The 57,208-nt window shown below is 33.8% G+C and carries 64 protein-coding genes and 1 pseudogene (2 of these 65 running past the window's edge); 34 read left to right on the forward strand and 31 right to left on the reverse strand.

The annotated features are described in order from the left end of the window. From H6622_08240 to H6622_08295, 12 genes are all read right to left on the reverse strand, one after another. Positions 1 to 890, reverse strand: partial view of a TraC family protein gene (locus H6622_08240; protein MCB9061495.1) — the 5' end (the start) only. 1,525 nt of this gene lie to the left of the window's left edge; the window shows 890 of its 2,415 coding nt (coding positions 1-890); it begins with the start codon at positions 888 to 890; its stop codon lies beyond the left edge, outside the window. Next, positions 868 to 1,197, reverse strand: coding sequence for a hypothetical protein (locus H6622_08245; GenBank protein ID MCB9061496.1), 330 nt, complete (start codon positions 1,195 to 1,197; stop codon positions 868 to 870). The genes H6622_08240 and H6622_08245 overlap by 23 nt, the downstream gene beginning before the upstream one ends. Next, the gene (locus H6622_08250; protein ID MCB9061497.1) at positions 1,198 to 1,509 is read right to left on the reverse strand and encodes a hypothetical protein; all 312 of its coding nucleotides are present in this window, start codon (positions 1,507 to 1,509) and stop codon (positions 1,198 to 1,200) included. Then, entirely contained in the window at positions 1,509 to 1,850 is a 342-nt protein-coding gene (locus H6622_08255) for a hypothetical protein (protein MCB9061498.1), read from the reverse strand. The genes H6622_08250 and H6622_08255 overlap by 1 nt, the downstream gene beginning before the upstream one ends. Positions 1,851 to 1,907: 57 nt before the next feature. Next, entirely contained in the window at positions 1,908 to 2,246 is a 339-nt protein-coding gene (locus tag H6622_08260) for a hypothetical protein (GenBank protein MCB9061499.1), read from the reverse strand. A 10-nt stretch (positions 2,247 to 2,256) separates the two neighbouring features. Further along, positions 2,257 to 2,424, reverse strand: coding sequence for a hypothetical protein (locus H6622_08265; protein MCB9061500.1), 168 nt, complete (start codon positions 2,422 to 2,424; stop codon positions 2,257 to 2,259). A 259-nt stretch (positions 2,425 to 2,683) separates the two neighbouring features. Beyond that, positions 2,684 to 3,235 carry a hypothetical protein gene (locus tag H6622_08270; protein MCB9061501.1) on the reverse strand — a complete coding sequence of 184 codons (552 nt, stop codon included), beginning with the start codon at positions 3,233 to 3,235 and terminating at the stop codon, positions 2,684 to 2,686. A gap of 1 nt (position 3,236) precedes the next feature. Next, positions 3,237 to 3,584, reverse strand: a complete 348-nt coding sequence (locus H6622_08275; protein ID MCB9061502.1) for a hypothetical protein — start codon at positions 3,582 to 3,584, stop codon at positions 3,237 to 3,239. After that, positions 3,581 to 4,372, reverse strand: coding sequence for an alpha/beta hydrolase (locus H6622_08280; GenBank protein ID MCB9061503.1), 792 nt, complete (start codon positions 4,370 to 4,372; stop codon positions 3,581 to 3,583). Before H6622_08280 ends, H6622_08275 begins: the two co-directional genes overlap by 4 nt. Further along, positions 4,369 to 5,754 carry a sigma-54-dependent Fis family transcriptional regulator gene (locus H6622_08285; protein ID MCB9061504.1) on the reverse strand — a complete coding sequence of 462 codons (1,386 nt, stop codon included), beginning with the start codon at positions 5,752 to 5,754 and terminating at the stop codon, positions 4,369 to 4,371. The genes H6622_08280 and H6622_08285 overlap by 4 nt, the downstream gene beginning before the upstream one ends. Before the next feature lie 2 nt (positions 5,755 to 5,756). Next, a complete protein-coding gene (locus H6622_08290) occupies positions 5,757 to 7,133 on the reverse strand; it encodes a HAMP domain-containing histidine kinase (protein MCB9061505.1) in 1,377 nt (458 codons plus the stop codon). Then, a complete protein-coding gene (locus H6622_08295) occupies positions 7,130 to 8,671 on the reverse strand; it encodes an ABC transporter substrate-binding protein (GenBank protein MCB9061506.1) in 1,542 nt (513 codons plus the stop codon). The genes H6622_08290 and H6622_08295 overlap by 4 nt, the downstream gene beginning before the upstream one ends. Positions 8,672 to 9,047: 376 nt before the next feature. Between H6622_08295 and H6622_08300 the strand changes: the two genes are divergently transcribed. The 3 genes from H6622_08300 to H6622_08310 are packed head-to-tail and all read left to right on the forward strand — an operon-like array spanning position 9,048 to position 11,764. Continuing rightward, entirely contained in the window at positions 9,048 to 9,266 is a 219-nt protein-coding gene (locus H6622_08300) for a heavy-metal-associated domain-containing protein (protein MCB9061507.1), read from the forward strand. Position 9,267: 1 nt separating this feature from the next. After that, the gene (gene cadA, locus H6622_08305; GenBank protein MCB9061508.1) at positions 9,268 to 11,439 is read left to right on the forward strand and encodes a cadmium-translocating P-type ATPase; all 2,172 of its coding nucleotides are present in this window, start codon (positions 9,268 to 9,270) and stop codon (positions 11,437 to 11,439) included. A 34-nt stretch (positions 11,440 to 11,473) separates the two neighbouring features. Then, on the forward strand, positions 11,474 to 11,764 hold the full coding sequence (locus H6622_08310) for a metal-sensitive transcriptional regulator (GenBank protein ID MCB9061509.1): 291 nt from the start codon (positions 11,474 to 11,476) through the stop codon (positions 11,762 to 11,764). Here H6622_08310 and H6622_08315 read toward each other — a convergent pair. Then, entirely contained in the window at positions 11,761 to 12,291 is a 531-nt protein-coding gene (locus H6622_08315; GenBank protein ID MCB9061510.1) for a hypothetical protein, read from the reverse strand. The genes H6622_08310 and H6622_08315 overlap by 4 nt on opposite strands. Further along, positions 12,288 to 12,818 carry an RNA polymerase sigma factor gene (locus H6622_08320; protein MCB9061511.1) on the reverse strand — a complete coding sequence of 177 codons (531 nt, stop codon included), beginning with the start codon at positions 12,816 to 12,818 and terminating at the stop codon, positions 12,288 to 12,290. The genes H6622_08315 and H6622_08320 overlap by 4 nt, the downstream gene beginning before the upstream one ends. A gap of 176 nt (positions 12,819 to 12,994) precedes the next feature. On the opposite strand from H6622_08320, the gene H6622_08325 reads away from it, so the two are divergent. Both H6622_08325 and H6622_08330 read left to right on the forward strand, forming a co-directional pair. Next, positions 12,995 to 13,480, forward strand: a complete 486-nt coding sequence (locus tag H6622_08325) for a heme-binding domain-containing protein (protein ID MCB9061512.1) — start codon at positions 12,995 to 12,997, stop codon at positions 13,478 to 13,480. After that, on the forward strand, positions 13,447 to 13,890 hold the full coding sequence (locus H6622_08330) for a hypothetical protein (protein MCB9061513.1): 444 nt from the start codon (positions 13,447 to 13,449) through the stop codon (positions 13,888 to 13,890). Before H6622_08325 ends, H6622_08330 begins: the two co-directional genes overlap by 34 nt. Before the next feature lie 24 nt (positions 13,891 to 13,914). On the opposite strand, the gene H6622_08335 is transcribed toward H6622_08330, so the two are convergent. Both H6622_08335 and H6622_08340 read right to left on the reverse strand, forming a co-directional pair. Continuing rightward, complete coding sequence (locus H6622_08335; protein MCB9061514.1) at positions 13,915 to 14,772, reverse strand: IS3 family transposase; 858 nt, start codon at positions 14,770 to 14,772, stop codon at positions 13,915 to 13,917. After that, a complete protein-coding gene (locus H6622_08340) occupies positions 14,769 to 15,035 on the reverse strand; it encodes a transposase (GenBank protein MCB9061515.1) in 267 nt (88 codons plus the stop codon). Before H6622_08340 ends, H6622_08335 begins: the two co-directional genes overlap by 4 nt. A gap of 86 nt (positions 15,036 to 15,121) precedes the next feature. Here H6622_08340 and H6622_08345 point away from each other — a divergent pair, with 86 nt between their 5' ends. From H6622_08345 to H6622_08395, 11 genes and pseudogenes are all read left to right on the forward strand, one after another. After that, positions 15,122 to 15,904 (forward strand): TolC family protein, encoded by a 783-nt coding sequence (locus H6622_08345; GenBank protein MCB9061516.1) that lies wholly within the window; start codon positions 15,122 to 15,124, stop codon positions 15,902 to 15,904. Next, on the forward strand, positions 15,897 to 17,285 hold the full coding sequence (locus tag H6622_08350) for an efflux RND transporter periplasmic adaptor subunit (GenBank protein MCB9061517.1): 1,389 nt from the start codon (positions 15,897 to 15,899) through the stop codon (positions 17,283 to 17,285). Before H6622_08345 ends, H6622_08350 begins: the two co-directional genes overlap by 8 nt. Positions 17,286 to 17,294: 9 nt before the next feature. Continuing rightward, the gene (locus H6622_08355; GenBank protein MCB9061518.1) at positions 17,295 to 20,426 is read left to right on the forward strand and encodes an efflux RND transporter permease subunit; all 3,132 of its coding nucleotides are present in this window, start codon (positions 17,295 to 17,297) and stop codon (positions 20,424 to 20,426) included. A 20-nt stretch (positions 20,427 to 20,446) separates the two neighbouring features. Then, the gene (locus H6622_08360) at positions 20,447 to 21,043 is read left to right on the forward strand and encodes a DUF3347 domain-containing protein (GenBank protein ID MCB9061519.1); all 597 of its coding nucleotides are present in this window, start codon (positions 20,447 to 20,449) and stop codon (positions 21,041 to 21,043) included. A gap of 106 nt (positions 21,044 to 21,149) precedes the next feature. Next, positions 21,150 to 21,491, forward strand: a complete 342-nt coding sequence (locus H6622_08365) for a hypothetical protein (protein MCB9061520.1) — start codon at positions 21,150 to 21,152, stop codon at positions 21,489 to 21,491. Between the two features lie 61 nt (positions 21,492 to 21,552). Then, the gene (locus H6622_08370) at positions 21,553 to 22,785 is read left to right on the forward strand and encodes a TolC family protein (GenBank protein MCB9061521.1); all 1,233 of its coding nucleotides are present in this window, start codon (positions 21,553 to 21,555) and stop codon (positions 22,783 to 22,785) included. A gap of 75 nt (positions 22,786 to 22,860) precedes the next feature. After that, positions 22,861 to 22,992: pseudogene (locus H6622_08375) on the forward strand (DUF2796 domain-containing protein). A gap of 382 nt (positions 22,993 to 23,374) precedes the next feature. Beyond that, positions 23,375 to 26,518: an efflux RND transporter permease subunit gene (locus tag H6622_08380; GenBank protein MCB9061522.1), complete on the forward strand. Its 3,144-nt coding sequence runs from the start codon at positions 23,375 to 23,377 to the stop codon at positions 26,516 to 26,518. Beyond that, positions 26,508 to 27,401 (forward strand): cation transporter, encoded by an 894-nt coding sequence (locus H6622_08385; GenBank protein ID MCB9061523.1) that lies wholly within the window; start codon positions 26,508 to 26,510, stop codon positions 27,399 to 27,401. The genes H6622_08380 and H6622_08385 overlap by 11 nt, the downstream gene beginning before the upstream one ends. Further along, entirely contained in the window at positions 27,398 to 27,853 is a 456-nt protein-coding gene (locus tag H6622_08390; protein ID MCB9061524.1) for an isoprenylcysteine carboxylmethyltransferase family protein, read from the forward strand. The genes H6622_08385 and H6622_08390 overlap by 4 nt, the downstream gene beginning before the upstream one ends. A gap of 26 nt (positions 27,854 to 27,879) precedes the next feature. Beyond that, a complete protein-coding gene (locus H6622_08395) occupies positions 27,880 to 28,728 on the forward strand; it encodes a cation diffusion facilitator family transporter (GenBank protein ID MCB9061525.1) in 849 nt (282 codons plus the stop codon). Positions 28,729 to 28,736: 8 nt separating this feature from the next. On the opposite strand, the gene H6622_08400 is transcribed toward H6622_08395, so the two are convergent. Both H6622_08400 and H6622_08405 read right to left on the reverse strand, forming a co-directional pair. Continuing rightward, positions 28,737 to 28,904 (reverse strand): hypothetical protein, encoded by a 168-nt coding sequence (locus tag H6622_08400; protein MCB9061526.1) that lies wholly within the window; start codon positions 28,902 to 28,904, stop codon positions 28,737 to 28,739. Between the two features lies 1 nt (position 28,905). Next, a complete protein-coding gene (locus tag H6622_08405; GenBank protein ID MCB9061527.1) occupies positions 28,906 to 29,346 on the reverse strand; it encodes a recombinase family protein in 441 nt (146 codons plus the stop codon). Positions 29,347 to 29,610: 264 nt separating this feature from the next. On the opposite strand from H6622_08405, the gene H6622_08410 reads away from it, so the two are divergent. Then, the gene (locus tag H6622_08410) at positions 29,611 to 30,012 is read left to right on the forward strand and encodes a helix-turn-helix domain-containing protein (GenBank protein MCB9061528.1); all 402 of its coding nucleotides are present in this window, start codon (positions 29,611 to 29,613) and stop codon (positions 30,010 to 30,012) included. A 31-nt stretch (positions 30,013 to 30,043) separates the two neighbouring features. Here H6622_08410 and H6622_08415 read toward each other — a convergent pair whose 3' ends face one another. After that, positions 30,044 to 30,694, reverse strand: a complete 651-nt coding sequence (locus tag H6622_08415; GenBank protein ID MCB9061529.1) for a hypothetical protein — start codon at positions 30,692 to 30,694, stop codon at positions 30,044 to 30,046. A 173-nt stretch (positions 30,695 to 30,867) separates the two neighbouring features. On the opposite strand from H6622_08415, the gene H6622_08420 reads away from it, so the two are divergent. The 7 genes from H6622_08420 (at position 30,868) to H6622_08450 (ending at position 35,505) form a co-directional block, all read left to right on the forward strand. After that, a complete protein-coding gene (locus H6622_08420; GenBank protein MCB9061530.1) occupies positions 30,868 to 31,530 on the forward strand; it encodes a hypothetical protein in 663 nt (220 codons plus the stop codon). Between the two features lie 8 nt (positions 31,531 to 31,538). Continuing rightward, the gene (locus tag H6622_08425; protein MCB9061531.1) at positions 31,539 to 31,778 is read left to right on the forward strand and encodes a helix-turn-helix domain-containing protein; all 240 of its coding nucleotides are present in this window, start codon (positions 31,539 to 31,541) and stop codon (positions 31,776 to 31,778) included. Continuing rightward, positions 31,762 to 32,850, forward strand: a complete 1,089-nt coding sequence (locus H6622_08430; protein MCB9061532.1) for a site-specific integrase — start codon at positions 31,762 to 31,764, stop codon at positions 32,848 to 32,850. Before H6622_08425 ends, H6622_08430 begins: the two co-directional genes overlap by 17 nt. A gap of 164 nt (positions 32,851 to 33,014) precedes the next feature. After that, entirely contained in the window at positions 33,015 to 33,314 is a 300-nt protein-coding gene (locus H6622_08435) for a hypothetical protein (protein ID MCB9061533.1), read from the forward strand. Positions 33,315 to 33,352: 38 nt separating this feature from the next. Beyond that, entirely contained in the window at positions 33,353 to 34,180 is an 828-nt protein-coding gene (locus H6622_08440; protein ID MCB9061534.1) for a hypothetical protein, read from the forward strand. Between the two features lie 118 nt (positions 34,181 to 34,298). After that, positions 34,299 to 34,754, forward strand: a complete 456-nt coding sequence (locus H6622_08445; GenBank protein ID MCB9061535.1) for an aspartate ammonia-lyase — start codon at positions 34,299 to 34,301, stop codon at positions 34,752 to 34,754. A gap of 106 nt (positions 34,755 to 34,860) precedes the next feature. Then, positions 34,861 to 35,505, forward strand: coding sequence for a hypothetical protein (locus H6622_08450; GenBank protein MCB9061536.1), 645 nt, complete (start codon positions 34,861 to 34,863; stop codon positions 35,503 to 35,505). Between the two features lie 245 nt (positions 35,506 to 35,750). On the opposite strand, the gene H6622_08455 is transcribed toward H6622_08450, so the two are convergent. Continuing rightward, positions 35,751 to 36,113 carry a hypothetical protein gene (locus H6622_08455; protein MCB9061537.1) on the reverse strand — a complete coding sequence of 121 codons (363 nt, stop codon included), beginning with the start codon at positions 36,111 to 36,113 and terminating at the stop codon, positions 35,751 to 35,753. 717 nt (positions 36,114 to 36,830) lie between these two features. On the opposite strand from H6622_08455, the gene H6622_08460 reads away from it, so the two are divergent. From H6622_08460 to H6622_08475, 4 genes are read left to right on the forward strand one after another with little or no spacing between them, the layout of a single operon-like run. Continuing rightward, a complete protein-coding gene (locus H6622_08460) occupies positions 36,831 to 37,025 on the forward strand; it encodes a DUF4160 domain-containing protein (GenBank protein ID MCB9061538.1) in 195 nt (64 codons plus the stop codon). Beyond that, the gene (locus H6622_08465; GenBank protein ID MCB9061539.1) at positions 37,022 to 37,483 is read left to right on the forward strand and encodes a helix-turn-helix transcriptional regulator; all 462 of its coding nucleotides are present in this window, start codon (positions 37,022 to 37,024) and stop codon (positions 37,481 to 37,483) included. The genes H6622_08460 and H6622_08465 overlap by 4 nt, the downstream gene beginning before the upstream one ends. A 4-nt stretch (positions 37,484 to 37,487) precedes the next feature. Beyond that, on the forward strand, positions 37,488 to 37,853 hold the full coding sequence (locus H6622_08470; protein ID MCB9061540.1) for a hypothetical protein: 366 nt from the start codon (positions 37,488 to 37,490) through the stop codon (positions 37,851 to 37,853). Then, positions 37,831 to 38,136 (forward strand): hypothetical protein, encoded by a 306-nt coding sequence (locus H6622_08475; protein MCB9061541.1) that lies wholly within the window; start codon positions 37,831 to 37,833, stop codon positions 38,134 to 38,136. Before H6622_08470 ends, H6622_08475 begins: the two co-directional genes overlap by 23 nt. Positions 38,137 to 39,327: 1,191 nt before the next feature. On the opposite strand, the gene H6622_08480 is transcribed toward H6622_08475, so the two are convergent. Continuing rightward, entirely contained in the window at positions 39,328 to 41,790 is a 2,463-nt protein-coding gene (locus H6622_08480; GenBank protein MCB9061542.1) for a U32 family peptidase, read from the reverse strand. A 140-nt stretch (positions 41,791 to 41,930) separates the two neighbouring features. Here H6622_08480 and H6622_08485 point away from each other — a divergent pair, with 140 nt between their 5' ends. Together H6622_08485 and H6622_08490 are read left to right on the forward strand one after the other, a co-directional pair. After that, the gene (locus tag H6622_08485) at positions 41,931 to 42,638 is read left to right on the forward strand and encodes a YebC/PmpR family DNA-binding transcriptional regulator (GenBank protein MCB9061543.1); all 708 of its coding nucleotides are present in this window, start codon (positions 41,931 to 41,933) and stop codon (positions 42,636 to 42,638) included. A gap of 85 nt (positions 42,639 to 42,723) precedes the next feature. Then, positions 42,724 to 42,873 carry a hypothetical protein gene (locus H6622_08490; GenBank protein ID MCB9061544.1) on the forward strand — a complete coding sequence of 50 codons (150 nt, stop codon included), beginning with the start codon at positions 42,724 to 42,726 and terminating at the stop codon, positions 42,871 to 42,873. Here H6622_08490 and H6622_08495 read toward each other — a convergent pair. The 3 genes from H6622_08495 to H6622_08505 are packed head-to-tail and all read right to left on the reverse strand — an operon-like array spanning position 42,865 to position 45,603. Continuing rightward, positions 42,865 to 44,172, reverse strand: coding sequence for a hypothetical protein (locus H6622_08495; protein MCB9061545.1), 1,308 nt, complete (start codon positions 44,170 to 44,172; stop codon positions 42,865 to 42,867). The genes H6622_08490 and H6622_08495 overlap by 9 nt on opposite strands. Then, positions 44,165 to 44,590, reverse strand: a complete 426-nt coding sequence (locus tag H6622_08500; GenBank protein ID MCB9061546.1) for a hypothetical protein — start codon at positions 44,588 to 44,590, stop codon at positions 44,165 to 44,167. The genes H6622_08495 and H6622_08500 overlap by 8 nt, the downstream gene beginning before the upstream one ends. Further along, positions 44,590 to 45,603: a hypothetical protein gene (locus H6622_08505; GenBank protein ID MCB9061547.1), complete on the reverse strand. Its 1,014-nt coding sequence runs from the start codon at positions 45,601 to 45,603 to the stop codon at positions 44,590 to 44,592. Before H6622_08505 ends, H6622_08500 begins: the two co-directional genes overlap by 1 nt. Before the next feature lie 329 nt (positions 45,604 to 45,932). Between H6622_08505 and H6622_08510 the strand changes: the two genes are divergently transcribed. From H6622_08510 to H6622_08520, 3 genes are all read left to right on the forward strand, one after another. Next, complete coding sequence (locus H6622_08510; GenBank protein ID MCB9061548.1) at positions 45,933 to 46,589, forward strand: hypothetical protein; 657 nt, start codon at positions 45,933 to 45,935, stop codon at positions 46,587 to 46,589. A 408-nt stretch (positions 46,590 to 46,997) separates the two neighbouring features. After that, complete coding sequence (locus tag H6622_08515) at positions 46,998 to 48,467, forward strand: hypothetical protein (GenBank protein ID MCB9061549.1); 1,470 nt, start codon at positions 46,998 to 47,000, stop codon at positions 48,465 to 48,467. A 72-nt stretch (positions 48,468 to 48,539) separates the two neighbouring features. Further along, positions 48,540 to 49,103 carry a manganese efflux pump gene (locus H6622_08520; protein ID MCB9061550.1) on the forward strand — a complete coding sequence of 188 codons (564 nt, stop codon included), beginning with the start codon at positions 48,540 to 48,542 and terminating at the stop codon, positions 49,101 to 49,103. Here H6622_08520 and H6622_08525 read toward each other — a convergent pair. The 6 genes from H6622_08525 to H6622_08550 all read right to left on the reverse strand — a co-directional run bounded on the left by H6622_08525 (position 49,066) and on the right by H6622_08550 (position 55,320). Beyond that, positions 49,066 to 49,896: a hypothetical protein gene (locus H6622_08525; protein ID MCB9061551.1), complete on the reverse strand. Its 831-nt coding sequence runs from the start codon at positions 49,894 to 49,896 to the stop codon at positions 49,066 to 49,068. The genes H6622_08520 and H6622_08525 overlap by 38 nt on opposite strands. Beyond that, complete coding sequence (locus tag H6622_08530) at positions 49,890 to 50,621, reverse strand: SDR family oxidoreductase (GenBank protein ID MCB9061552.1); 732 nt, start codon at positions 50,619 to 50,621, stop codon at positions 49,890 to 49,892. Before H6622_08530 ends, H6622_08525 begins: the two co-directional genes overlap by 7 nt. Beyond that, positions 50,608 to 51,753 (reverse strand): MFS transporter, encoded by a 1,146-nt coding sequence (locus tag H6622_08535; GenBank protein MCB9061553.1) that lies wholly within the window; start codon positions 51,751 to 51,753, stop codon positions 50,608 to 50,610. The genes H6622_08530 and H6622_08535 overlap by 14 nt, the downstream gene beginning before the upstream one ends. Before the next feature lie 14 nt (positions 51,754 to 51,767). Further along, positions 51,768 to 53,192, reverse strand: coding sequence for an SPASM domain-containing protein (locus tag H6622_08540; protein MCB9061554.1), 1,425 nt, complete (start codon positions 53,190 to 53,192; stop codon positions 51,768 to 51,770). Positions 53,193 to 53,518: 326 nt separating this feature from the next. Continuing rightward, a complete protein-coding gene (locus H6622_08545) occupies positions 53,519 to 54,154 on the reverse strand; it encodes a hypothetical protein (GenBank protein MCB9061555.1) in 636 nt (211 codons plus the stop codon). A gap of 230 nt (positions 54,155 to 54,384) precedes the next feature. After that, positions 54,385 to 55,320, reverse strand: a complete 936-nt coding sequence (locus H6622_08550; protein MCB9061556.1) for a hypothetical protein — start codon at positions 55,318 to 55,320, stop codon at positions 54,385 to 54,387. 124 nt (positions 55,321 to 55,444) lie between these two features. Between H6622_08550 and H6622_08555 the strand changes: the two genes are divergently transcribed. Continuing rightward, entirely contained in the window at positions 55,445 to 56,071 is a 627-nt protein-coding gene (locus tag H6622_08555; GenBank protein ID MCB9061557.1) for a hypothetical protein, read from the forward strand. 28 nt (positions 56,072 to 56,099) lie between these two features. Here the strand turns inward: H6622_08555 and H6622_08560 are convergent, their stop codons facing one another. Further along, positions 56,100 to 57,208: the 3' portion of a hypothetical protein gene (locus H6622_08560; protein MCB9061558.1), read on the reverse strand. 67 nt of this gene lie beyond the right edge of the window; the window shows 1,109 of its 1,176 coding nt (coding positions 68-1,176); the start codon falls outside the window, past its right edge; it ends in the stop codon at positions 56,100 to 56,102.

The following is a 57,208-nucleotide window of genomic DNA, read 5'->3' on the forward strand; positions in this document are numbered from 1 at the left end:
CTTCCAGATGCCATAGAATGTGCAATTCTTCTTTGTAGCTGTAGTCTTTCTAGTTCTTTCTTTTGATCTTCAATCTTGACGCCTTGAGATAGCCAAAAGTGAAAAGGCAGTTTTGTGAAATTATGAATCATTGCTGCATGAGTAACACCTTCGGGCAATAAGCCTAGTGTGATTACACGAAACTTTTTCTTTCCTATTTCAAGATGATCTTTTGAGAAACTAACATCTGTTAAGGATATTTGCTCTTTAAAGTCAGGTGAAAGATAGAAACTCTCGTCTCGATACTTTGGTGAACCTAGATTTTGTTTTCTTTCAAGGTTGAAATATTCAAAACAAACATTATGCCAGTCAACTGCATTCAACTTTTTAGGTGATAAGTCGCAGTGATTTAAAGCATTTTCAACTTGCTTGTTTGTTCTTAAAAACTTCTTTTTAAAGGCATCATATTCAGTTTTAAATATAGGCTCATATTTCTTTAATGATTCCCAAAACTTTTGCTTAGAATACTTATGTTTTTCACTTCTGATGAACAGATAAACATCACTTTTAAAGTAATTATGGTATTCCATATTAGTCTTTAAAAACTCAGTTCTTGCCTCTGTGACATCTTGGTAGATAGCTGGCGCATTGATTGAAATGTTCTCGTGTTCATTTATCTTTTCTTGGTAGTCTGAGCTAACCTTGTAAAAGAATTGAATACTTAAACCTTCTTCAATTCCTGTCAGCAAATGCTCTAAATTTGTTGAGAGTTGATTGATCTTTTCACTTGTTGTGCAGTTAATATCAAAACCCTCAAGTTTATATCCAAAGCCTAAACTTCCATCCTCAAATACCATAATGTCATTATCAAAATGCCAATAAGGTAATTTATCTTTTAAACTTTGACTCATTGATCCTCACTTTAGTTTGTTTGAAGAACATTCCTTTGTTTCCTGCTGAGAACCTTCCATCATTCATGTAGTATCGAATTAGGTGAACAAGAAAACCATCTGGCTTATTTCTTTTTGCGATAAAAAGAATTACTGCCATAATTGCAGGTACAACGAAGACGAGGTAAAAACCTAATACTGTCTGACCGAAAATAAGATTCATTATTGCCGCAAATAAAAGTACAAAGAGAAGATCGTGGACTTCTAGGCCCACGATCTTGAGTTTTGAATCTAATTTTCTATGTACGATAGATTGATCTAGCTTCACTTATTGCCCTGCTGCTGATTGGAACCAACCAATAATGTGAGGGGCCATAAAGCCAACAATACTACATACAATTACCATGATGATTCGACCTTTAGCTGCACCATCTCCAGTTAATGCAAGGATAACGGCATAAACAAGACCAAGGACGCTTACTAACGGTAAAATTACCGTAATAAGTTTAGTAGTAAGTCCTTGCATTTTTGATTCAAAGCCGCCACCCATAACCTGTGCAAATGCCGACTCAGGAAAGAGGGCCATAACTCCAATTAATCCAACCATAAAAAATACTGAAAAAGCTGTAGATTTATTCATTACTGTTTTGCTCCTAAAAGAAGTTTTCTTGAGTAAGGCCCAAGGTTCATTACAATGTCGCCGTTTGTATCTGGGCTACTAAAGCCTTCACCAATAGGTCTTCGTTGATGAAACTTTCCATTTCTCTTAATCACGACTTCAACACGGAAATTGATGTGACCATTAGTAGAATCCATAGGTTTTAGGTAATATTGGTTCTCTGGGTGCATATCAATTTTTAATCTATATTCGCCAAATTGCTCATCATGAAATGCAACACCGGCTGGGTAGTATTTGTTTGTTTGCTGGTCGTACCACCAAAGTTGAAAAGTTTCGTTTTTTGTTGTTTTATTTGTTTCCATTTTTATCTCCAAAATTTATTAATAATTTACTCACCATTTCACCTTCCAAGTTCTAATTTAAGCGATACATAACTCCCTTGGGTTTTCTTCAGCCATTAGCTCTTTTAATCTGAGTAAGGCCTTTTCTTTAATGTTGATAACTTTTGATACTGTTGTTCTAATTTCTTTAGCGATTTCGTATTCGCAAAGGTTTTCCCAGAAAGTTAGATAGATAACCACTAATTGCTCTGATGGAAGCTCTGTTACTTTTTCTCTAACAAGGTTTTGCATCTGATGTGGATATTTCGGCTGCTTAATCATTTTTGAATTAATTTTGCTCAAATATCTCTGTGCTTCTTTAGCATCAAGATGTTTTCTCATTCTTTCTGGTGTCCATGTGATTTCTTTAACGTCCATTGTTTTCCCCTTAAAACTTTAAATTTGTGTAGTATTGAATCTTTCTTTGTTCTTCTTTGATCTCTTCCAATCTCTTTGTGTTAATTGGCCGATTCATATAACGCCAAAATGATTTAGCTATTGAAAATATAGAGCCAAAGATTTTCCTGCCGATGTTTTTAGTTTTTGATAAAGCCATTTTTCCCCCTGAACTTTTCAGTTTGTTTCTGGCTTTATGTATTGCTGGTGACGTGCCAACTTTAAAAAAAAGATTATTTCTAAAGAAAATAGATACTTATGGAATTACTGTTTTAAAAAGAACGTAAAATAATATCGCACGAAAATGTCGCGCGATATTTAACCGTTGCACTGGTGCGATATTATAAATATGAAATAGAAAAGAGAAGTTACGTTTCGATGCGAAACGGCACTTCTCCTTGAATATTAAAATTGATTAATTAATTTATGATTTTATTTTCTGACTTAGCTCTTATAAAAAATAAGGCTAAAGATAAAATATATAAGCTGAAATTGATGTTATTTATAAAAACCCATCCAAGCTGAGCAATTGCATATCCCACATACATTGGATGGTTAATAATGCCGTATATGCCCTTAGTTTGTTTCTTTCCACGCTTGGCAGGAGACACCCCAAGCTTTGTACCAAGGTCAATAGTGGCCCATGTGACAATGAGAAAGCCTATGATTGTGAGCAAGTCAGCCACTAATCTGTAGGCCCTAATTTCTAAACCAAACGGTGCTGAAAAATAAAGCAAAGGTAAGCCACTTGAAAGGTAAGCTATCATGGCCATTGTTTTGTTTGATTTTATTTCAGCACTTTCTCTTCGAGCCAGAAAGTATGAAGCGATCAAGTCTCTAAACGAGAGAACGAGGAAAAACAATTCTCCTGATTGAGTCCATCTCGTAATAGAAATAATAGCAAAGCCAAGCATAATGAGGCTTCCTAAGTATTTCATATAATCTGTTTTGACCGCTTCAACTGTTTGCATATTAGATTCCTGGGTTTTGTCGCCCTTCTAAAATTCCTCTAATGTCGAGGTCAGGAAATTGCTGCCTTCTAAGTTCTTCTAGTAAGACTTCTTTTCCTTCTATTAATCTAATGTAATGAACCATGTTCTTGATGATTAACTCTTTTTTCTCTTCTTCAGTTAGAACTTCTCTTGAGTCATCTTCGCTGGTAAGCTCAGTTTTATGAGCATTAAGAAGATCAACCAATACAGCTTCTTGCTCTGAAATTAACTCAGGTAGATTGGCCATATCATCAGCATAACTTTTGATTGTTTGAGCAGATGCTCCTATCGCTAATAATAGTGCAATAGCTTTTAAAGTTGTTTTCATTTAATTCCTCCCATCTTGGACAGATAATCCTTTATTACGTTCATTGTTTCTTTAGGGCACTCATAATGAGCAAAGTGCCCAGCATTTTCTATAACCTCTAAGTCAAACCCACCCAGATTAGCCTCATATTTAGCAGAACTTGGCGGTAGAACCTTATCAACCTCTCCAGTTATAAAAAGTTTAAAAATGTTTTTTGATTTAAGAGCTTTTAGGCAGTCTTCTTTTGTGGAGCTTTCCATAATTGCAGAACTGTAGCTTTTTACGCATACATTATCATCTGTGATTACAGAAATACCTTCACTTGAAGTTGCTGGGTTAAAATAAAATTCTCTATAAGCAAAAAACCAATCTTTGTATATTTCATCAGTCGGTGTTTCTTGTAGTTTTTTAGATAGCTCCATTTGTTCTTGGGTCAATTCCACATCAAAATTTTTATTCAAGACTTTGAAAGCATTTTGTGAAACGGGAGAGCCAATTGCAATTACTCCTAAAATATTTGAGTTATCCTTACTCGCAATCTCAACAGCCTGTATCCCACCAAAGGAATGCCCACAAAGAATCACATTAGGTATATCTTGAATATAGTTCTCAATTTCATTCAAAAGATTTCCATAAGTCGGTTCAACGCCTAGTGCAGAATTAGTGCCCATAGGGTCTAAAAAATGTAGGTTAAAGCTACTTTCAAGTTCCTTTAATGGCTTAAAAGACAGAGAACTAAGACCCGGCCCACCAGATAAAAATACCAAGTTTATTTTTGAAGATTCATTTTTCATTACTTGTGCTTTCATATAGCCCCTGCTTGAGTTGAAGATGGTCTTCCGCGACTAATATGGGGAATTAGTTCTTCGAGATTGTACTTCTTAATCCATCTATGCAGTGTTGAGATATGAACACCGAGAACCTTTGCACCCTCAACTTTATTTCCTTTTACTGTGTTTAGTGCGTCAATGATACTAGACTTTATTTCAGCTTCCTTCAGCTTCTCGTAATCAAACTTAGGCTTAATATCTTCAACTATTTTTGGTGCTGAGATGTTCAATGCTTTATAAATAATCACATCATCTATCGTTCTACGATCAGTGTATATAAGGGCACGTTCAATGATATTTCTAAGCTCTCTGACATTTCCCGGCCAGTGATATTCTTTTAACGCCTGATAAGCAGATGGAACCACATTAAAATATTCGCCATTTGAAATTTCATTTATAAACATCGTTGCGTAATAATCTATATCTTCAGGCCTATTCCTCAAAGCAGGCAACCTGAATATAAATGTATTTAATCTCTGCTGAAGGTCTAATCTAAATTTTCCTTCTTCAACCAATTTATCAAGGTCGTGATGTGTAGCTGCAATGAACCTCAGATTTACTTTCCTTGGAACAGTAGAGCCTACAGGCATTACTTCTTTTTCTTGAATGGCTCTTAAAAGTTTTGCCTGTATTTCTGGAGAGCAATCCCCAATCTCATCAAGAAAGAAAACTCCATTGTGAGCTTGCTCAAGTAATCCAACCTTGTTTGAAGTTGCGCCAGTAAATGCACCTTTAACGTGACCAAATAATTCAGACTCAGCCGTTTCTCTAGGAATGCTGGCCATATTTGCTGCGACAAGACGTTTTCCAAGGTAGTTTGCAATATACTTGGCCATGTATTCTTTACCTGTGCCAGATTCCCCATTAATTAATATCGAGGCATTACTATTGCTTGATAATAGTTTATCAACGCTTCTAAACAGCTTCTTAATTTCTGTTGATTTGGTCTTAAACTGAAAACTACTATTTTTGATACTATCAAGCTCACGTTTTTTTATAATACCTTTTCGTATTGCAAGCCTAAGCGTTTCATCATGATCGCCATCTTTAGTTACAAACTCTATCAATGGCCTTTTCATGGCCTCAACAACACGCTTAGTATCTTTGTCTCCACTAAGTACAATGAAAGGTATCTGATGGTATTCTTTGAGTATGTGATCTATTAGGGATAGTCCGTCTTGCTCGTGTCCTTCAAAGTTGAGATCAATAACCGCTAATTGAATATCACTGTCTTTAAGAGCTTCTTTCGCCTCAGATACGCTTGAAGCTGTACAGATTTCAAATTCATCTGATAGCAAAATCTCACTACTTTCTAAAATACCTCTGTCATCGTCCACTAAGAGAATTAATTCTTTCTTCATAATTACCCCTGTAACCTTATGTCAAAACAAGCACCACCCAAATGAGATTTCCTGTAAATAATTTTCCCCCCGTGGAGTCTCACAATATGGTTAGCACCTGATAGGCCTAATCCTAGACCATTTTTCTTTTTTGATTTTCCTCGTCCTTGCAAAAAGAGTGATACCATCTCTTCTTCGATACCTTCACCGTCATCTGATACAGAAATAGAGATACCTTCTTCTATTTTTTGAACAGCAACCTCAACAATATTTCTACTAGCTTCGATCGCATTAACAACTAAATTACTAATCGCTCGACCAAGCATCATATTATCGTGAGCAAGTTCCGTTATTACTGGTTCATACTTTTCTACAATTTCGATATTTTCATAATCTGCCATTGCCATTTGAGCCTGTCCCGTTGCTCTTTTCACTGATTCATTTATATTCAGATCGCTTGGGTTTATTTCAACTTTTAGGTTTCCTTTTGAAGCTTTTACTTGAAATAATATTTGCTCAGCAATTTCTGCAACCCTGTTCTTAGCAAAATCCTTCTTGTCTTCAGGGACACCAACTTTGTTAATAATTTTTATCATCTGTTTCAGAGCTGCAACTGGTGTATGTAAATCGTGAATCAACTTTTTATAAGCTTCTACCGCCAGTTCTTTACCCTTAGCTTCGGCCAGTCTTTCATTGCTGACCCTAAGTTGAGAATTTGTGGTTAGAATGGCATTGTAGATGTTTTCTAATTCTTCAATTCTCAAATAGCTATTTAGATTAACCTCTCCAAACTTTTTTAACTCATGGATGCTATTCTCTAGGTCTTTGATTGGCTCAATAGATTTCTGTGCCGTTGAGATAATTTTTGTTGCAAGCACATTTAGCAGAATAAAGCTGAGAATAAATACAATGATTGTGACAGCTATAACCAGAGAGAATAAATCGAATGTTGGATTTAATAGATAAATCTCACCATTCATAGCAGATGGGCCACCATCTCTTTTAGTTAATGCTTTAGAGATTAAAAACCTTGAAGATAAGTCACTTTCAATTCCTAAAACTCGAATTCCATCAACAAAGTATGGCTTTCCAATTAGTGTATTATCATTACTTGAAGCAATTACTTCATCATCTTTGATGACATTAATAATGACCTTTTTCTCATCTGCAATGGAAGTGATGAACCTTTGCAGTTCTGGGCCATCTTGAGTTTCAACTAATGTCGAAATATGTGGAGCAATTGCTTTCACAAATGATTTGTCATTTTCTGAGTAAAAGACCAACAGGGCGTATGCAGCAAAAAATGCAGTTACAATGGATAAAGACACTGGTAACGCGATCCTATACGGAACTAACTTTTTTGATAAATACTCCTTGAAGGTTAAAGTTCTTCTTATCACTTTTTCCCTCCAAGTAAGCATTTTGAATCAAATTCAACTTTTCGATAATCAATATATGCAACTGCTAATAGGTTTGGCTCAAAGTTTCTTACACATTTATGAATCCAATAATGTGGCCTTGAGTGAAACAGATTTGCAGATAAAGCAAGCTCATTAACTCTGCTGGCTAACTTTTCATACACCTTATAACGCTTTAAACGATCTTGGAGCTTTCGGGCACTGACAAGAAGTTCATCTATTATTGAATCTTTAACGCCGCTATAGTTGTCAGGATTATTTGAAGCAAAATTATTAAGTAAAAACTCTGTATCTGGATAATCTACAATCATTGAAACTAGAAAAGCATGAAGTGTTTTTTCTTCATATCTTTTCATCATTTCAGTCCATTCCAAAATTTCGGTCTTTATATTCCATCCTTTTTCTTTTAGGTCTTTTTCAAAGAAAGCCGCTATCTCCGCTGTTTTCTCAAGACCAAAAGGAATAGTGATTGTAATTTGAGTGTGAGGTGGAACAATTACTTTGCTTTTTTTCTCTGGTTGTTCTTCGATATGGCCCGGAAAACCTTGAGGCACATATCCATAAGCAGGAGCAGCACTTGGATAAAATGTTTTTCTAAACTTTTCATTGTCTATACTTGCTTGTAAGGACTTTCTAACTTTCAGATCATTTAATGGAGCAATTCTTGAGTTAAACCCAATAATCCATGTGTCGGCAACTACAGTGCTGATGTCTTGACCATTTTTAAAAACATCTTCTAATCCATTTAGTGGCCAGCTTGATAAGTCGTGGAGCTTTCCATTTTTTGCCTGTTTCATTGCTGAATCTTGATCTATAGCTCGAAGAATTATTGTGCTTAATTTTGGACTTTCACCGTGATACTTATCAAATTTCGTTAAAGTAATGTCAGTTTTACTTTCTGAAACAACTTTAAACGGCCCGGCTCCAATAGGTTTTTTGAAAAAGTCTTTGTTCTTGACCTTATTTGCAGGAAGTATTTTTGCAGTTCCCCCGGCCAATACATAAAGAATTGGTGGGAATGGACTCTCTAGCTCTACAGTAACTGTTTTTTTATCAATTGCTTTAATGCCTGAAAGGGTTTTACTTTTCCCTGCATGGTACTCATCAGCACCTTTTATCATGTCATAGTATTTAAAAACTTTGCTTTCAGGTGCTAGAACACGACTAAGAGATGCAACAACATCGTTAGCATTTATTTTTTCACCATTATGAAATTTTGCTTTTGAATTAATAATGAAGGTAATTGTTTTGCCATCTTCACTTGTTTCCCATGATTCTGCTATTCCGGCCTTAATCCCATAGTTTTCAGTAAAGCGCAGCAGACCCTCATAAACAAGTTCTGAGAATATTAATGAAGCACCATCATTCATCTGAGCAGGATCATAAGACACTGGCTTAGAATACACGGCCTTGATGTAGGGAATTTCTACACGCTTAGTATTCGACTGTTTTTGATTGTGATAAATTCCCCCAATCAAAATCAGTGCTGTGAATGTTGTTCCTAGAACAATCTTCTTCAATTAATCCCCCTCGTGGATTGATAAACCTGCTTTTCCCTTGAGCAAGAGGTATGCCAAAGCCTGAAGACATGACTCAGCAGGCTATAGAAGCTTTATTTATGCGGATAGGCAAATCACCCATGTAATAATTTCAGTGAATTAAAGGTTTTAAGGTCAAAGAGACACCGTTCTGTTATGTGGCCAGTCCGAAAACTGCGAATTAAATATCGCAAGGCCGCTATATTTAAAAATATCGCGTGCGATATTTTATGCGATATTTTTCTAAGTCAAATCTATGCAAAGTACTAAAAACACCTAAAATTCTTTTGGCATTTGAAATGCACTATTGAAAAGTGGATACTTTCGATATACCCTGTGGGGGTATATGGAGGTTTGTATGAAAACACTAAATATTGAAGTTGAAGGTATGAATTGTGGTGGCTGTGTAAATAAAATTTCAAATCATTTTCAAATTATAGACGGTATCTCGGACACGAAAGTAAGCCTTGAAAGGCAAACGGTTACGATTATTTCAGATGAGAGCCTTTCAAATATGAAGATTAGAAATGATCTGATCGAGCTTGGCTTTAGCGTTAAGAGTATTAAAAAGGTCTAATATGGAAACGATTTCTCTTAAAATTGAGGGGATGAGTTGTGCTAGTTGTGCCAGCACAATAGAGAAGGAAGTGGCTTCGCTGGAAGGTGTGAAAAGCTCAAACGTTAATTTTGCTGTTGAAACTGGCCGGTTTGAGGTTCAAGACTTTAGCATTAGAGATAAAGTTATTGAAAAGATAAAATCTCTTGGTTACTCAGCAACAGGTGATGAAAAAGTAAGTAAAGATGCAGAAAAGATTGATGAAAACTTTTATAAGTTTGTGATCTCGATTGTTTTGGCAATGATGATATTCGCTCTGGCCATGTGGCCTTTGAAAGGATGGCCATCTAAGAGTATTAACTGGTATTTACAATTAGTCTTATGTGCCCCAATTTGGGGATGGGTTGGTTTAAAGTTCCAAAAGTCATTCCTTCATTTTCTTCGATCTGGTAAGTCTAATATGAATACTTTAATTGGGCTTGGAACTACAGCAGCTTTTCTTTATAGTCTTTTTATAACGATATTTTCAGACTATTCAATTCAAATGGGGCTTACTCAAAAAGTTTACTTTGAGGCTGTAGGATTTATCATTTCATTTGTTTATTTAGGTCAATACTTTGAAGAGAAGGCGAAGAGAAAGACTACAGAAGCTCTAAATTCTCTTTTTCAGTTAAGTTCTAAGAATGCAACGATTGTAGTTAATGGTGATTTAAAAGAAGTTAAAATAGAAGATGTAAAAGTTGGTGACTTAATTAGGGTTAAACCTGGGGAGAAATTTCCAGTTGATGGCAAAATTGTCAAAGGTGAATCTGCAATTGATGAGTCAATGATTTCGGGAGAGCCAATTCCAATATCTAAACAAAGTGGAGATAAAGTTTTTACAGGAACAATAAATGGTGACAGTATTATTGAATATAGGGCGACTAAAGTAGGTAATGATACCTTCTTATCTCAAATCATAAACTTTGTAGAGCAAGCGCAAAACTCAAAACCTGAAATTCAGAAATATGCTGATAAAATTAGCTCAGTTTTTACTCCTGTAGTTATAGTAATCTCAATTATTACATTTCTAGCTTGGTTCTTTGTTGGGCCAATGCCTATTTGGGGAAATTCTGTTTCTAATTTTATCGCAGTCCTTGTAATTGCTTGTCCCTGCGCTTTAGGACTTGCAACGCCTACCGCTGTTGTTGTAGCAACAGGTCGCGCATCGCTAAAAGGTTTATTAATTGGTGGTGGAGATATTATTGAAAAGGCGGTGGGTATTGATACGATTATTTTCGATAAAACTGGAACTATTACTGAAGGAAAGCCTTCTGTTATTGAAGTAAATTTTAAAGATCATGATGATTCTATTTTAAAAGACGTTGCATCTATAGAACAATTCTCAGAGCATCCTCTTTCAAAAGCAATTGTTAAATATGCTAAAGAAAAAGGCTTAGCATTAAATGAACCCGATAGTTTTGAAATAGTTAAAGGTAAAGGCTTAAAAGCAGAAATAGATGGAAAAGATTATCTTATAGGTAATGAAAAGCTGTTGAATGAAAATGGCGTAGTCCTTGACGAGAGCCTTACGTTAAAACAAGTTGGAAGTTTTGTTTTTATATCATTGAGTGGTAAACATATTGGTTCAATAGTTATCGGTGACAAGATTAAAGTCTCTTCTAAAGAAACAATTAATCATCTAAAAAAGCGTGGAATTGAAACTTGGATGATTACAGGTGATAACGAAATCATTGCTGAATCTGTTTCTAAAGAGCTAGGTATAGACCATTTTATTGCAAATGCACTTCCTCTTGAAAAATCAACTCAGTTAGAAAAGCTACAAGCTGATGGGAAAATTGTCGCAATGGTTGGTGATGGAGTTAATGATGCTCCAGCTCTAGCAAAGGCAAATCTTTCTATGGCAATGGGAACTGGTACTGATGTGGCGATAAACGCTTCAGACGTTACAATTGTAAAAGGTGATCTTTCAAAAGCTTTGGAGTTTATAGAATTATCTGAAGGGACAATGAAGATTATTAAACAAAATCTTTTTCTCTCCATGATTTACAACACGTTACTAATACCAATTGCAGCAGGAGTTCTAGTTATCTTTGGTGGCCCAATGATGCCACCTGTTTTGGCAAGTGTAGCTATGGCCCTGAGTAGTATTTCTGTTGTTTCAAATAGCCTTAGAATTAAGAATTTGATATGATTTTTGGCAGTTTCACAGTTATAGGTTTTTAGATATGGCAAAAGATATAAAGGGCGCAGACCACAAATCACACTTATCAAGAGTAAATAGAATTGAAGGTCAAGTTAGAGGCGTTAAAAATATGATTGAAGAGGGAAAGTATTGTGTTGATATACTGACTCAAATAAAGGCTATAAGAAGTGCGCTAAAAGGACTTGAGCTACAAATACTAGAAGGTCATGCCAATCATTGCTTAATGAATGCGGTTAGCTCTGGTTCAAAAAAAGAAGCTAAAGAAAAGATCAACGAGGTTATGGAGCTAATTAAAAAGTCTTCTAAGTCTTAGTAATTGAATACTTCTTTTCTAATTAATCTGTTCAATTCAAAAATAACTAAGCCGCCAATAGTTGAACCAGCAAGCCAGTATGTTGCGAATGTTAAGTATATATCTGAGCCTAGTAAGAAAAAAGTCGAAAGAGCTACTATTGATATGGAAGTATAGTATAAGAGTCTTGATTCTTTAATCTTCTTAATTTCACTAGGTTTTAAAAGATAGGCCGCAAAAAGAGCGCCACTACCCATAAAAATAGAACCGCATATGGCCATACAAATATTTTCTCCAAACTTATGATGAAAATAGTGAAAAAGCTCAAAGTTATTAGTTAAGCTTAGGTTAAATTGTGGGCAAAATGTAAGAGTCAAGAAACCTATAAACGCTTGAATGGCGAGAAGCTTTGAAAATACAACTTTATGAGCTGGGTTTAAGTCTGCTTGAACAAAGCTCAATATTCTATTACTTAATTCCTCTGGAGGATTAACACCTTTGGAATTGATAAAATCTTGAAAGTCTTTTTTATCATTAGGATCAATCATGTTGCTTCTCCTAGTAATTTTGCTTTAAGCTTTTTGATACCTCTTGAAACCAGCTTTCTTGAATTGGCCTCAGATGTATTAAGGGCCTTAGAGATTTCGATAAAATCTTCTTCGGAGTAATAACGAAGCTTCAGGGCTTGTTTTTCTTTTTCTGAGAGTGTCTTAATCGAATCAAGATCAATTTTGTCATTTAGCTCAGTTGGTTCTACGCTCAATTGATCTTCACTTAACTGAACAAACTTAGCTTTATTCTTCTTGATTGAGTCAAGAAGCTCACTTCTACATATTGTATATAACCACTTTAAAAGTGGGTGTTTGCTACTATATAGGTGTCGTGAATTATGGAACTTAACAAAAATACTTTGAAATATATCTTCGATAACATTCTTATCGGACAACCTTTTATCAAGGTAGCTATAAACTCGATCTTTATGTCGTAAATAAATAACTTCAAAGGCCATATTTTCACCATTCTTATAAAGCTCCATGAGCTTTTCATCTTCTAAATGTGAAAATGGATTTCCCATCCTCTACCTCTTATTACGACGAGCGTGCCTATTTTGTGACAAAAACTTTTCAAAAGTACCCCGTGGGGGTATAACTAACTAAAAATACTATATTTTTATTAAAAAAGTAAGTTTTTTGTCACAAATCTGAAGCGGCACTCGTAATAGGAAGTGAAGACTATTTAATTGGGGGATTTTTGAAGGTTCTACTATTACTTTTTATTCTTACGACCACCTTTCATGTATGGGGACATGGAGGTGAAGATCATTCTAAAAATGTTAAGCAGCCTAAAGCCGTAAAGCCAAATGTGGAAATAAAGGAAAAGTATATAAGAATAAATCAAGAATACTTAAAGACTGTGAAACCAATCTTTCAGAAATCTTGCTTTGACTGTCATGGAAATACAACTGTGTACCCTTGGTATTATAAAATTCCCGGAGTAAAGCAGTTAATTGATAGTGATATAAAGGAGTCAAAGAAGCATCTGGATTTCTCAAAAGGTTTTCCATTTGTAAGCCATGAGACACCTATAAAAGACTTAGATGCTATTGGTAAATCTATAAAGAATGATTCCATGCCACCATTTCGCTATCTCATTATGCATGGAGATAAAAAGCTAACTAAAGATGAAGTAAAACAGGTTGATAAATGGATAAGAGAATCAAAAGAGATGTTAAAATGATGAAATATTTAGTTATTCTTTTCTTACTTAGCTCTGTAGAAGCTAGTGCTATTACCTTTGAGAAGGCCATAACAGTCTTGGGTACACACGAGAGTGTTGATTCAGTGAACTTTAAATCAAAAGCTTTAAGCGAAGAAGCAGAATTAAAAGGATCATGGGGAGACCCAAAGTTTAAAATTGCAGCCAAGAATTTTCCAAAAGATAGTTTGAAAGATGACCAAACTCCTATGACTGGAATTGAGTTTGGTGTTTCACAGAAAATAGCTTTAACGACAAAGTATGGAAATATTGAAGATGCATTTAAGTCTCTTTCAAATGCATATCAATTTGAAGCAGATGATAAGAAAGAAGCTCTCACTAAGGCTTTTTGGGAAATATTGATTATCAAAAGGAAAGTATCTGAAGAGTGACCTTAAACCATTGACTAGTCCAGTCTAAAGATGAGTTGCACTGAGTCTGTGTTGTACATCTTCTCGTTCCTTTTTGACAAATTCTTTAGGTGTTAAATAATTTAATGAACTGTGTATTCTCTCTTCATTGTATTCTTTTCTCCAGCTTTCAATTACAACTCGTGCTTCTGCCAATGTAGAAAACCAATTTTGATTTAGACATTCATCTCGAAAGCTACCATTAAAACTTTCAATATAAGCATTATCTGTTGGTTTTCCTGGACGAGTAAAATCTATTTCAATATTATTCCTGTAACTCCACTCCAACATGGCCTTAGATGTAAATTCTGGCCCATTATCTACTTGAATTCTTTTTGGTTTTCCATGTTCTTTTATCATTCGATCAAGTTCTTTGGTTACAATTATTCCCGAGATTGAATGATTAATATAAAAACCTGGGGAATACCTTGTGAAATGATCTATAACTGTCAATATTCTAATCTTTCTTGAGTTTGCAAGTGAGTCTGAAACAAAATCCATAGACCAAACTTCGCCCCCCTTCGATGCCGAAGGTTTTACTATCCGTGGAAAAAATTGTTTTTTCTTTTTTCGTTTCAATTTTAAAGAAAATCCCTGCTCAAAATAAATTCTTTGGGTTCTCTTGCGATTACGAACTATTCCTTCTCGATTTAGAATCACATGAACTCGTGGATATCCATATCTTCGATGTTTATGAACAATTTGTTGCATTCTGTTAATAACAATTTGGTCATTCTTAACCAAAGTTAATTCATATCGATAACTTGATCTGTTAAAATCTAAAACTTGGCACGAATGCCGCTCACTGACCCCAAACTTATCAATGAGCATTTTAGCTGCATTTTTCTTTTGTTTGGGCCTCAAAAGTTTCCCTTGGCAACTTCCTTGAGCATTTGGTTATCTAAACTTAAATCAGCAACGAGTCGTTTTAAACGTCGATTCTCCTCTTCAAGACTTCTTAGTTTTTTAGCATCAGATACCTGCATCCCGTGATATTTTTTTTTCCATTTATGAACTGTTTGCTCGGCCATTCCATATTTGCGTCCAAGTTCTTTTGCTGGAATTCCCGATTCATATTCCTTTAAAATTTTGAAAATCACTTCTTCTGAAAATTTTTTGCCTTTCATTTTATTATCTCCTTGTTTTATTTTTAACACAGTGAGACTCACTCTGAGAATGGACTAAATTTTGGGTTTATGGTCAAGAGCTAGAGATTCTAAAAGAGAACAATACATGGATTTCAAAAATCCTTAAAGTTAGTAAAAGGTTATACTCTACAGGAAAAACATCTCAGCAAGCACTTCTTGATATTCAAATTAGAAAATCTGAAATTGAAAGTGAATTAAACAATAAGAAATACGAATTATCTCAAATAGACGATCGCTTAAAGTACTTAATAGGAACTTCTGATATTGAAGAGGCTTCAATTCCTTGGAAGTCTCTCAAAACAAGTTCAGATAAATTAAAAGATAATAAGGAGCTTAGTTTAAAAGAAAAGCTAAAGGCTAAAGATTTAGCTTTAACTGCTTCTAAGCAAAACTATGTTCCAGATTTAACAGTATCTCTGGGATATACAAAAAGATCAAACATTGATGGGAACGGAGACTTTGTTGGTGCAGCTATTAGTTTTCCTCTACCTTTCTCTGGAGAAAAGTATTCTAAACATGGGCAAGCGGTTCAAGAGAAGTATATGGCCGTTAAAAACTTTGAGAACTATAAAAGGCAAAAAAATAGAGACATTTCAGTACTTCGTAAAGAGATTGATAAACTTTTAGGAGAACTGAGTATTTTAAAAGAGAAAACCATTAAGTTCGCTCGTAATTCAAGAGAAATAACTGCTAAGTCTTATGGTCTTGGTAACTCTACTTATGTCGAACTACTTCAAAGTGAACTTAAATTACAAAAAATTCTCATGCACAAAGTAATGCTCGAAGCAAAAAGGGATATTAAAAGAGCAACATTAAAGTATGTTAAAGGAGAGTCCTTAAATGAATAAGTTAATCAGTATTATATTTTTAATGTTTCTCCTTGTTATAGGTGTTTCATGTCAAAAAGAAGGTTCTAGTGAATCAGGTAAAACTGTTGATGGGCATGAACACTCTAAAACTAAGGTTTATTATACTTGCTCTATGCACCCACAGATTAAAGAAAAAGAAATGGGGAAATGTCCAATATGTCATATGAATCTAACAAAGATTGAAATTGACGACGAGGAAGATATTCAAGCGGCGACCGTAATTCCTGAGAAAGATATTTGGCAATGTAAAGATTTTCCTGACGTGACAAGCGAAACTGAAGATGTTTGTCCTATGGATGGTACACCAATGGTCAAAAAACCAAAGGAAAATAAGGCCGCCAAGGTAGTCGCTAAAGTGAAACTAAGAAAAGCACAGTTAAAACATTTTGAGCCAGACTTCTTTCCTGTAACGACGATGAAGATGACTAAAAAAATTAGATTGCTTGGTTCTGTACTCCAGTCTGAGGAAAAGGAAAGCAATATCCCTGCTCGTATTGGAGGGAGAGTTGAAAAGGTTTATGTTAAATCAACTGGTAGTATGGTTAAAGTTGGTGATCCTGTGATTGATCTATATAGCCCTAAACTAATTACTGCTGGAGAAGAGTATTTACTAGCTCGAAAAAGTTATGCAAAAAGCAAAACTAAAGAATTTAAAGATATGTTAGAGCAGAGTATTGAAAGACTCAAGCTTTGGGGAATCAAGAGGTTTCAATTTGAAAATTGGTATAAAAAAGGGAAGGTTCCAAGACAAATTACAATTTATTCAAACGCTACAGGTATAGTTCGATCAAGAAATGCTACTGTTGGTAAATACTTTAAAGAGGGCCAAAACTTCTTTGAACTATCGGACTTAGCAGATGTTTGGGTCGAGATGGATGTATATGAACATGATTCATCATTAATTAAGATCGGACAAAAAGTAGATTTAGAATTTACAGCTATTCCGGGGGAGAAACTTGTCGGTGAAATAGATTTTGTAAATCCTGTCTTAGATCAAAAATCAAGAACATTAAAGGTTAGAGCTACTATTGAAAACGCTTCAGGTAAGCTAAAGCCCGGAATGATTGCAAATGCAGTTTTAAATGTAGATATAGAAGGAATGCCTCTTGTTGTACCAAGAACGGCAGTGATTGATACCGGTAAAAGAAAAGTCGTCTGGGTCAAGATTTCTGGAAAGAACTTTCAGGCAAAAACTGTTCATGCAGGCTATGAATCTGAAGGTTACGTTGAAATTAAGCATGGATTAATGGAAGGCGAAGAAGTCGTGATTGAAGGAAACTTTCTATTAGATGCTCAAGCACAACTTTTTGGTGGCTACGAAGATATGAAAGAATCCAAAACTTCAGGTCACAACCACTAAGGGCAAGCTATGATTCAGAATTTAATAGAATTATCTATTCGTAATCGTGCAGTTGTAGTTATAGGATTTGTCTTTATAGCGTTGCTGTCAATATTCAGTCTTAAAACAGCTAGGATTGATGCTATTCCTGATATTGGTGAGAATCAACAGATTGTTTTTACTGAATGGGCCGGAAGATCACCTAAAGATATTGAAGAACAAGTTACATATCCTTTAAGTGTAATGATGCAAGGGATTCCAGGGGTAAAAAATATTCGTGCGACTTCTGCATTTGGTTTTTCTATTATATATGTGATTTTTAAAGATGATGTCGATTTTTACTGGAGTAGAAGCCGAGTCTTAGAGAAGTTATCAACTGCTTCATCCGAACTTCCATCAGGAGTAATTCCTAATATGGGGCCGGATGCTACGGGATTAGGGCAGATATTTTGGTACACACTTGAAAATGAGAAAGGTGCATCAAAGCCAAAGTCACTAGCAGAGCTTAGATCAATTCAGGATTTCTATGTACGCTATCTCCTTCAAGGTGTAGAGGGAGTAAGTGAAGTCGCTAGTATTGGTGGATTTGTAAAAGAATATCAAATAGATGTTGATCCAAATAAACTATTTGCCTATGACGTTCACTTCTCGAAACTTATTAAGTCAATCCAAAATAGTAACATTGATGTTGGTGCAGAGGTAGTCGAGGATGGCGATAGAGAATTCGTTGTTCGTGGTAAGGGCTTCTTTAAAAGCATTTCTGATATTGAGAATGTCGTAGTTGCAGTAAAGAATAATTCACCAATTAGAGTAAAAGACTTAGCTAGTGTAAACATTGGGCCGGGATTTAGAAGAGGTGCACTTGATAAAAATGGTGTTGAGTCTGTTGGTGGCGTTGTAACTATGCGATTTGGTGAGAATCCGAAAGAAGTTATTGATAATGTAAAAGAAAGACTTTCAATTGTCGAAAAAGGACTTCCAAAAGGTGTTAAGCTTGTACCTTTCTATGATCGAACAGAAGTAATCGAGCGAACAATTGGAACAGTTTATACAGCTCTTGGACAAGAAATTATCATAACCATTATCGTTATCCTTTTATTCTTACTTCATTTTAAATCGTCAATTTTAGTTTCTCTTACACTTCCGTTCGGTGTGGGAATAAGTTTTATTCTGATGAAGCTTCTAGGTATAGACTCAAATGTAATGAGCTTGTCTGGGCTTGTTATAGCTATTGGTTCAATGGTTGATATGGGTATTATTATGACTGAGAATATATATTCTCATCTGGCCCAAAATCCTAATGCATCCAAGAAAGATAGAATTGAAATCATTGTTAATTCAGCTCGTGAAGTTGGGCCAGCGATTCTAACGGCTGTTGCAACGACAATTGTTACATTCTTGCCAGTCTTTGGACTTGAAGGAAGTGAAGGAAAGTTATTTGGGCCACTTGCATGGGCAAAAACACTTGCTATGTTTGGCTCTGTAGTTGTGGCAATAATCTTAGTCCCTGCATTATCGGCATATCTATTAAAGGGAGAGCTAAAACCAATTGAGAAAAACAAGGTTAGTTCATTTATAGTTGAAAAGTATAGGCCAGCCCTAAGTTGGATGCTTGATAATAGAAAAATATTTGTAATTTTTCCTACAATTATTTTTATGCTTGGAATGTTTGCCTATTCAAAATTAGGTAAAGAATTTATGCCCTCTCTCAATGAAGGTGAAATTCTTTATATGCCTGTAACAACTCCCGATGTGAGTATGACAAAGGCAAGAGAACTATTGGCCTATACTGATAAGAAGCTAAAAGAGCATCCTCTTGTAGCTGATGCCATAGGAAAGCTCGGTAGAGCAAATACAGCAATTGATCCAGCTCCAGTGGCGATGTTTGAAACAGTAATTAAGCTTATTCCTGAAGATCAGTGGCCAAACGGTGTATCTATTTATGACATTATGAGTGAACTTGATAGTGAGCTTCAAGTGCCGGGCCTTGTAAATGCATGGTTATTTCCAATCGAAAATAGAATTGCCATGATCTCCACAGGGATTAAAACTCAAATTGGTATTAAAATATTTGGTGATGATCTAAAAACTCTTGAAAGTATCGCTTCAAAGATAGGTAAGAAAGTTGAGAAAGTTAAAGGTGCTTATGGAGTTTACGCTGAACAAATTACTGGAAAGCCCTATATCGAATTTGACATTGACCGAGTTGCTGCAAGTAGATACGGAATCAACACGGGAACAATAAATAAGATATTACAAACAGCGGTTGGGGGAATGACTATTGGCCAATTCTATGAAGGTCGAGAACGATACCCAATACGAGTTAGATATAAGAAAGAACTTAGAGATAGAATAGATGAGCTTAAAAAAGTTTTAGTACCGAGTCCTTTAGGACAACATATCCCACTTTCTGAACTAGCTGATATTCAAGTTGTTACTGGCCCTGCTGCAATACAGTCAGAAAATGGAATGCTTAGATCACTTGTTTTATTAAATGTTCAAGGCAGAGATTTAATTGGTTTTGTAGAGGAAGCAAAAGAGCATATTGAAAAGAATGTAGAGCTTCCTAAAGGTTATTCTATTGTATGGGCAGGACAATATGAGAGTCAGGTTCGCTCTAACAATAGACTAATGATGTTAGTACCTCTTGCTTTACTAATAAACCTTATTCTGATCTATTTTGGTATCAAAAATTTAAGAAATGCTGCAATCATTTTTAGTGCAGTACCAATTGCCTTTGCTGGAGGTTTAATTCTTCTTTGGATAGGTGGATTTAATACTTCTGTTGCTGTTTGGGTTGGATTTATTGCTCTATTTGGTATCGCAGTTGATGATGGTGTTGTGATGATGACATATCTTCAAGAGGCTATAAAGAATCATAAACCCAAAGATTGGGACGGTCTAAAAGAATGTATTTTAGAAGCTGGTTCAAGAAGAATTAGACCCCTTGTTATGACTACAACAACTACAGTTGTAGCTTTAATTCCAATTATGTGGTCAACAAGTACAGGTAGTGAAGTTATGAAACCAATGGCCATTCCAACTCTTGGTGGAATGTTAGTTGAGTTAGTAACTTTATTTATCGTGCCTGTTGTTTATTCATATTTTGAACAAAGAAAAATGGAAAAAGAAAATTTGGTTACTGTTTCTGATAAGAAATAGAAATTACTATGGAGGTATATATGTGTCCAAATTGTGAAAAGAAACTATCATTAAAAAAATCATTCTTAGTACTAAGTGTGGTTGCACTTGGGTTATTTGGGATGGAGAGCTATGCATCAGGAACTCAGGGAGGTCACGATCATAGTAAGATGAATCATTCAAAAATGGATCATTCAAAGATGAAAAAGGGTGATAGGAAGTCTTTGTCAGAAGCAGCTAAAAATTCTGTTATATCAGCTTTAGAAGCGAATGAAGCACTTCACAGCTCATTTTTTAAGTATGATGCAAAAGCTGTTGAATCAAATGCTATGAAATTAAAAAAAGCTATAGATGCAATTGAAGATAAAGAGGTAGCAAAGCTGTTAAATTTCTCTAAAAGTAAGCTTTCTGAAATTAAAGCTTCAAATGATAGAGAAACTAATAATAAGAACTATCACCTTGTATCAATGGCCCTAATTCATATTGTTAATAAATATGATGTAGGTTCAAAGTATAATGCCTATTCTTGTCCAATGGTTAAGAAGAAATGGGTACAAAACAGCAGTAAAATGGCAAAGGTTCATAATCCTTATGCTCCCAATATGCCTCACTGTGGCTCACAAGATAGCCATCACTAATAGTTATATTGGTAAGCCCTCTGTATGAGGGCTTGATTAGTAATAATATAATGATTTGACAAAGCAATTTTGTTTTTATATAATTTGTGCAATGTTTAAAAGATTAATGAGCATATTTATTTTAATTGGATTTATATTTGGATTATCAAATGAAGTCAGTGCTGTGTCTTTTGACCATGATGACACAATATCTATAAAAGCTGAGTTTTATAGCTCAACAAGCTCAATAAACACTGAGGGCTGTGAAGATTGCCACGATGATGGATGCCATGATCACGATGCACACTGCGCGCACCACTGCTCTGGGCTACATAACTTAATTGAAAATAAGCAGACTATGAGTCTGAACTATGAAACAGGTATAGATAGTAAAATTACTTGGTATTTTAATTTTCACTATGATGAACCCTTTCTTGACCCAGCTCTGAAGCCACCGCTCTTTTCTTAACTATAATTAAAAACTTAAACGAAAACCGTTTTAGAACAATTAATTATTGTTAGGAAGATAAATGAATAAAATAAAACTTTATATTATATCACTTATAGCAAGTTCGGTTCTTACAGAAAGTTCACTTGCAAGTTGTGATTTTAAATCACCAAATGAACTTTTAGAGAGCTTCAAGACCAGTCATCCTCAAGTTGTTGAAAACAACTCGTCAATTAATGTTTCTGAGAAATGGGTTGAGGTCGCTAAACAGAGGCCAAATCCTGAATTTCAGGCTCAAGGAATGAAAGGCGAAGAAATAGATGGTGACGTCGATAGAATTAGCTTATCACTCATGCATACAATTGAGCTTGGGGGCAAGAGGTCTTCGAGAATAGATTTTGCTGATAGTAAGAGAAAACAATTTAAAGCATCAGTCCAAGATTCAAACGAAGATGTACTTATAGATGCAATCCTCAAGGCTTACAGATTAAGGCAAGTTAAAGAGCTAATTCCAATATACGAGGAGGCTTATGAGGCTTTTAATAAGATTTTAAAGGTAAAGCTTAAGAGAAAATCACTCTCTCCAGAGGAACAAGTTGAAAAAGAAACTCTTGTGCTGGCAACTAATGACTATAGGCTGAAAGTCTCTAAACTTAAATCAGAGAAAATAAACCTGAGTCGGCATCTATCCTTTTTCGTTGGTGAAAACTGTGACCTCAAACAAGATTCCCTTCCTCAGAAAGTTGACTTAACAAGAAGTTTTAATCTGAAAAAAGAAACTCCGAGTTATTCAAAACTTCAGGTAGCGATAAATAATCTTGAATCAGCAAAAATGAAGTTAGAACTAGAGAGGTCAAATGCATATCCTGATTTAAAAATTGGGCCAGCTTTTGAGACTGAAAATATCAATGGAAAGAATTATCAGTCTATTGGATTGAGTATAAGTATGGATTTACCAATTCTTAGCACTAACTCTGGTTCTAAAGGTCAAGCATTAGAGCAAATGAATACTGCAAGAGTGAGATACAAGAATATTAAAAGAGAAGCTTCCCTAGATTTAGAAGCATGGATTGAAAAATACAATGCTTTGGGTAGTAGCCTTAAAACTATTGCCACAAGAGAAGACCTTGATAAGAAGCACTTAAAAATTGAAAAGCTCTTTAAAAGAGGAGTGATTTCAACAGCAATGATTATTGAATCTCATAGGCAATTGATTGAATTTGCTAATACTCGCAATGAGTTTGAATTAGGTGCTGCCGAGGCACTATGGAATATCTATAAAATTAACGGAACAGTTTTTACTGAAAAGCTATAAGAGGACATTATGAAAAATATCAAATTTATAACTATGACTATATTTTTAATTAGTAACCTAGCATTTGCTGAAGGTGATCATGATCATTCTTCTCATAAAGGGCATGATCATTCAAAGCAGGAAGAAAAACATGACGATCACGATGATCACAAGGGGCACGATCACTCAAAACATGACGACCATGATGATCATAAGGGGCACGATCATGGTGCTTCTAAAGCTATTGGCAAAGGTAAAGCCATTGAAGTTGTAGACGAGAAAAAAGGATTCAAGTTAAGCAAGGAAGCAATTAAGACCTTAAAGCTTAGACTTCAAAATGTTGATGGAGACGAATTTGAGATTAGTAAAACTACATTAGTAAGTTCAAAAAGCATTAAAGGGGTTTATAGATTTAGAGCAGGATTTTTCAAACTACTTAACGCAAAAATTCTAAAAGAAACTAAATTTGGATATAAAGTTAAGGTCGCAGGTGTGGAGTTTGGTGACCAAATTGTAATCAATGGGATTGGACTTCTTAGAGTTACAGATGTCTATTCGACGGATAAGTCAGAATATGGCCACTCTCACTGACACATAAAGGGGTGATTACATGATTAACAAAGTTATAGAATTTTCAGTTAATAATAGGATGTTTGTCTTCATGGCGACTCTCTTATTAATTGTTTTTGGTTTAAAGTCATTTCAAGAGCTGTCTATAGACGCTGTTCCTGATATTACGAACACTCAAGTACAAATCAATTCTCAAGTAAAAGGACTTGTGCCTGAAGAGGTAGAAAGGATGGTTACGTTTCCCATCGAATACTCCATGAATGGTATTCCTGGGGTTGAAACGATTAGGTCTATTTCTAGGTATGGTATCTCTCAGGTGACAGTTATCTTCAAAGAAGGAACTGATATTTACAAGGCAAGGCAGCTTGCTTCTGAGAAGTTGCAAAATATTGAATTGCCTGCTGGAGTTGTCCCTGAGATGGGGCCAATCAGTACAGGGCTTGGAGAAATATTTCATTACACCATAGAGGCTAAATCTCCTGAAAAAGATGAAGAAAAAAGACTCCTTCAGTTAATGGAACTTCGATCAATACAAGATTGGTATATAAAGCCAAGGCTTTTAACCGTTAAGGGTGTTACCGAAGTCAATACCATTGGTGGTTATGAAAAGCAGTTTTTTATTCAACCGAGAATTGACCAGATGTCTAAATTCGGTCTTCACTTTGATGACATTGAAGCAGCGATTGAAAATACAAATCTCAATGTTGGCGGTGGATATATACAACAAACAGGAGAACAGCTTCTTGTGAGAGGTGTTGGTCTATTAAAAGGCATTAAAGACATTGAAAATGTAGTAGTTAAGAGGCTTTCTTCTTATCAAGTCATTAAAATAAAAGATATTGCCCAAGTAAAGTTTGATAAAGAAATTCGTACTGGTGCAGCTACGGTGAATGGAGAAGAATCAATTATTGGTACTGCCTTTATGCTCTTAGGGGAAAATTCAAGAGCCGTGGCACAAAGAGTTTCATCTAAACTTGAAGATGTGAAAAAAGATTTACCAGAATGGGTTGAACTTAAAGTTCTTTATGATCGCTCTAATATGGTAAACGCTACGCTGAGTACCGTTGAGCATAATCTTCTTATGGGGGCGGGCCTTGTTATGGTGTTCTTATTACTCCTTGTAGGTAATTTAAGAGCGGCCATAATTACTTCGTTAATGATTCCCGTTTCTCTACTTATGACTTTTATTCTTATGAGATGGCAAAATGTCTCAGGGAATTTAATGAGTTTAGGTGCATTGGACTTTGGGATTATTGTTGATGGTGCAGTTATTGTCATAGAAAACTGTGTCCACAGGTTGCAGAAGAAAGGTGAAGAACTTGGTAGAGAGTTATCAAGAGCGGAAGTTAAACAGTTAGTTATCGACTCAGCAATTGAAATACGTTCTGCTGCTGGATTTGGTGAGCTAATTGTTATTACAGTATTTATACCACTTTTTGCTTTAACTGGGGTCGAGGGCAAAATGTTTGGGCCGATGGCAATGACTTTTATAATGGCACTAGGTTCAGCTCTGCTTCTTTCTTTTACTGTTGTTCCTGCTTTAGCAGCCACTTTTTTAAGTGGGAAAACAAGAGATAAGAAGCCATTTCTTATGGGGATGGCAGAAAAGTTGTTCAAGCCAACTTTAAGTTTTGCATTAAGGTTTAAAAAAGGTGTTCTTGGAATTGGCATAGCTTCTATTGTTATGGGTGTTTTTCTGTTTTCAAGAATGGGAGCTGAGTTTATTCCACAATTAGATGAAGGTGATTTTGCAATTCAGTTTATCCGACCTGCTAACATCAGCACTGAAAACTCTGTAAAACTTCAAAGATTATCAGAAGGCATTATAAAAGAGTTTCCACAGGTTAAAGATGTGTTTGCAAGGACAGGTGCTGCTGAAGTTGCTACTGATCCAATGGGCGTAAATATCTCTGACTCTTATATTATGCTTAAAGATAAGAGTAAGTGGCCCCACGATGACCACATTCAGAACAAGAAAGACTTGATGAATGAAATCAAGGAAAAACTTGAGCTATATGTTCCGGGCCAAGTTCTCATGCTTTCTCAACCAGTAGAATTGCGCTTTAACGAACTTTTAGAAGGAACAAGAGCCGCGATTTCGGCAAAAGTGTTTGGTGACGATCTTGATAAGCTAATTTCATACTCAAAAGAGGTTGCTGAAATTGTTGGTGAAATAGATGGTGCTGGTGAAGCTGAATCCGAATCCAAAGGTAAATCACCAATGCTTCAATATACTCCGAAAGTAGAAGAATTAGCTCAGTTAGGCGTCACAGCGAGACCTGTTTTAGATGCAATTAGTACCGCAATTGGAGGTCGTGAAGTTGGTCATGTTTTTGATGGTGTAAAAAGGTTTCCAATTGTCACCCGTCTTTCAGAAGGTGAAAGAAAAGATGTTATGACCGTAAGAAAACTTCCAGTTGGTATTTCTGATGGCTTTACTGTTCCTATTGAACAAGTGGCAGATATAGATTTTGTTGAAACATTCTCTGCTGTTAGCCGTGAAAACTCTCAACGTAGAGTGGCTGTACTTGTTAATCCTGATACACGGGATATTGAGAGTTTTGTTAATAAAGCAAAAAAAGAGGTTGAAAGTAGAGTTAAGCTTCCTGAAGGCTACTTTATTGAATGGGGAGGAACATTTAAAAATCTTCAAAGTGCAAAGGAGAGACTTGGGATTCTTGTACCTCTGGCACTTCTTATGATTTTAGCTATGTTATATGCTGCATTTAAAAACTTTGCTCAAGTGATTTTGATTTTTACTTGTGCGCCAATGGCCTTAATCGGTGGTGTCTTATCATTAAATATAATGGGAATGCCTTTCAGCATTTCGGCAGGTGTTGGCTTTATTGCTCTTTCAGGAATAAGTATTCTAAACGGTGTTGTTCTAGTAACTTATTTTAATAGACTTATAAAGGATGGTAAGTCTCCAGACGAGGTAGTTAAAGAAGGTGCTATGACGAGATTGAGGCCAGTCTTAATGACGGCCCTAACAGACATCTTTGGATTTTTACCTATGATGTTTTCAACAGGTCTAGGAGCTGAAGTGCAAAAGCCTTTAGCAACCGTTGTTGTTGGAGGGATTATTTCGGCGACTCTTCTTACTTTGATTGTTCTTCCAAGTTTATATCGTCTATTTATTAAGTTCATGCAACCAGAGCTAAATAAGGAGGCGTATGGGGAATAGTCACTCTCATCACCATCATGGCAACAAGAATATACTTGTTGCCTTTTTCCTAAATGCAGGGTTTGCCGTAATAGAGCTAATCGGTGGATATTTAACAAATAGTGTTGCCATATATTCTGATGCTCTACATGACTTTGGTGATAGTTTAGCTTTACTTTTTTCTTATTTTGCTGAAAAGCTTAGCCACAAAGATGCTGATGATAATTTCACATTTGGCTATCGACGTTTTTCAATACTATCAGCTTTAATTAATGGAGTTATATTATTACTGGGAAGTATTTTTGTAATTTATGAAGCTTCACAGAGAATAATGGCCCCTGAAAAAGTGTCTCCTGAAGGAATGCTTGGTTTGGCGATATTAGGTATTTTAGTAAACTCATTTGCCGCTTACAGATTATCCAAGGATGATGGCATGAATACAAAAATGGTCATGTTCCATCTTTTAGAGGATTTACTCGGATGGGTTGCTGTACTTGTTGTCAGTATCGTCTTACTATTCAAGCCTTGGTATGTACTAGATTCAATACTTTCTATACTTATTTCTTTAGTTATACTTAGAGGTGTTTATAAGAACTTACTTAAAGTTGGTTTGATTTTTCTTCAAAAATTTCCTGATGAACTTGAATTTGAGCAATTGAAAAATGAAGTTATGGAACTTGACCTTGTAAATGATATACATGCTGTTAAAGGATGGTCTATTGATGATACAACATACTATTTGCGCTTTCATGTTCTTGTACCGGAAGAAACAAAGATTGGGACTGTTGACTCATTAAAGGTTAAGATAAAAGAAATTTTGAAGAAGTATAATGTAACTTACTCAACAATTGAGTTTGAATCTGAGAATGGTTGTGATGGTACTCATAGTGTGGAAGAGAAATGAAAAGGCTTGAGCTAAAAATACCTCCATTACTTGTGGCCCTTATATTTGGGGTCTTAATCTGGGCAATGCCAAGCATCTATGAAATAAGTAATTCGATGGTTTTAGATGTATTCTCAGGGGTATTGTTTTTGATCGGTTGCTTAGTCTCAGCTCTTGGAGTGTGGGAATTTAAGAAGCAGAAAACTACAGTGAATCCAATGTCTCCACAAGAAAGTAATAGTCTTGTTATAAGAGGAGTTTATAAATTTACAAGAAACCCTATGTATTTAGGATTTCTTCTTTGGCTGTTATCTCTTGGTGTCTTTCTAAGAAATCCTTATTCTCTAATACTGGCAGTGGGATTCGTTTTGTATATGAACTACTTTCAAATACTCCCCGAAGAACGAGTCTTAACAAATAGTTTCGGTGAAGATTACTTAGAGTATAAAAAATCAGTACGTCGATGGATATAATTACTAAAAAAGCAAAAGATACAATAATGAAAAAGACAAAAATAAAAATTCAAAAAATGGACTGTCCTTCAGAAATCAAAATGATCGAAGGAATTGTTGAAAAAATTGATCAAGAAATTAAAATGGAGTTTGATTTAGGAGATCGAACTGTAAGTTTTTACCATCGTTGTGATTTAAATCTAATTCTTCAGGGGTTAGAAAATATTTCACTGCCAGGAACACTTTTATCATCTGAAGATATCTTAGAAAGTGACGTTCCTGAAATTGCTCCAAGCGTTGAAGCAAAAACCTTAAAATACTTACTCGCCATTAATTTCACAATGTTTCTTGTTGAAATATTTTTGGGATTTTACGCAGAGTCGACGGGGTTGATTGCTGACGGATTAGATATGCTGGCAGATTCTTTTGTTTACGGTATTAGCCTATATGCTGTTGGCAAAAGTGTTCATGTTAAAAACAAAACAGCCTTCTTAAGTGGTGTTATGCAAATTTCATTAGGCTTATTATGTCTTGTTGAAGTAGGTCGAAAATTTTATTTTGGAAGTGAGCCTCTATCAAACTTTATGATAATCGTCTCAATTGTTGCTCTAATTGCAAATGTATGGTGTCTTACTCTTATTCATAAACATAAGGATGGGGAAGTGCATATGAAAGCCAGTTGGATATTTTCTGCCAATGATGTCATTGTAAATACAGGTGTTATTATATCTGGTGCTTTAGTTTACTTTTTCAAAACTAATATCCCTGACTTAATTATCGGTGGTCTTGTTTCACTTATTGTTATTAAGGGTGGATTAACAATTATTAAGCTCTCAAAGCCTCAAAAAGAGCAACCAAGTGAAAATCAAGATTGCTGTTCTGGTAAATGTAGCTAAAAGAGTTTTTAAGGAGCTTTTGTCAGCTTCTTAGTGAACACTTCAAGTGACGGAAGTCCTTTATGAACTTTGATTATAGCTTCTTTTTTAATAGCCTTGCTAGATAAGTTTAAAACCGTAGTCCCTGTAATTACTGTAAATAATATCGCAAGAAATATCTCAATTATCGCACGCATACTATTCCTCCCTTTTTTTAAGCTCTCGCTTAACAATGTCTTTTACTGTCGATGGATACCATGACCCACCGAGTTTAGTTGGTATGTTTTTATCGTTTAAGTATTCAGAGATTCGTTTAAATGAATAACCCTTTTCTCGAAGGGAAATCATCTTTTCAATTACCCTTTGCTCACCCTTATGAACTACACGCATAGTCCCAACAAGCTTTTCACCGAAGCGAAGAGTAGGTGCTTTAATCTCTTCTTTTTTGAATCCAAGGGCACGAGTTGCATCACTTATTGAAGAGCGAGGCCAGCCTGTTAATTTTGAAATTTCATGGCTAGAAAGGTCTTTTTCTAAGTACAGTTTCCGCAAAAGTTCTGAATTTTGGATGGGTTTATTGAAGAAATGTGCTATGATTACAGGTACATAATGTGGGGAGCTACAGAGTTCGCGTAGCATTGTCGAACCCCCACCAGACAAAACAAAAAATTAGGCCCTCAATCGAGGGTCTTTTTATATTAATAAATTCAATTACCTAGACGAAATGAGTTCTTTTTGTTCACTTTTTAAATCACCTAAAATCATCCAAAATCACTCTGATTGATGACTTTTGTAGTTGATGGCCGTAGTTCATCAAAAATCAACTACACGTGCGTAGTCATCATTATAAAGTGTATAATATCTCTTGAGACGGACATGGGCGAGACGGACGTGGGTGAGAGTGTGAAGAGTATTACCAAAAAAGAGAATTTTATTCAGCTTAGGGCAGAAGGCCTTAGTTTTGAAAAAATATCTCGCGAGTTAAATGTATCGAAAAAAACTCTGATAAACTGGAGTAGAGATTTTGAGTGCGATATCCAAAACATGAAGAGCTTAAGATTGGATATGCTACGTGAACGATATTTACGTGATATAGAGCAAAGATTAAAAATATATTGCAAGTTTCAGGAGAAAATTGAAAAAGAGTTACTTAGTCGTGACTTAAAAGATCTTTCAACAGACAAACTCTATCGAATTTTTGATCAGAATGAATCGAAAATTTCCGAGGGATTTAATGTCTTTTTTAAAGGTGAAGAGCCATTTTATGGACTAGGTAAAGCTAGGTTAATTGAGTGGCCAATTTAAGAGAAACTAAAAGGCCTCCAAAATTACACCTTTAATCTGATAATCTTATTCCTTTGATGTCGGATTCCAAAAAATCGGGATAATTCTTCTTATAAAAATCATGTTCTGGTTTTGTTATTGTGGTCCATTTATTTTGGAGATGATTGATATAGTCATCGAATTCTTGGCGAGAATTGCACCTTCCGATTGCTTTAATAAAATCTTTTTTGGGAGTTATCTCATTTTCAATAAAAAAATCCATAACTTTCTTATGTTGATCAGATAATTTTTTTATAATTGGGCCAACTGGATTTGAAACTACTATTCTCCATAAATCTCTTTTAAGAGTACGTACCCATTCATTATTATCTGGTTTTTCATCAGGAACAACACTTGGTCTGTAGAAGGCATTAATTCTCTTTGATTTTAAGAATTGATGAAATTCACCATTTTTTTTGAGGAACTCTCTGAGCCATTCCATTGAATTTCTTGAACCAGAAGAAAGTTCAATCGCTGTTATAAGAATAATTGCGAGTGGTTTTGGGATACGTTTTCTGCCACCATTGGCCACTATGTAATTATGCATATCATCTAGGTCTATATTACTCCACGGTTTTTCTATATTATTTGAGAGAAAATTTCCAAACTCTGATTGATGACAGATTAAGGCTTTTAGGGCGTTAATTTGGTTTTTATCCAGCATTATATTCTTTTAATTTAGTTTTTCGGTATTTTGTCCCACTCCCCAAACCAGGTAAATATTCCTTATCTTGGTAGCAGGTTCAGCATTGATAGCACATGACATGAGTTATAGCTAATCGTGTTTGGACATGTTTACTAGATGCAAATAAGTATCTGAATTTAAAGGAGCATTTGATGTTACAGAAGAATTGTAACCAGGGTGATTATTACCTTAGTAAAATGAGAAGAGCAGGTAGAAATGAAGTCTTTAATAAGATTGAAGAGATTTTGAGTTTTGATGTACTGAAGTATCAGTACGATTTATTAGAAATCAGGCTCAGTGAGTCATTTGAGACTACTAAAACGTCATATGAGTCAAGAGTCTTAAAGAAAATCAAAGAATCTTATAAGGGAGATATTTTCACCTCAATGTGGATCGGTAAAAGGAATATTGATATTTTTATTCCTGGGCTTAGAGGAAATACCTACGAACAAACTATTCAAAATATTACTAAAGCACGTTACTTCAAAGGACTAGCAATAGAAATAGACGGTTCGATTCATGATCAAGAATTTAAAATGAAAAAGGATTCGTCAAAGTATCGACAATTACATGCATTGGAAATTGGTCTACTGACGATCGAAAACAGAGACATAAAGCTAAATTTTATTCAGAAAATAATTCGAGGGTTAATCGACATGCCTAGGGTTGATTATCGGCAGAGAAGAAGACTTTTTAGAAATATTTTCATAACTACTCTTTTGGCACACTACACCGATGAAGAGTTAAACAATTTGTTCAAAACTAAACACTTAACGCACCTCTTCACGGAAAGTAGAAAAATAATTAAGTTGTAGGTAGGAAAATGAAGGAAAAGAAAGTAAACGAGTCCATCAGCTCTTTTACATTTGAATATAAGGAAATTTTGACGACTACTGAAGCCGCTTTTTATATGGGAAAGAGTGTTTCTTCATTTTTTAATGATGTAAGCAATGGAAAAATTCCATATTACAAGTTTGGTAGAAGTAATCGTTATTTAAAAAGTGAACTTAGAGAACTTCTTTTGTCTCAACCAAGAGGAGTTCGTAATGATAAAGTTCAATGAGAAGAAAAAATGTTTTGAGGTTTCTTATAGTAAAAGGCATCCTATTACGAGAAGGCCATATACATTAAGAAGAACTTCAATAAAAACAAAAGCAGAGGCCAAGAGGGTTGAAAGACGACTTGTAATTCTACTTGAGGACAAGTTTCGAAAAAAAGTCATTCCAACCTTTGAGATCTTGATGCGAGAATACATCGACTTTTTAAAAAACCAAGATGTATCACTAAAAACTGTAGAAAGTTACTTTTTGGGACTTAGGGCACATGCTTTGCCAGCTTGGAAAGATCGGATTATCGATACGATCTCTACAAATGAGATCAGGTCGTTAATACTGGAGAAAGTTGGAGATCGCTCAACAAGTCATCAAAAGAATGTTCTCAAATACATTCGAAGTGCATTTAATTATGCAATTGATGAAAACTACATTTCTCGTAATCCATCACCAAATATGAAGTTCAAGATCAAAAACAAGATTAAAGATGTTTTAACGGAGGAACAGGTTAGAATTCTTTTAAACATGGCCAAAGAGGTAGAATGTGAATGGTATCCAGTTTGGGCAACTGCTCTTTACACTGGAATGAGAAATGGAGAGTTGTACGCTCTTACTTGGGATAAAGTTGATCTCAAAAGGAAAGTCCTTAAAGTCGACTGTTCATGGAATAACAAAGACGGTTTTAAAGATACTAAGAGTGGGGATGACAGAATTGTGGGAATTGCTCCAGCTCTTCTTGAGGTATTCATGACTCTTAGGGCCAAAAATGAGGACTCAAATTTTGTACTTCCAAGAATAGATAAATGGGATAAAGGAGAACAGGCCAGTGAGCTTAGAAAGTTTCTTGAGGGTTTAGGTCTACCTCGTATAAGGTTTCATGATCTCAGGGCTACCTGGGCCACGATAATGCTCTCTAGAGGGATAGAGCCTATTAAAGTGATGCTTATGGGTGGATGGAAAGACTTAAAAACTATGCAATGCTACGTAAGAAAGGCCGGAGTAAGTTTAAATGGCATTACTGATGAGCTTAAATTGCATAATCCAAGTGTAGCGAAAACTCCATTAGTAGAGTTGTTTCGTTAAGCATATTAACATTTTGGGAAAGGAGTCCCTTATGTTTTTTTGTGTTTTAAAATGTAAGTCACCGAGAATTCAAATTATTAAGCCTGGGGCTGTTTTATATATCTTAATTCGATTTAGTCTCTTCCGATAAGTGGTTATCTTAACAATTTTACTTGGAGAGTTGTTTGAGTCAATCTGACTATACCAATTTGAAAGAAGTATTAGATATTTTAAAAAGATTACCTCTAAACTCTAGGGTTCCCTTTGGAAATGTTAAGATAGATAATTTATTTAAAAAGATCAATCAGTTGAATAGTGACTTGAAAGATGAAGTTCATAATAGGACCCAAATAACGCTAGAAGAAAATCATAAAGGAGAGGTGATTTTCTATAGATTGAATGAGCCTGATTTTGATTGGATTGAAAAAAGGTTGGAGCATTTTAAAACTAGATCAGCGAACAAAATAGAGTCAAAAAATAGATAAGGCTTTTTTGACTAAAATTTTTCAAATATGGAGAGTATATGCTTCTTGTGCGCTTTGTTGTTTTACTTTCTCTCTTATACTTGACTAGCTGTGCTCACAGTCTGAACCCATATAACGTTGATGTTGAGCCCAATTGGGTTGCACAGTTAAGATCTGGGGAGAATGCTTTAAAAGTGCAGCAAGGAGACAAGTATTACTTTAGAGCAATTTACTCTGGTGAAGAAAATTCAGAAAAGGTATGTCAATTTTCATTAGATAAAAATAGGGATTTCATAAAATCTAGTTATCCATTTGTTTCACAGATACCAATGACAATAGAAGTTGTGTATTATAGCGATAAGCTAAAAGATTGCTCAACGACAATTAGTATTTCCAAGCGACTTGTAGACAAAATGGATGAAGTTAAGGCCATTGAATCTGAATATGAAAAGTCTCTTGAAAAACTTGAAGATGATAAAAAACAATTAAAAGCAAATCTAGCGAATCAGATTGAAGAGAGAAAAGCTCTTGAACTTAAGATCAAATCATTGTCAGAGTTTATTAGAGCTAACGTAAAGTTAAAAAATCAGGCGGAAAGTCTTGATTATACGGTAAACAAAATTAGGAATCATGTCGTGAAAACTTCAAATATAGTATTTACTGAAGTTTACAATGGTATGAGTCAGCTTCAGCTTTCTAAGCTTTTAAACACTGCTGGGCTTAATTCTCAAATTGGGATTAGATATTTATATAACTCATTTTGCCCTTCTAAATATCAAAGCAATCATGGAGTTGGAATTGTCTGTTGGTCGTCAAATTATGATAACCCTATCGTTTTGGGATATTGTAATTTATCCGGCTCATGTTGGAGCAGAAATTATAAATAGTTTCTGAGATTTTTTAAGTATGAATAATAATATAATTAGGTTTAAAATTAGACGTTGAATAAGGGAGTTAGGTGCATAAATATCTTGGGTAAGATAATTTCACTTGTAAGAAAGTACTATGAAGAACAAAAAGCATAATAGAACAAGTATTGTAACTGGAGCGACAGGAGAACATTATGTTGCAGCAGAGTTGTCTAAACGTGGTTATATAGTAAGTTTGACACCCAGGAATACTCATACGGTTGATATTTTGGCATCCAGTATAGATGGAACTAAAACTATATCCATTCAGGTTAAAACAAGGTCAGATTGTATAAAAAAATGGACTCTTTCTCCCAAGGAGGAAGAAGTATCTGGAACAAAGTTTTTTTATATCTTTGTTAATTTAATGAATGACGAATACTATCCTGAATTTCACATAGTAAGAAGTAAAGTCGTTGTCGAATACATCAAAAATAGTCATGATAATTGGAGAAAACGGAATGGAGAAAATAGACACTCAAAGATGAGGTTTTTTTCTGATGAAGAGTGTAAATATCTAGATAAATGGAGCTCTCTAGGACTAGATGAATAAAATATTGATACGAAGCCTAGGTCTCGCTGACAAAGATCAGGCTCAAGAGGTACTAAGTATAAGCGATTAGGCGATTGTAAAGAACTTTGATTAAAAGAAGAATTTAATGTGTGAATTATCAGATAATGACAAACAAAAAATAATCGATTGTATAGAAGAGCATATTACTGTCGATGCAAAACAGATCGAAAATTGGATTGGTCATTTGAGTTATATAAGTGACAGTTTGATTGATGAATCAATGTCGGACCATCATGCTTCCTTGGAGAACTTATTTTGGATAAGACTATTTGGACTTATAGTGGAAATCCAAGAGAATTTCCAGGTGAGTAATGATATATTGGATGTCACTACATATGATGAATTTACCGTCAAGTATCCTAACCTAGCAGAGAATAATCAACTGTTGAATTACGTTTTTAAAATTCTAGATCTGATATCTTTAATTAAGAGTAAGTTTAATGAGCGTGAATTAATCGCAATTGATAATTACCGCCAAACTAACTGTCATGTTCTCCAAAAACATTATAGGCTAAAAGTGAAAACTAAAAATAACAGAACCAGTTTGGATGAAAACTATAAAGTTAAAACAATTCCCAAATCATTTAATGTTAAAAAGTTAAAAAGTGAATTAGATGCTTTAATACAAAGCTATAATGGAAGTACCATTGATGTCGCGATTGATTTTGCGAAAAGAATAAATGACCCTGTTAAAGAACTCTATTCTTTCTACAAAAAACTTAATTCTTGATAGAAATAATGGAGACATTTAAATAAGGGTAGTATTTCGTAGTGTGCCGCAGTTCTGAAAGCTAATAAAATCAAGAGGGTAAGGTACCCTCCACCACCTCCACCAAAATCAGCACCATGAAAGACATTTAAGTATTTAAAATTAAAGACTTTAGCTCAAAGGTCATGGTGTTGTATGGTGCTGTGGTACAGATGCGATTGCAACAGCTTATGTACCTTAAGAGTTTTGGGAGCTTAATTTTGAACTTAGGACTTAATAGCTTTTGTGTGGTAAACGTATAAGTAAATAAGTCCTAAAGGCGCAATAAAAATCGCAAAAGCAAAACATATTGCCATCGTAAAATATTTAACTAACAAAAATAAAATACTGTTAACTATTATCTGATTTTCGCCCAAAATAAAACCGACAATTCTTTCACAAACAAATCTTGAATATGGATATAGGAGAGTGCTTATTAATAGGAAAATGAGAATGCCAATGTCTGTTTGTTCGAAGTTTTGAATGAAACTGTAAATTGGGAAACCTCCGATTAGGGCGCCAAAAAAGAGTTGTCTAAAATAGTAAGATGTATTAAGTCCACCAAAAGTTTTTCTTAAAAATAAATTCATCCATTATCTCCATTATTGTTTGAATTCTATAAACTTCGGATAGAAATGTCTTTATAAATTTCTTTTTTCATCTTTACTTTAGTGGTTGCTAATCAAGACCATGAAAGACATTTAAGTGCTTATAATTAAAGACTTTTATAGAAAGGTCATGGACTCTCATGGTGCTGTGGGTGGGATGCGATTTCAGATACTTAAACAAAAATTAACTATAATTCATTTGGAATATTCCGATAGTAAAAGGAATATTTACTTCTACCATTTTCGCAAAAAAAATAAAAACGAGAAAAAATTATTGCTCCCTTGCAAGCTTTTGCTGTTGGGACTTAACTTTGTCATTTTCTCTATAGTGATGCGCTTATCTCATCAGTTGTGGCGTTCGGCTTAAGTCTTCTGGGCTTCGTTTCTTAAGTGGCCGTTCACATGTTTGCTGTTAGGTTAAATCCATTTTCACCTTACCCCCGGCGCTTCCCGTCTCTCATCACCAAGCAAATGACCGCATTTTTTTACCTTCCACATTTTGATTTTAGCATAGTTGTAATAAAAGAAGATGCCAAAAAATGTTTTATGTTATCGAGATTATAGAAATCTCTTTGAGTTGTTTTGCTTAGAAGTAGACTTCCTAAAATTCAAATGATGTGTCTCTAACTACCCAATTTTTTGAAATTAATAGTATTTTGAGGTTGATTTGTGCTACTATAAATAGTAGTGTTAGTGACTATGGGACGAGAGAAAAGAGGCGGCTATATTATTGAATGGTGGATTGGTGATCATGAACCTAAACATGTTCACGTTTTTAAGGATGGAAGAGAAATAGCAAAGGTAGTCATTCCAAGTATGAGATTGCTTAGTGGAAAAATGAACAAAAAGATAAAGAAAATTATTGAGGAACTCTTGAAAGAGGAAAAAATATGAAAAGTACAAAAATAAAAGCAGCAACTTTTTCTAATAAGAAAAAAGAGATTCAAATTACCTACACTTCTGGCAAAGAAGTCGTTATTCATTTTGGATCTATCGGAATCACTAAAAATATTCAATCGGTTTGGCCAGATAAGGAAACAAACTATAAAAGCTTAGGGATTGAGTATGCAGATGGTGAAGTTGATTACATGCCTTATGATCAACCTCTTGCCATTGTAAAAGATCCTGAGTTCTTACTCCAAAATCATATTGAAAATGTAATCTCTCATATTAATGAAGAGCTAAAAAGAAAAAAGGTTTCAAAGAAATATCTAGCAAGACAGTTGGGCACTTCGGATAATCAGATACAAAGACTCTTGAATCCAAATATTCTTAACAAAAATCTTACTCAGTTATATAAACTGGCCGCTCTGCTTGAGCTACAATTTGAGATGAATCTTGTTGCAGCTTAATTCAATGAGCTTGAAATTAAAGGGAATTCCTTCGAAGTTACCTATAAGAATAATCTCAGTTTTATTTGTATTTTTATGTGCAAATGTTTTGAAGGATTTTGGAGAACCTAGACCTGCTTATGTGAATTATTTGAATGGTCTTATTTCCTCAATAGCTCTGATATCTGGACCTTTTTTAGCGAGTTTTTATGCAGTCAGGAATAGAGTCAAATTTGTTCTAATGATTTGGATATTTATCTCCTTACTTGGTGTTACATTTCTTTTAATTGATTACGGTGTAATCCCAGGTCTATTGTCAGTACTGTTTCACATATGGGTCTTTATACAATTACTTCAAGGAAAAAAGAATGAAGTGGCCACCAACAATTAGTGATCAAGCACGAGATGAGTGCTATGAATATTTTGATAGAAATATCAGGGAGCTCAAGAAGAACCCAAACGGTAAGGTCGATCCTGCGGCAGATGGACTACAAAATAATGATGTAGATGCTTTTCGCCATGCTTATGTTAGTGGTGTAATGGTCCAGGAGTTTAGTGAGTCTACAGCTGAAATTCTTGGTCGCTTGGTGGTACTAGCTACTCGTACCACGATATGTGATATTAGCTATTTAAGAGATTATTACGAGAACTATCTTGTATATAATATGATTTGAATTTGATATAAAAAAGTGCGGACCGTGAAATACAGCAGCTCTTTTTTCATGAGTGAGAGTCGACGAGCATCGGGGCCAAATATTTTATGAAAGAAATAATATAATAACGATCTCTTGAGTAACGAAGGCCAAAAGTCTCAAGCGGAAGGCCGCAACAGGTGAGATGAGAACGCCACCATAGAAGTTTGAGTAATCTTTTTAAAATCCTCAAGCGCATTAGTTGAAAGTGCTTACAAGAGGTCAACGCTAAACTTCATTTACATATTATTACGAGTAAAAGTACATTCAAGACAAGAATATAATTCATGTGAAAAATGATCTTTGAATTATTATCGATTTATATTGAGGAGTTTTTCGGGCCCAAAAAAGAATTTTGAGAAAAATCATACAACATTATTAGTAAAAAAATCTTAACGTTTTTATTAATGTTGAATATTATAAGCTTCACTCAATATTCTTATAAACATACCCCATAATCAAAAGCGATAGAATTGCAAAAGTATAGACAGTTGTTTTTTCAAGTTTAGAATTTGAAGGTTTTTAATATTTTTAATTCCTCTATAAAATAATACTAAACTGGAAAGGATTAATGTTGTAAAAAAATATAACATCCCGCCTTCAGCTAACTGATTGGGGTTACAGCAATTTCCCCAAACTCCTCCTGGTACAAATGATAGATAAATGCCCAAAAAAATATTTAAAATAAAGATAAAGTAAAGTAATTTCTGATCAGCTTTAAAATCACTATAGAATAAGATTCCATATAGAAAGACCAGGAAGTTTACAAAACTAGAAATAATGATAATAGTCATTAAAATACCTTTGTAGTAGATTCAATTTAGTTTGATACATTAAATACTAATTTTCTCTGAAAATATATTTTTTGCTAAACCCATCCAATTATGAGGCAGCATTTTCTAATTGTGAATGTAAAAAAGTAATGTACGAAAAAATTTGAGTTGATAAAGTATAGAATCTGCAAAACATCTAATAAAAACTAAAAAATCAGAAATTAAAAATCTTTTCATTCTGACAACTAAGACCTTCTGTTTTTGTGGAAATTCATTTATTTCAAAATCGTAAGTGATAACCAGTTTTTTCTCAACTTCTTCACAAAATTTAAAAGTATTTGATACTTACTTAGTTTAACTAACAAAATGGATATGTTGAAGAGAAATAAGCTTCTTTCTTTTAAAATGTTTGTTTTTTGCTTTTATAATTATCATTCATAGTCAGTTGGCCTAATGTAACTCCAAATTTCTCAACTAAGTTAAGATGAGAGAAGGCCTTATGTGGCGATAGTTGACCTGATATAACTTGGAGATAAGAATGTATTTTATTTATCAAAGATTGGTCCTTTTCAAAAAGTGCCTCAAATCTAAATTCACAAACCCCCTGTTTCTGCCATTTAGGAATTAAAGAAAACGCTGCTTGAGGAGTTGATAGATACATTGTATTCCTACATTCTTGATCAGCTTTCAAATAATGGTAATTTCCATACATATCTTTGAGTTCAACTTTATGTTTTTCACATGGCTTTCCACAGTCTTGAAAACTACTGCCATTACTGAGAAACGCAGCAAATACACAATGCTCCATATGAAACTCTGGCATATACTGATGAACGGTGAGTTCATACCAATTCGAAGGTGAAAATTTTAGCAGTTCAGAAAGTTGCTCTTGATTAAGATCATATCCAGGACAGAGTGTTTCTAGTCCTTTGCTTTTAAGATACTTTGCAGTAAAAGAATTTGTTACGTTAAGAGAAAAATCACCTTTCAATTTAAGATTTGGAGCATTTTTCTGCAAGAAATTAACGGCCCCTAGATTTCTCACTAAAATGCCATCTGGTTTAGCACTGATTAATTGTCTTAAATTGTGATATTCATAAGGTTTTAGAATTCTCGTTGTAGCAAGATAAACATTCAATTGATGTTGCCTAAGTAATTTTACACTCTCTTCATATTTTTGGCCAAATTCATAATCAAGAATGATATTCCCAATATTTTCTTTTAACTCACAATTTGTATAGTATTCAATAAATGTTTTTAGCTGGCCTATTTCTCTGAAAAGTAAATTTAGCTTAGGTTTATTTTGAGTTTTCTGATGAACTTGTCTAGGTAAATCTAGCGGTTGGAAAACAGAAATATTGCGTAAAATTCTCAAAGAATAAAGCTGTTCAACCATATTCTTTTTAATATATTTTAATTCTTTATGCGAAAGGTAAAGGTTTTCAAGAAGTTCACTTTGCATTTTTTTTACGTAGAAACAAGTGTGCCCTAAACTGCCAAGCCCTTTTTGAAGATCATCTAAACTCAGAGGTGATTTGATAGATTTTTGTAATATAGATTTGCTAGAAATCGTCACAGTATTCTGGCCATCAGTAGCTTCAACATTTAGTGGAGTTGATTCTTTTCCTGAAACTTTTATATGAAGAGGGAAACGCTTAAGTTGAAATTGGTCTGTATATGTTTTTTTTAATTGATTGTTAAGTTGAGTATCTTTATTTAAGAAAACTCGCATTCCCTTTTTTAACAGTTTAAGATTGAAAGTCTTACTAAATTCAAGATAAATAGATCTTTGGTCAGATTTAATTTGAAAAATATCTCCGCCAAACTCAATATCTTTGCCGACAAATAATACTCCATCTCCAGGGTTTGGAATATATTTTGAATCAATTATTACAGACCTTTTAAAAATATTAATTATTTTTCCAAGCTCAAGGCCACGATGATTACCATAAGTTCCTTCAACGAGTTTTTGATGGTCTACTCCATGAAGCCAACCAGAGTAAAATCCTCTAGAGAATACTCTCGATAATTCATCTTTTCTCTCTATCATTTTTTCTTTTTTCTGATTTAGAACTTCTCTATAGGCCCTGGCCGTAGAGGCCACATACTCTGGTGTTTTTAGACGTCCTTCGATCTTAAAGCTATCCACTCCAATATCAGTAAGTTCAGTGATCTCATTGAGTCCACATAAATCTTGGGGAGAGACCAGATATTTTTTATCAATTAGATCTTTTTTGTTTCCGTCAACAATCAATTCATAATCAAATCGGCAGCTTTGAGCACATTGTCCACGGTTAGCACTTCTTCCTCCAAGCGCTTCTGAAGTGAAACATTGACCTGAATATGACACGCAAAGGGCCCCGTGTACAAATACTTCCAACTCTTTTTGGGTATTTTTTTTAATATGTGAGATATCTTTAAGTGAACACTCACGGGCCAGGACAAAACGATCAATTTCAAGATCATCCAAAAATTCAATGGCCTCAAAGTTAGATATTGTCATCTGGGTTGATGCGTGAATCCTTTGATCTGGAGCTATGTCCTTAATTAGTTTTGCAAGTCCTAAATCTTGAAGAATAAACGCATCAGGCCCCAATTCTATGGCCTGATGGAGTAATTCAATGACTCTTGGAAGCTCAGCTTCAAATATAAGAACATTGAATGCGAGATAAACTTTAACCCGATAGAGATGGCAAAGATCTATTATTTCTTTTAATTCAGGAAAACCAAGATCTATCGTTCTACCACGAGCGTTAAAATAGGGCATGCCAACATAGATAGCATCTGCACCATTATGTATGGCCGCTAAACACATATCTAGATTGCCAACTGGCAAAAGTAATTCTGTTTTATTCTTTCCCATGGGGTTTAAATACTGTTATTTGGTCTTCCCGTCTATAAATGATCTATTATACTGTATTTTTTTAACGCTTATTTCCTCTACAAAATTCACCAGATTTTGTATACTAGCGGCCGTAGAAACATGTTGATATTGGGAAAAGTATGGGACGTAAATCAGCTAAAATTGCTGCCAGGAAAGGGGCAAGTGACAGGGCCAAGGCCCAAGTTTATACCAGAGCATTGAAAGATGTTTTTAAGGCCTCAAAAAATGGTGGGCCGGATATAGACACAAACTTCTTATTAAAAGTTGCAGTTGAACGATGTAAAAAGTTTAATGTTCCAAAAGATAATATTGATCGGGCGATTAAAAAGGGGCAAGGGACAGATGGCGTTGGATATGAGGATATAACTTATGAAGGTTATGGTCCCAGTGGAGTTGCTATTTTTGTGGAAGCTTCAACCAACAATGTTACTCGAACTGCCGGAAATGTACGGAGTTATTTTAAAAAATGTCACGGATCTCTAGGGGTAACTGGATCACTTGAATTCGTTTTTGAAAGAAAGGCCGTTTTTTCGATTCCAGCTATCGGAATTGATGAAGACGAGTTTACTCTCGCAATGATTGATGCCGGTGCTGAAGATGTAGAACTTGAAGATGAATTTTTTGAAGTCAAAGGGCCAATGGATGTTTTTGGTTCTATTCAAGAAAAGTTGCAAGAATTAAATATTACCCCTGATGAGGCCGGTCTTGTTAGAATTCCAACACTGTATAAAGAAGTAGACAATGATAGTGTTGAGCAGATTGAAAAGCTGATTTCAATGCTTGAAGAAGATGATGATGTTGTCACTGTCTACGATAACATGGAATAAGTTGATATCGATATCTAGGTCATTTTTTTCTAGGTTAAATAACTAGCAGTACTTAAATTAGGATTTCAGACTAATCAAAAAGAAAATGAGTGAAATTCTTGCGCTAACTCTAATCATTACTGCAACTGAGATGGTTTGCAATGGAAAAGTAACGACAGATAGGAAAGAACTAACAAAACATAATGCTATAAATGAAATAGCACTTGTTTTTCTCTCAATACAACAATTAATTTAGGAAAAAACAATTCATCTCACCTTTACCTTTGATCTTAATCTTACCTCTGTCGATTGCAGAAATCTCAATCTTTTCTTTCAGATATTGTGTGAAATCTGAAGAAGCTTGGATTCTATCAGGCTCACCAGACGATTCCATTCTGGAAGCGATATTGACAGCATCACCCCAAACATCAAAAACAAATTTAGATTTACCTAGAACTCCGGCCACTGCCTTACCTCGATGAATTCCAATTCTGATTTTGAAGTCAGTTTTATGTTGATTATTATGAGAAGCTAGCATTGAAATAATTCTCTTCGTAAACTGGTACATTCTAATTTCATGATCAGCATCACCAAAAATTCCACCACTGACCATATAGCAATCACCAATCGTTTTAATTTTTTCCAGTCCAAATTCCAAAATGAGGTCATCAATTTTACTGAAAATGATGTTTAACATATCAACGAGCTCCTCGGCAGAAACCGTTGAGGAATATTGAGTATAGCCTACCAAGTCTGCAAACATAATCGTTATAAAATCAGTACTCATCGCTATTTTTTGTTCTCCGGCCTTAAGGCGAAGCGCCACTGGTTTAGGTAAGATATTTAGTAAGAGGTTCTCTGAACGCTCTCTTTCTTTATTGAGTTCGTTCATCATCAAGTTAAAAGACCATCCCAAACTCACTGTTTCTTTACTTCCGCCAAACTTATCTAGAGTTTTAGAAAAATTTCCCTGAGCGATTGTGTGAATAACTTTTTGTAAACTTTCTAATGGAGCAATAATTAATCTAGATAATTGCATAGAAAGTAAAATGGAAATAAGAATGACGACGGTTGCAATCATTAATGATTTTTCCAGAATCTTTTGGCCTTGGAGAAATAACTCTTCAGTGCTAAAAGCAATTTTTACATATCCTTTTACACCTGATCCATTCCATGGGCCTTGTATGATATATTGTTCATTCTGAATATTTTGCAGGGGAAGCTTGAGCAAGGGTTCATGATTGAGCTTATCAGGAAAAGTTGCAAAAACCTCTTTTTTTTCATCTGTTATTATTATCCAACTTAGATTATTTTGTTTTTTTGCCCATTTGAACACTGTTTGGATAGCATCGAATCTTTCTGTTTGTAGGCCGACTTCTAGTCCAAGTTGAACAGTTTTAAAGAGAAGGTTATTTTTTTCAATGAATTGGTTCTCTAAAAAGCGTGATTGAATATTCAAGTTGTACTGATAATAGAAAAAAGTAAGTCCGAGAGTGATGACTATAAATAAGAAACTTATTTGGGCCTTAAATGGAAATGTACTTAGTTTAATCATTATTTTTAACTGGAACAATTTTAATCTTGTCTGATTTTATTTCATTCAGATACATATAGCCTATGGCATCAGGAGTTGTTTCAATGAAATCAACGACTTCTTGATGAGATCCGAATAATTTAATCGGAAGAGTATTACCCTGAAGGCTGGCCCTAATCCATTTTTTATAGAGGTAGAAAGGGGAAACTTTTAGAAAATCTTTCATAAATGTTTTCTTCTCTTCAACCTCCTTTTTGTAGTCAACAACCTGAATCTCTTTACCATCTTCCCAGGTGAAACTTTCTCCCATAAAAATCTGTTTTATTTGGTCCTTTGAAAGTGACTTGACAGGATTTAAGTGATGTACAAAAAAGTATGGAGTAGATAGACTTGATCTACTAAAAAAAAGAATAATGAAGATAATAATAATACGTTTCATCAATAAACAATCGACAAGCTCAGTTTATGAGTCAAGTAGTCCTTTTTTTGTACCCATGATGTAGCGAGGGATTCTTGATAACTTTCCCATTTAATAATTGTGTAATAGTTCACAAAATAATTGAGTCCCATACCATACTCCTGTGTATTATTTTCTGATTTGGTGATATCTGGAATAAAGACATCATAACGAATGTACCCTATAAAGTCGTCATTGAGATTATGCCCTAATAAGGTTGAAACACTCTGATAGTTTGTGCTTTGGACTCCTGTTGTTCTATTCCATTTTTTACCTTGGAAAAATTCAGTTTGAAAAATATATTGTTGTCCTTCAAATTGCAGATCAAAGGCAAAACTATTTTCCCATCTTGGTCTAGAAGATGTATTGATTTTGTCTCTTTGAAAACTCATGCCAATCCAGGCCTGATCCCAAAATTCATAAGTCATACGTATGAGAGTAAGTGGACTTCTGTTTTGGTCAGAACCATCTTCTTTTTGCTGTTCTCCGTTGGCCACACCACCCTGCAAATGAAACTTTTTATGATTAAAATTAATGAGTATGCCGGTGGAATATTTGCTGATGGCCCTTTGAGATGATGTATTTGAAAAAAATAGATTTTTGCGAAAAAAGAGGGGAGGATCAATGGGAACATAGCTGGCACTAAAATCATGAATTTCATTATAGATACCATAGGGAGTAAGAAACTTACCTGCTCTAACTTCCATATTTTTATTAATAATGAGCTCTCCATATCCTCTGGATATTTTGATTTCACCTATTCCTCCATTTGTACCTAGCTCCAATCCGTCTTCGAATTCGATATCAGTCAGAATTTTAGCATTTTCTAGGACTTTTTTAGCGTAAATGAGGTTGATTCTTCTTAATCTAAAACCGCTAGGTGCTGAATGGTTTTCAGAAATGTTAAAATCAGATTGAAAGTAACCAGTAAGATCACTTGCATAGATCGTAGAAATCTGAATAGTAACGAATACAATTAAATAGAAATTTCGCATTTGTCTATTCTGGAACACATTTACCGATTTATCAAAGAATAATTAACCAAATAGAGATCACAATATTCAAATCAATGCTATAGGCAAGAAATAAATTAAAATCTAAGTAGAGCTTTTTTTTTCATGAAATTATTTTTGATGTTGTTTTGTCTGGGTTTCAGCAGTAGATTAAAAAACTATTCAAACTTGTCCATATGCCTTGTTAACTATTTAAAATACTTCTTAAAATAAGCCAACAATTGATAATCATCAGAATTTAAAAGAAAACATCATTATGCTTGATTGCAGATTTTATAAGTATTAAACTCAGAATATTGAAAGGAGTCTTTATGTTTATAGGTCATTTTGCTGTTGGATTGGGAGCTAAGAAGCTGCAACCAAAAATAAATCTTGCGATCTTGTTTATTGCTTGTCAATTTCTTGATCTCATCTGGCCTTCTCTTGTACTTCTTGGTGTGGAGATTGTAAAAGTTGATCATCATGCTACGGTGGTAACCCCTTTTGATTTTATTCATTATCCCTATTCTCATAGTCTAATTATGACTGCTATATACTCAATATTTTTTGCAATTATTGTTGGTTGGTATATGAAAGATAGGCTTTCTGGAATTATCTCTGGTACTGTCGTTATGTCACATTGGATTCTAGATTTTATTACTCATAGACCTGATTTACCAATTGGTTTCTCAGGTGAAAAATATGGCCTAGGACTTTGGAATAATTTGTTTTTTGCGTTTATTTTAGAATCGGCCCTATTTATTGCTTCAGTTCTTTTATATAATAGTATGAAAGATTTTTCACGTAATCAGAAAATTTCGTTTTGGATTATGGTTTGCCTTCTTTACATATCTTATTTTGCAAATGTTTTTGGACCTAAACCACCAGTTGATTTACCAGCTTCTATGATTGCAGGTCCAGCACTTTTTATGTGGATATTTGTCATTTGGGCCTATTTTATTGATCGCGAAATTGTTAGAAACAATTAAATGTTACAAAATCATTCGAAATTATGTACAGCAAACAAGATTATATATAATGCAGTTCAAGAGGATAATTATTCAATTAAAATAGATATAAATTGATGAAATATTTCCGATTTTGTTAAGAAAGCTAATAGCCATGTTTTTATCCGAAATTATATAATAGAGTCTTGATTTTAATGGCATTCTGAGGAATTTTTGTTAACCATAAACTGATGAGTTAGAAAGATTAACTTTTTTACAACGTATTTTTGAGTATTCACTATTGTAAGCAGAGTTTTTTGACTACAGAACCTAAGAAATGAAAGCAAAATCAGACAAAATAAATTTTTTTTTGAAAAAATGTAAATCATTTATGGACGTTTCTTTTTTTTAAACATATATGTCCCTTCAGCTTTGTACCGGGAGAATACATTGAAATACAAAGTCTTAACTCAATTATTCAGTTTTATTCTATTATTTTATTCCTTCACAAGCACAGCAAATGATACCAAAAGGGCCGTTTTGGGAAATATTAGCGCTTGTGAACAAGTCTTCACTAAGGAAGTTATTCTAGTTGTTGAGCCCTTTTCATCCGGTATTCGTTATCCCAATGCTTTAAGGAAAATGGGATATGATGTCATTCCAGTTTTAAATTCAGAGGATGTACTACCCTTATTCAAAAAGTCGATTTTAGACAATCTTGACGCCTTTCAGGATTTTTACATTTTAAATGGTAACTTCAATGGCCTTTTGCAAAAAATCGGTGACAGAAAAGTCGCCGGAGTCATTTGGGCTTCAGAATCATCTGTTATTAGCGGTAATTCTATTGCGAGACGACTCGGACTTCCTTCAAATTCTGAAAAGACCATGGAGATTTTAAGAAACAAGTACAAGTTTGGACAAAAACTAAGAGAAAGTGGACTCTCATCAGTTGAGGAAATTGCCACTAATGATGTTGAAGAGGCCATCGCTTTTTTTAAGGAAAGAGGAATCAAAGGCCCTATTATTATGAAAGACTTACAAGGGGCCGCGAGTTTTGGATTTAACAAAGCTGAAGACTTTGACCATTTAAGACAAATTTTTGCAGAGAATGTTGGTCGAAAAGACATTTTTGGCAATGAGAATTCACAATTCCTTTTTCAAGAATTTTTAGACGGAACAGAATATGTCATTAATGGAACAACACGGACTGATGAAAAAGGTGTAAGAAGGACTATTTTTTCTAGTCATTGGCGATATACAAAGACCAAAATTGGAACTTCTCTTGTCTACAGAAGAGATGCTCTTGAAGACTTTGATCTAGAGATTTATAGAGATGTTTTACGTCCACATGTTTTAGATGCTCTGGATGCAGTTGGTTACAATAATGGGCCATTTCATTTTGAAGTTATGGTTAGTAACGATGGTGTTCCAAAAATTATCGATCCAAATGCTCGAATCATGGGGGCGGATAAACCAAAAATGTCCCAACCAGTTTTTGAAAATAACATGAGCGAATTAGAGTGGGACATATTAAGGGTAACATTTCCACAAGAATTTGATGAAATTGCTGACAAATTTAATGGATATAAACTTAAAGAGCACCTCTATTTTGTCACTTTCAACGTGTTTAGAGATAATGAACATTTCAGTGAAGAAGCTTTCAATAAAGTAAAGTCTTTGCCTTCTTTTAGAGAGGTCTCAAAACTTCACTATAAAGATGGGCAATTATCAAAAAAATCGTCCGATCTTACAAATGTAGCTGCTGAATTTACTCTAATTAATAAAGATATTGATCAACTTAATAGAGATTACGAACGAGCTTTAGAAATTGAACAAGAGATTTTTGTTTCAAATAAAACAAATATAAAGAAGTTAATTCAGAAGTTAAAAGAAAAATATTTCCCTTCCACAGAAAAATAAGCATTATCTAAATAAGGTGAGTATTCATTCTAGTTGTTTTTAAAATCATTTAGATTTGATAGTAAGGAAATCATGTCAAATATATTTGAAATTCTCATCATTGGACTTGTTCTGAGTGCAGACTCTTTTTCTGCGGCCTTAGCGATGGGCGCGAGAGAACATAAGGCAAAAGATTCAATTAAATTTGCATTTACTTCTGGAGGGGCCGAGGCATTGGTCGCTTTCCTGGGGGCAATTGCTGGATTAAAGGTTGTTTCTGAGTTCAAGTCTTTTGGGCATTGGATTTCATTTTGTTTGTTATCAGTTGTTGCAATACACTTGGCCTATGAAGGGATTCAGGAATATAGGGGAAGAGCACAAGAAGAATATAAAAAAGAATTTCATAACTATTTCAAAATTCTAATTGTCTCATTTGCTACAAGTTTAGATGCATTTGCAGTTGGAGTTGGCCTTGGTTTAACTGGGAAACCTATCGCACCATATGTTATTTCCATCGGACTTTGGGCATTTATTTCAACAATCATTGGCATGAATATTGCCAAGGTCGTCTCTAAAAAGCTAGGTTCTTTCTTTACTTTGGTAGGCTCAATCGTCTTATTTATGTTGGCCTTAAACTTTTTATTTCAGGGAATATGAAAGCTGAAAAATACTCAATTAAAAAATGACAAATGTAAGTGTTTGAAGTTTTTTGTACTTCAGGAATATAATTCTCACTAAGATATAAAGTTCTTTGTGCTACATTCATATTCTCAGTCAATATTTCAGAATATAGTCTTTGCGCTAAGACAATATCTTTTTGGTTTTTCCATTCAAATAAAGGGATTTCTAGAGTTCTTGTCCTGATGTTTTTATTTTCCAAATATATCCCTGCAGAGTTACCTCTAGAACAAAATATTTGTTCTATTTTTTCCTTTTGAAAATAAGAGTAGGTGTAGTCATCAATTTTTCTAGTGAAGTGATAATCGGGTAAAGGTATTTTTGAAGAATATTTTTTTAATATTAGAAAAATTTGTTCATTTTTAGAATTTGCATATTCATAAAATGAAGAATTGAAAGGATCATTATGTAACATTACAAAATCCGTAACATTATTATCTTGTAGTAGCTCTACAATTTCTTTAGACCTAGAATTATGCCCATAGTTGAATTCGACTTGCTCACTTATTGGAAAGACACAAAATTGTTTAAGAAAATCATATAACGAGTATTCTTGTTTATACTGATGAACTTTAGGACAGGGTTCTATATTTTTTATTAATAAAATTGCACGATTCGTATTCTGTTGAATTGTAGAGATAACATCGAAAATTAATGATCCTAAAGGCTCACAAGCGTGGGGTTGAATTCCAATTGCCAGACAATTTTTTCCTGGATTTTTCAGTTCATAATCTAATTCCCCTTGCTTTCCCCAAGAAAAAGAAGTTACCAAATGCTATACCCTCCATCTATTTTGAGAACTTGACCCGTCATATGATTTGAAAGTTCACTGGATAAGTATAAAATAGCGCCATCAATTGAATCCAATTTTCCGATTGATCCAGTTGGCATAAATCTTTTTGAAAAATCTTGACCTGGATTGGATCTAAAGTATTCTTCATTTTTAGGATTTTCAATATAACCAGGAGCAACAACATTTGCTTGAATATTTGAAGAACAAAATTGTAGAGCAACTGATTTTGTAAAAGCTATTATTGCCGCCTTTGAAGCACAGTAAGCACTTAGAGTTGGAAGAGGATTATCAGCTAGAATAGAAGAAAAATTAATAACTTTTCCTTTTTTTCTTTTGGCCATTTCTGGTAGAAATCCTTGGCAAAAAATGGCAGTAGTTTCAAAATTAAGTTTATAGAGACTATAAAAGTCCTCTCTAGTTGTGTCTTCTAAAGTTTTTGAAAATCCCATACCAACATTATTGATTAAGACATCAGTAGTACTTGCATATTTTTTTATTATATTTTCTTGAAATGTTGCATCAGTTAAATCACCAACTATATATTCATCTATTAGCTTTTCTTCAAAAAGAATGTTTAGCTTATTTTCATTTCGATCAGATCCGACTATGTAGGCACCTTGCTTTTTTAATTTTGATATGAATGATCGAGCAAGTATTCCCGCTGCCCCTGTTATGAAAAAATGTTTATTTTCAAGCTGAAACATTTTTGATTCCTTTTGCATTTTTTGAGAAACGCATAAATAGAACGCTTAGGATTAAATTAAACGTTAATATGGCCATTAATATATTTATTCCAAAAGTATCAACAAGCGCTCCCCAAAATGGGCCAATAATTGCAAGACCTAAGGTAAAAAGTGTTGTCACGACACTCATTGCAGTACTTTCCCCAAGATCACCTAAAATGAGAACCATTTCGTTCTTAAATTTAGGCATAAGTACAGTCTGAGACCATTTAAGTAAAACAACAGCAAGAGCAAGAATAAAATAAAATTTGCTATATAAACCCAATATACCTGCTAATGAAATGATATAAGGAAAAAAGAATTTAGATTCGTATTTTCTTAAAATATATCCAACTATTGAGGCAATGAGACCCGTAATAGCAAAAAATGGACCGATTTGATAATCACTAAAACCATTAATTTTGAGAATCAAGGGAATAAGATAAAGTAAAGAAGAGAACACGTTACCAATAAAAAAAATGCTTAGACTAAATCCTATTTTCTTTTGACATTGAACGAGACCATTTTTAATCATGATATATTTTTTTAATAAGGATGTATTTCCATGTTTAGTTTGAGTTTTTATATTTGGAAGAAATAAAATTAATAAAACTGATAAAAAGTGAATTATTCCAGTTGCTAAGAAGACATATGAAACCTGATAGCTAGCAATCAAACCAGAAAAAAAGAAAACTAATGCTTCAAAAAAGAGAAGGGATCTGAGGTATTTTGATTCTAAAAATTCAAATTTAGATTCGTGGTTTTGATCTTTTAGCATTAGGTATATCATGGCCGAGTCAGCACCTCTTGAAATGCAAAGAGCAAAAGCAAAGAGAATCTGTACCATTGTGAAAAAAATTGGCGTTGGAAATAAAAAAATTAAAAAAGACGCAAGCGATTGAGAAAAAGCACCTAAAAACAATGCATTTTTAGGTCCAATTTTATCTGCAAAATGGCCCATAGGAACATCAAAGAAGACTATTAAGATTGCAAAAAGCGACTCGATTAACATTATTTCTTTAATATCTAACCCAATTTTTTGAGCAAAGATAACTACGTAAGGAGTAAAAAAGAATAGGTTGAGAAGGGTTCTTGAAATTGTTAAAGTTTTCATTTTGTTATTAAATCCTAAGCTAAATATTTAAAAGCATTTGGTTTTTCATGATTTAACCATATTAGCTCTTTGTAGATTCTTTTAAAATAACTACAGAATTCAGACTCTTTATCCAATCTTTTAAAATGTGCATATGATTTCTGTACGCATCCACCATGGCAAAATTGTTTCCAAGTGCATTTAGAGCATTCTTCAATTTCTTCAACATTTCTGGAGGTAATTTTTTGATTCAAAGTAGAGTTATTTAAACATTCTTCAATGGTGTCAGTGTTCAGGTCTCCAATCGAGAATACTTCATGTCCTATCATTTCTTCACAAGGATAAATTTTACCATTTACGTCAAATGAAATCATATTAGATCCCGCTCCACAAGGACTTTTCATACACATATATTCTCTTTTGTATGATGTTATGGAATTTATTTCACCAAGCATTAAATTTGGGAGTCCGGCCAGTTCAGGGTTTTTCTCTTTATTGTCTACAATATAATTTATAAGTTTTAAATAACCATCTAGAAAATCATTTCCATTCAACCAAAGGGAATTATTTGCGAGGGGAGATTTAAACATAGGAAGATACCTAATCGTTTTTAAACCGTGTTGACTCATACTTAAGTGCATATCAATCATATGGTCTATGTTTCCTTTGTGAACAACACATACTGCACCCGGTGAAATTCCAATTGATTGTAGTTTTCTTATACCTGCTAAAACTTTTTTATACGATCCAAATCCTTTCAAATTGTGTCTGAATTTATTGTGTGTTTCTTCTGTTCCGTCGAGTGAAACCCTTACACTAAACTTAAAATCTGCAAGAAACTTAACGATTTCATCATTTAATGAAAACGCATTAGTTTGAATTGAAAAATTACAAAATTTTCCTTTTAGTTGATAAATTTCTTTTGCATAGAGGACTACTTCTTTAATTTCCTTGAAGGCCATTGTGGGTTCTCCTCCATGAAACTCAAACGTCGTAAAATTTGTTCTGAAATCACTAAATTCTCTGACGGCCTTTTTCATTAATTCAACTGAAAGTTTTTTCTTTGTTACTCCTTGGTCAATTGTATAACAATATTGACAGGCCAAATTACAATAATTGTGGAGATGAAAAACACACAGAACAGGTTTAGTATTCTTGTCTTTATCAGGGATAATGTATTCAATATTATTTTTTTGACTTGAAGATCCTGTTGCAATTTGTTTATTGTTAATTGAAATTACACTGGATTTAAATAGTTTCTGAAGAATTTGTTTGTTTGTAATATCACTTATATTGTATTCTTTTTTATTTTTAAGATTTTTAACTAATTCAATTGATTCCTGGTCTTCAAGAATAATGTTACCGGACGTCTCAGGATCAACCACTAGAAGACAATTATTTTTGAAGTCAAAATGCGTCTTTGGGTTCATTTGAATTTTATCATCAATATTAAATTTCATTGATTTCCTTTTGACTAAATTGGCCTGTTAGTTAAACAGGCCATCCATTCAGATTAGGTTGCTGCCCAAAGAGAAGCAACTGTTTCACCTGCTGTTTCTTCTTCTACATTGATTACCAAATCAACTACATTTTCTTGATCATCAGGTTTAATTTCTAGATTTGACATCATAAACTCCAATATAAAAAAGAGCGTGATTGCTCTTTTAATGAATTGAATTCTATGTTTTCAATGTTGATATTGGAACAAATCTTGGCAAATAATTCATTTTTGAAATATTTGTGATTAAAGGCCACGGAGTAAATAAAAATAATTTTTATAATCTATTTAAATATTTGAGTTGCCAGTATTATCTTTGTATTGGCCTGTTTTGATAAACCACTGACAAAAATCGAAAAGATTTCCACCAATTTCATATAGAACTTTTAGTCCAATAGCAAATTTTAAGAAAAATAAGTCATTACTTCTTTCATAAATTTGTATGGAGTGCTCATGTAAATTTTCAATTGATTGTACATTAGAAAATAAGTCAGGAGAATGCTTTTCAATATTGCTTAGAAAAAGTTTATTATCCATTCCACTCAAAATACCTGCTTCGAAATTTATTAAAAAAGCTACTTTTTGTTTTTCTTGTTCTGATGAAATAGAAAACATAAAATTATGAGTATTCAAAATGCCATTTATAGATTCATCACTGTAAGCACCGTACAATTCTATATTCAGAAAAATCAATTTTAAAATCTCTGCTTCTCTGAAGGAAAATTGTTCAAAATATTTTAAGCAAATTTCTCTAACTTCATCATAATTACTTGAGCTTATTTTAGGAATATTGAAATTTTTGAAAGTTTTCAAATATTTTTTATGCTCTGATATTCGTTCCATTGCATTCTTGAATGCGATTCCTGCAGATATGGAAAGTTGAAGCAATTTTATGACAAATTCAAATTCATCTCTAAGATTCATAATAACTCCTAAATGATATATAAGTTATCTGAATATTAGACTTGTGTATATCATAAAAAAGCAATCAGAATAGTATTACAAAACTTCAGTCACTTTCTTATTTTTCTTGAAGGTATATTAAAATAAGTAAATTTATGATCGCGTATGCTAGATAAGATGTAATAATTTACAATAACTAATATTTTTATCCGTGTCAGATACACAGGTTACAATTTTAAAATTATTGTTAATCAAATTTTTCCTAGAGCTAAAAATTCTTTTCGGTGATAGGGGAGTTGTAAAAAATCAATTTCAGTGCAGCCTATTTTCTTCAATAAAGATCTATATAATTCTAAATCTTCAAGCATTGATGCATTCGTTGTCTTAATCGTAATAAATACCCATTTCAATTTTTTAAGATATTTTGATATTCTTATACATTCTTTTAACACAAATTTAGGATTTAAATTCATGTCTGAAATTAAGATTTCAATGTTGTTATTGCTGTCTTGTTTATATTCTTGAACAGATAAATTAAAAAAATGAAAGTCTTTGTTTTCTAAAATTTGGGCATTCATTTTTCCAGGATCGACTCCGAAAACCTTGAATCTATTTTCTAATAGATACTGGGATATTCCTCCTGGCACACAACCAAGTTCTAAAACTTCAGATGGCCGAATTTTTCCCACAAGAGAAAAGGCATCGGCCGCTTTATAATAGGCCCTAGAAATAAGGTCATCTCGAAATACATGAAATGATCTGTTTATCGGTGATTTCCATTTGTCTAAAAGCCTTTTTCCTACAAAAATTTCATCAAATTGCGTTCTTATAAAATCAAATTGGATATTAGAGTTAGGGTTCCGTTTTTTATCGTTTGCATACCACGGCGATAGTGTTTGTAATTCATCTAATTGAAAGAAATTTATATGAAATTCTTCACCAATACTTTCTATCATTTCATTCAGTTCTGATAATTTGATTCTTTTGAGCGTTTCACCATATGTCGTAGCATAGATAATTTCTTTTCTTGCCAATTCATCAATTGGAAATTGTTCGCCAAAATTTTTAAAAGTACAAAAACCTTTTCTTGAATATGAAAAGTTCCAATTGGGATATTTAATGGCCAGTTCACTTTTTAAAAATGATTCATTTCCTGGAATCGTTAAAAAATACAAATATTGATTCATATTTAAACCTGTTCAATGTATAAAGTTTAAAACTATTTATGGAGAACTAACTCAATATGAGTCAAAAATCATATGTTTTTTTCTTAATGAGTAGTTTAATCTATTTATATGTTTAAATTTATATATGGAACTAAATAAAATTCATGACTCAATAGATTTATGGAAAAAAGGTCGCCTTGAATCGTCAGATTTGGCAGTGCACTTTTTTACGACGTACCACTCGTTAAAATATCCAAACAAAAAACTTCAAGATCTCATCAAAAATAATGAATATGAAACTGCCTTAAAGAATATAGTTTTCAAAAAAGTTAAAGAGAAGGCATTTCACTCATTGCTCAAATGGAATTCCAATAAGTGGAGCTTTAAGCTACTGGAGTATATACCACATCCCTATGAAGTCCTAAATTTTCAATGCAATGGAATTAGACCAGTTAGTCTTATTTCTCAGGTCAAACTCCTCCCCATCTTGCATAAAAAGGATTGTTTAGAATTCTTTTTACACGATTTGGAACATGGATACATGTTTTTTCATAATAGTGAACTTAAAAATATGCAGATTGATTTTTTTAAAAATATTGCTAAATCTTTAGAAAGCAATCTATGGGATGATTATCTTAAAGATAAGGTCTTTAAAGAAAAATTTTATTATCTTATTAGTGACATGAATACACACAAAGAACATTACCGCTTTTACCTCAAAGCTATTATTGAAAAAAATGATTTTGATCGATTTGAATTTCTTTTTGAGTAATATATTTTTATTCGATAAATGCTAACAACTAATTTATTATATAAGAGTATCTATTTGAATTCTTTTCAATTAAATCAATGAGTCCGTTTTTTGTGGCATCTATTAGAAATCTTTTTGTTACAATAAAAGTGTAACTATTTTGTGGCGTTTCAATGATGATTTTACCATAAACTTTGTCTCCTTCCATTCCAAGAATACTGATAAAAAAACAATCTTCTGACAGATTTTTCAATGTTGTTTTTATAGATGTTCCATAAACTGCAAAAGAGTTATCCAATTCCTTGTCTTTAAATACTTCAGAAACTGTTTCTTTGCTCTGCGTCTCAGGAACACTATTATCAGTAACATCATTTAATCTTTTAATCTCTTTTTGATGAATTTCTAAGTCTTTAAGAAGAGTATTTGTATTTTTCGACATTGCTTTTATTATTTGGGATATATCACAGGGAAAGTCTTTGAGATCAAAAAGATCATCAATTAAATAGGTACATTTACTTTTATTTGAAATGAATTCATCTACTAAATTTAAATTCTTGTCATTAATAATATCTTCAATTTCATTTGAATTTATTTTATCGCCCTCTAAACTATCGTATAGATTTCTATTCTCAGAGGATATTGAAACTTCGTCATTGATCGATGCATACAATTTCTCCCTCAAGTTATCCAAACCCTCAAAAAAGCTGCTTCCATCATCACAGTAAAACTTTTCTTTGATCGCCAGAAAGTCTGTTTCAGCAATATCAATATTGCTTAACTTGTTTTTCAAATAAAATTCTTTTGGAAAATCAAATTGATCGACTCCTTGAGTATCTTCTCTATTAATAGTATTTTCAACTTCCATTTTCTTTTGTTTCAGTATTTCACAAGCATCTTTAATAATTTCATCTTGCTTTGAACTTAAAAATGTTTGTAGAACGATATTGCTGTCGTGTTTAAGATAGAGATTTCTTAATATGCGATTGCGAGTATACTCATCTGGTGATTTGTTCTTTGCATAGTCATAAAGCCATTCAATATCAGCATACGATAGGGTTTCTAATTTTTTGAGCCTAATTTCTATTTGATCTGCATCAATTGCTTTATTGGATTGAAAAAAATCATTTTTATTATTTTCTATTACAGATGAATGAGGTA

Source organism: Halobacteriovoraceae bacterium (assembly GCA_020635115.1).
Taxonomy (GTDB): Bacteria; Bdellovibrionota; Bacteriovoracia; order Bacteriovoracales; family Bacteriovoracaceae; genus JACKAK01.

What these genes read in the sequence shown, in the direction of transcription:
- H6622_08270 (MCB9061501.1), bottom strand. Translation starts at nt 3,235, where the DNA reads ATGCAAACAGTTGAAGCGGTCAAAACAGATTATATGAAATACTTAGGA.
- H6622_08395 (MCB9061525.1), top strand. Translation starts at nt 27,880, where the DNA reads ATGAAAAAGACAAAAATAAAAATTCAAAAAATGGACTGTCCTTCAGAA.
- H6622_08530 (MCB9061552.1), bottom strand. Translation starts at nt 50,621, where the DNA reads ATGTTTCAGCTTGAAAATAAACATTTTTTCATAACAGGGGCAGCGGGA.
- H6622_08460 (MCB9061538.1), top strand. Translation starts at nt 36,831, where the DNA reads ATGGGACGAGAGAAAAGAGGCGGCTATATTATTGAATGGTGGATTGGT.
- H6622_08365 (MCB9061520.1), top strand. Translation starts at nt 21,150, where the DNA reads ATGAGCATATTTATTTTAATTGGATTTATATTTGGATTATCAAATGAA.
- H6622_08520 (MCB9061550.1), top strand. Translation starts at nt 48,540, where the DNA reads ATGTCAAATATATTTGAAATTCTCATCATTGGACTTGTTCTGAGTGCA.
- H6622_08315 (MCB9061510.1), bottom strand. Translation starts at nt 12,291, where the DNA reads ATGATTGATCCTAATGATAAAAAAGACTTTCAAGATTTTATCAATTCC.
- H6622_08465 (MCB9061539.1), top strand. Translation starts at nt 37,022, where the DNA reads ATGAAAAGTACAAAAATAAAAGCAGCAACTTTTTCTAATAAGAAAAAA.
- H6622_08485 (MCB9061543.1), top strand. Translation starts at nt 41,931, where the DNA reads ATGGGACGTAAATCAGCTAAAATTGCTGCCAGGAAAGGGGCAAGTGAC.
- H6622_08545 (MCB9061555.1), bottom strand. Translation starts at nt 54,154, where the DNA reads ATGAATCTTAGAGATGAATTTGAATTTGTCATAAAATTGCTTCAACTT.
- H6622_08360 (MCB9061519.1), top strand. Translation starts at nt 20,447, where the DNA reads ATGTGTCCAAATTGTGAAAAGAAACTATCATTAAAAAAATCATTCTTA.
- H6622_08550 (MCB9061556.1), bottom strand. Translation starts at nt 55,320, where the DNA reads ATGAATCAATATTTGTATTTTTTAACGATTCCAGGAAATGAATCATTT.
- H6622_08300 (MCB9061507.1), top strand. Translation starts at nt 9,048, where the DNA reads ATGAAAACACTAAATATTGAAGTTGAAGGTATGAATTGTGGTGGCTGT.
- H6622_08535 (MCB9061553.1), bottom strand. Translation starts at nt 51,753, where the DNA reads ATGAAAACTTTAACAATTTCAAGAACCCTTCTCAACCTATTCTTTTTT.
- H6622_08440 (MCB9061534.1), top strand. Translation starts at nt 33,353, where the DNA reads ATGCTTCTTGTGCGCTTTGTTGTTTTACTTTCTCTCTTATACTTGACT.
- H6622_08310 (MCB9061509.1), top strand. Translation starts at nt 11,474, where the DNA reads ATGGCAAAAGATATAAAGGGCGCAGACCACAAATCACACTTATCAAGA.
- H6622_08540 (MCB9061554.1), bottom strand. Translation starts at nt 53,192, where the DNA reads ATGAAATTTAATATTGATGATAAAATTCAAATGAACCCAAAGACGCAT.
- H6622_08350 (MCB9061517.1), top strand. Translation starts at nt 15,897, where the DNA reads ATGAATAAGTTAATCAGTATTATATTTTTAATGTTTCTCCTTGTTATA.
- H6622_08425 (MCB9061531.1), top strand. Translation starts at nt 31,539, where the DNA reads ATGAAGGAAAAGAAAGTAAACGAGTCCATCAGCTCTTTTACATTTGAA.
- H6622_08285 (MCB9061504.1), bottom strand. Translation starts at nt 5,754, where the DNA reads ATGAAGAAAGAATTAATTCTCTTAGTGGACGATGACAGAGGTATTTTA.
- H6622_08480 (MCB9061542.1), bottom strand. Translation starts at nt 41,790, where the DNA reads ATGGGAAAGAATAAAACAGAATTACTTTTGCCAGTTGGCAATCTAGAT.
- H6622_08275 (MCB9061502.1), bottom strand. Translation starts at nt 3,584, where the DNA reads ATGAAAACAACTTTAAAAGCTATTGCACTATTATTAGCGATAGGAGCA.
- H6622_08450 (MCB9061536.1), top strand. Translation starts at nt 34,861, where the DNA reads ATGTGTGAATTATCAGATAATGACAAACAAAAAATAATCGATTGTATA.
- H6622_08415 (MCB9061529.1), bottom strand. Translation starts at nt 30,694, where the DNA reads ATGCTGGATAAAAACCAAATTAACGCCCTAAAAGCCTTAATCTGTCAT.
- H6622_08385 (MCB9061523.1), top strand. Translation starts at nt 26,508, where the DNA reads ATGGGGAATAGTCACTCTCATCACCATCATGGCAACAAGAATATACTT.
- H6622_08400 (MCB9061526.1), bottom strand. Translation starts at nt 28,904, where the DNA reads ATGCGTGCGATAATTGAGATATTTCTTGCGATATTATTTACAGTAATT.
- H6622_08320 (MCB9061511.1), bottom strand. Translation starts at nt 12,818, where the DNA reads ATGGGAAATCCATTTTCACATTTAGAAGATGAAAAGCTCATGGAGCTT.
- H6622_08500 (MCB9061546.1), bottom strand. Translation starts at nt 44,590, where the DNA reads ATGAAACGTATTATTATTATCTTCATTATTCTTTTTTTTAGTAGATCA.
- H6622_08340 (MCB9061515.1), bottom strand. Translation starts at nt 15,035, where the DNA reads ATGAAAGGCAAAAAATTTTCAGAAGAAGTGATTTTCAAAATTTTAAAG.
- H6622_08555 (MCB9061557.1), top strand. Translation starts at nt 55,445, where the DNA reads ATGGAACTAAATAAAATTCATGACTCAATAGATTTATGGAAAAAAGGT.
- H6622_08455 (MCB9061537.1), bottom strand. Translation starts at nt 36,113, where the DNA reads ATGAATTTATTTTTAAGAAAAACTTTTGGTGGACTTAATACATCTTAC.
- H6622_08490 (MCB9061544.1), top strand. Translation starts at nt 42,724, where the DNA reads ATGAGTGAAATTCTTGCGCTAACTCTAATCATTACTGCAACTGAGATG.
- cadA (MCB9061508.1), top strand. Translation starts at nt 9,268, where the DNA reads ATGGAAACGATTTCTCTTAAAATTGAGGGGATGAGTTGTGCTAGTTGT.
- H6622_08355 (MCB9061518.1), top strand. Translation starts at nt 17,295, where the DNA reads ATGATTCAGAATTTAATAGAATTATCTATTCGTAATCGTGCAGTTGTA.
- H6622_08505 (MCB9061547.1), bottom strand. Translation starts at nt 45,603, where the DNA reads ATGCGAAATTTCTATTTAATTGTATTCGTTACTATTCAGATTTCTACG.
- H6622_08420 (MCB9061530.1), top strand. Translation starts at nt 30,868, where the DNA reads ATGTTACAGAAGAATTGTAACCAGGGTGATTATTACCTTAGTAAAATG.
- H6622_08380 (MCB9061522.1), top strand. Translation starts at nt 23,375, where the DNA reads ATGATTAACAAAGTTATAGAATTTTCAGTTAATAATAGGATGTTTGTC.
- H6622_08445 (MCB9061535.1), top strand. Translation starts at nt 34,299, where the DNA reads ATGAAGAACAAAAAGCATAATAGAACAAGTATTGTAACTGGAGCGACA.
- H6622_08260 (MCB9061499.1), bottom strand. Translation starts at nt 2,246, where the DNA reads ATGGACGTTAAAGAAATCACATGGACACCAGAAAGAATGAGAAAACAT.
- H6622_08265 (MCB9061500.1), bottom strand. Translation starts at nt 2,424, where the DNA reads ATGGCTTTATCAAAAACTAAAAACATCGGCAGGAAAATCTTTGGCTCT.
- H6622_08370 (MCB9061521.1), top strand. Translation starts at nt 21,553, where the DNA reads ATGAATAAAATAAAACTTTATATTATATCACTTATAGCAAGTTCGGTT.
- H6622_08405 (MCB9061527.1), bottom strand. Translation starts at nt 29,346, where the DNA reads ATGCTACGCGAACTCTGTAGCTCCCCACATTATGTACCTGTAATCATA.
- H6622_08255 (MCB9061498.1), bottom strand. Translation starts at nt 1,850, where the DNA reads ATGGAAACAAATAAAACAACAAAAAACGAAACTTTTCAACTTTGGTGG.
- H6622_08250 (MCB9061497.1), bottom strand. Translation starts at nt 1,509, where the DNA reads ATGAATAAATCTACAGCTTTTTCAGTATTTTTTATGGTTGGATTAATT.
- H6622_08330 (MCB9061513.1), top strand. Translation starts at nt 13,447, where the DNA reads ATGGATAAGAGAATCAAAAGAGATGTTAAAATGATGAAATATTTAGTT.
- H6622_08475 (MCB9061541.1), top strand. Translation starts at nt 37,831, where the DNA reads ATGAAGTGGCCACCAACAATTAGTGATCAAGCACGAGATGAGTGCTAT.
- H6622_08280 (MCB9061503.1), bottom strand. Translation starts at nt 4,372, where the DNA reads ATGAAAGCACAAGTAATGAAAAATGAATCTTCAAAAATAAACTTGGTA.
- H6622_08510 (MCB9061548.1), top strand. Translation starts at nt 45,933, where the DNA reads ATGTTTATAGGTCATTTTGCTGTTGGATTGGGAGCTAAGAAGCTGCAA.
- H6622_08470 (MCB9061540.1), top strand. Translation starts at nt 37,488, where the DNA reads ATGAGCTTGAAATTAAAGGGAATTCCTTCGAAGTTACCTATAAGAATA.
- H6622_08430 (MCB9061532.1), top strand. Translation starts at nt 31,762, where the DNA reads ATGATAAAGTTCAATGAGAAGAAAAAATGTTTTGAGGTTTCTTATAGT.
- H6622_08390 (MCB9061524.1), top strand. Translation starts at nt 27,398, where the DNA reads ATGAAAAGGCTTGAGCTAAAAATACCTCCATTACTTGTGGCCCTTATA.
- H6622_08495 (MCB9061545.1), bottom strand. Translation starts at nt 44,172, where the DNA reads ATGATTAAACTAAGTACATTTCCATTTAAGGCCCAAATAAGTTTCTTA.